Origin of the sequence: Clostridium polyendosporum, from assembly GCF_018332455.1 — a bacterium.
GTDB lineage: Bacteria > Bacillota > Clostridia > Clostridiales > Clostridiaceae > Clostridium_AY > Clostridium_AY polyendosporum.
In genome coordinates, this window is sequence record NZ_BOPZ01000006.1 from 115,344 (window position 1) to 156,049 (window position 40,706).

Consider the following 40,706-nt stretch of genomic DNA (forward strand, 5'->3'; position numbering starts at 1 on the left):
GTAGAGAATAAATGTATATGTAAAAATGATAATGTCAATAACATGAAAAATATGAAGAACTCAAATGAAACACATACATTTTCTGTTGAACTATTAAGCTATTTTGAAAATGCAACAGGTAAGACAGGTGAATTAAATTTAGGAGCTATAAAGATTGCAATACTTCAACATGGTAAGGAGAATGTTAGAAACGCCATTGATAAAGCCATTGAGTACAATAAACCTTATATGCAGTATATCAATACCATTTTAAAAAATTGGGCGAAAGAAGGTTATACATGGAATAATGATAACAAAACTAATAATGCATCTAATGTATCAAGGAAAGGAAAAAAATTAACTTTCACAGATTATCCACAAAGAGAGTATGATTATGACTCCTTAGAGAAAAAGCTTTTGGGGTGGGATTAATAACTATAGGGGAAGATGGGAAATGTCTATCTAACTTTAATTAATACTAAGGTGAATATTTAAAAATTAAGCTTATGAAAAAAGATGAGGAAATTAAAAAGTTAGTAAATGAGAATATTGGGTTAGTTATTGATAATATAAGACTTTACCATGAAGACCAGAGGTTAAATGAGAGGTTAGAAGTAACGGAACATTTAGAGAGAGGACTTTTAAATAGACGCATTATATTGGATGAAGATGGAGTGGTAGTTCTACGAATGAAACTTAATAAAGCTTTGCAGAAGCATTAGCGGATATGGCTTTTAATATAAGAAATTGTAATAGTGAAAGAGCTTCTTACACTATTAATTTATGAAATATAGAATAATTGGGGGTAAGTCATTTAAGGTTAAATTTATCTTCTGTTTATATAAATAGGCTTTTGGATTTGTTTTGTAAAGCTGGAAAATAATTTGATAAAATACTATAATTAATCTATAGGTGGAAAATAAGTTAGTTCATGCCATTCTTATATAACGTAACTAATATCTATTAGTGTAGTTGGTAATGTCTACCCTGAAAACCTTAGGGGACAGCAGTATGTAGGCAAAAAAACAAAAAAGTAACCCTATGCCCAATAGTTACTTTAATTGGACAAGCAAGATAATATTATTGGTAGGGTTATGCTCCAGGTAAAGTTTCTTCAACAGTAACTGAGTATCCTAAACTTTCGAGACGTTTAACAGATTTTTGAACAATTTCATTTTTTCGTTGCTGTTCAAAGAAATCTGACCCTAATTCATAGTAAGGTAAGTTGTTTTTTAAAATTTGATAAATTATAGTTAGCATAGTATGTGCAACTGCAGTTGTGGCACGATTTTTACCACGTCTAGTAGCAATCCTTTTATATTGAGCAGAAAAGTACGTTTTATTTTGATGGGATGCTGATTTGCTACATTCAATTAAAGTTGTTTTGAGCATATCATTACCTTTTCGTGTTCTTCCACTTCTGCGTTTGCCGGCACTTTCATTATTACCAGGACACAAACCTGCCCATGAGGCAAGATGCGCTGCAGTTGGAAACTGATCCATATTGATGCCTATTTGAGAAACAATGACTTGTGCACTGCGTTTTGCTATACCTGGAATGCCATCGATTAAGTCAACCTTATCTTGAATAGGTAAAACACGTTGCTCAATCTCTTTATCAAGAGTCGATATTTGTGAGTCAAGATAATCAATATGGCTGAGCATAGCTTTTAACATTAACTTTTGGTGATTATCTATGAATCCACGTAAGGCTTCTTCAAGTTGAGATGTTTTTTGTTTCAATCGCATTTGTGCCTTGGAAGCCATTACTTTTACATCGGTTTCTCCAGATGCAAGCATCTCAAGCATTTGACGTGATGATTTGCCGTCGATTTCACTAACGACAGAGGACAGTTTTATATTTGCGCCTTCTAATATCTTTTGAATTCTATTAAGTTCTCTAGCTCGTTCTTGAATAAGGCTTCTACGATATTTTACAAGTTCTTTTAACTCACGTTGATCACGGTTTGGAATGTAGCTCCCGTTTAGCAAACCATGTCTAAGTAAATCAGCAATCCATTCAGAATCTTTGACATCAGTTTTGCGACCTGGAACTGCTTTAATATGTTGGGCGTTCACAACTAATGTTGGCATCTCCTCCATTTCCAGAACATTATAAATTGGTTTCCAATAGGCTCCAGTAGCTTCCATAGCAACATATTGACATTCATTAATTTTAAGCCAATCAACTAACTGGAGAAGTGATGATGTGGTAGTAGAGAAAGTTTTGGTAGTTTTTTTGCGACCTGAAATAAAGCAGGCAACAATTGTGTCCTTATGGACATCCATTCCACAACAGCGCTCGTAAATTATTTCCATACTATGGGCCTCCAATGAATAAATTTACAGCGGACCTCCAGTAACTTATTAATCTACCCTGCGTGCTCAAGGCAACAATTTGTGGTACAAGTAGGAGGTCATAGTCAGTCTATAAATTCGGGCTCAAAGCACCAAGACATTCCGACCTTATGCCGTATAATATTAGTATATCCAAATATATAAATTAACCAAGCGTTTTCATGGCTTTGCTGGTGCGGGTGGTCGCATGAGCGTCTATAATGGGAAGTTAATGTTACTAGAGAAAAATACCTAAATGCTGAATAATTTTTAGGATAATGAATGGCGAAACGTACCATAAGTAACAGAGGTTTTGGTTGTAATGAAGACATGTCAATATATTTAACTATCATAAATATGAAAGTCGAAAGATAGAGAATCAGATAAAAGTAAAAATGGAAAAATTGTGATTTTTAAAATTGAGCAAAACATATAAAAGTCAGCGACAATTAAAAAGCACACTTTATAGGGCATTTTTTCAAAATGGATAGATTGAACTAAACTAGATATAAAAGTTAAAACGTGATAATCTAATACTATAAATAAACGAATATGAAACATTACTGTGTCAAGTTTTGGTATTGAACATTAAAATCTATAAAACCAATTAATTGAATTTGTGTAAATTTAGATGTTGCATTTGTTTTTTCACTTATATATATGCTGCAAAAAACAAATAAGATTAGTACAAATATGTTAAAATATAGGTCGTTATGTTCACTAGTAAACATTTTAATAAGATGGAGGAATTATAATGGAATTGTACTTAAAAATTTTAAATAATAATATTCTTGATGCTTATACTGAGAATTACAAAAATCAATGTATTCAATTTAAGATTAAAGATATGGACGATTTCTTTCAACAAACTAGTAAATACAATGAAGTAGACGAAGAAATTGAAGAAAAAGTAAGAGAGCTTATTGAAACATCGGATACGGAATCATTAGATGCTTTTAATATAAAGCATTGGGTTAGTAACCGATCATTTGGCGAATTAATTGACATGTATGAAAATGAGGAAATAATTAAACCTGATATGCAACGAGAGTTTGTTTGGGATGCACTTAAGTGTTCAAGACTTATTGAATCGATAGTTTTAGGTTTACCGATTCCTCCATTGTTCTTATTAGAAGTCGATAAGAATAGATATGAACTTATAGATGGTTATCAAAGATTAACAACTGTTGTGAATTATGTAAAAGGTAATCCTTGGCATGGAAAATCCACTTCAAAGCGGACTGTAAAATCAAAATTATCTAGTAAAGTATCTAAAGAACTTCAAGGCAAATCCTTTGAGCAATTGGAAGACGCCTATAAACGGATCATTAAGAGAAGTACAATTCCGTTAATTGAGTTTAAGCAATTGGAACCAAATAATTTAAGCTCGAAATATCTAATATTTGAAAGAATAAATACAGGATCTGAAAAACTAAATTCAATGCAGATTAGAAAGTCGTTAGCTCATGGAGATTTTATAAAAGAATTATATAGATATGCTAATTCTAATTCACTTTTTACTGAATTATTTTCAAGTAGCAGTATAAAGAAAGATCAACATGTTGAAGCTTTTTTAAGAATTATGGCAATGTCAGATATTTACTATAAAAGATATACTCCTGAGACATCAGGAATTAATAATATTTTGAATGAATATTGTGAAAGAAAAAGAAATGATATTATAAGTAAAGATTATATTGCTGAGTTTGAAAAAGCAATGAAATTTCTACATAAGGTTTTTAGTAGTAATGATATGTTTAAACGAGTTGAAGTAATTAATGATCAGTATGTTTTTTCAGGCAATTTGAATGTAAGTATTATGGAGTCTTTTATGGGTACTATACTGAACACGGCAAGTGAAAGTATTGTTGAAGTGGATAGCATTAGAGGAAGGTATTGTGAGATTATGTATAAAACTCTAGAAAAATCACAAAAGAAGGAAGAAGATAATCCGTTTACAACAAGCACTGGTTCTCTTGAATCAATAGAAAATCGTTTTAAAATATGCAAAAAAATATTGGTGAAATAGCATGAGAATTTTCGAATTTGATGCGAAAGAGAGACTATCTGACATTAAACAAAACTTTGAACGGGTATTAGAGATTAGAAATAGTTTGGCGGATAATAGAGAAAAGTATAGAAAACTATCGGATGACATGAATATTTCTCAGGATTCATTATTTCAATGTTGTGATACATTTGAAAGGTCATTACTAATCAACTGCTACACATTTTCTGAGCAGTTGATGAAAAATTTTGTTTATGAGTTGATTGAGAAGGACAGGCATAAAAATAATTTTTTGAATAAATTTATTGATAATAAGATACCAAAAAACCGGTTCTCACCAAACGTTATGTTAGAGAAGATGGAAGGTGACATAAAAAAAGAGCTATCTAAGGAGTTTAAATTTATATTACCTAGGACAGCAGATGAAGTTAAAATATATAATGAAATGGTCAATTCGAGACATACATATGCTCATAGAGGTATATATAATTTTGATTTCAATAATTTTGAGGCGGTAATACAAGTGTTAGAGTATATTTATTTTGAATTCTCAACAATAATAAAATATGGGGAAAGTTTCAGATTGCAGTTTCAAAAAGATTTAAAAGAGATCAAAGAACTTTCTGAAAAGATTAGTAAGATAACAGATATTAAGTATCAAAGAGATAAATTAAGAGAAATTAAGTTACTATGCAAAAAAAACTTAAGGAATTACTCTTATATAATAGATAATGTTAATCTGCTTAAGAATTTATACAATAAGATAAAAAACGTCAGTGAAATGGACTTAAGAAATCAAGAAAAATCACAAGATGAGGTTAAAGATCTATTTTTAATAATGTAGTAGTGAAATATTAAATATTACATCAATCAAATAGTGATCTTACTATCAGTATAAATTAATGACTACTTTATGATTAAATTACATTAAGCTTTTTAAGGAGTTTTTTCTAATAAGCAAATGGCGGATTTGTCTTTATTTTAACTGCACTTAGAAACTATATGGTAAATAATGCCATAAATTATAACCAATATTTTAGTTAGTGTGAAATCTTCTTAAATTGTGGCATTAGCTATGCATGGGAAATTGGATTAATCAATTCTGTTTATTAACTTCTATCCATATTATACGAAGTATATATTGATATAAAAATATGGCAAATATCTCTTATGTCACTCAAAAATAATGAAGAAGTAACTTAATTTATTAATATAATAATTAAAAATTTATATTAAATATTATATTGAATTATTATGTCATCTTCATAATAGACGACAAAGGTTAAATATCATTAATAACAAAAGAAGCTCTGGATCACTCCAGGGCTTTTTGAATAATTTAAATTAACAGTTAAAGGGATTTTATAATCAACAAAGAATAATTATATTAATATTAGTTTAAAAAGGAGCATTAAATGATTCCAGAAAATATTTCAAAAGAACATATTTTAAAAGCTATAGAAGAAATTGATGAAAATGGAGTTCCACAAGAGAGATTGTCAACTAAGTTTAGTGTACTCTATAGAGAAAAGCTATATCCTCCAAAATATTTAATTTCCATTGCAAATAAATATGTAAATGGTGAAGAATTAAGTCCATCATTGTTTAGCGGCGGAGATGAGACAAATAATTTTTTATTTAAAAGAGGTTTTAAAATTGTTGATTTACATAGTGAGAAAGATATATTTCCTATTAAGTTATTTTCATGGACAATTTTATCCCAAAATGTTTTTATTAAGGCAATGGATAGGTCAAGTTTTATTCATCATGGCACAGGTATCCCGAGAGAAATCCGACAATACTTTAATGTTTCTGACCTAAAACAAGGAGAAAATAAAAATATTGTTTTAATTCATAATAATGTGAAATATTATGCAAGAATTGAGATTGATAATATGGATTCACCAAGGTCTAGACTTTTTTGGAAAGTCGATTTTGCTAATCTTATAAATAGTAAACTGCCGGAGTGGTATGATCTTTATAAAAAGAATGATGAACCTCTTGAAGATTTACCCCAGCTAAGGTTTGAGAAATTAGGAGAAAAAGATGATCATTATTTTGTAGATTTTATTAATCCTATTGATATTGTTTTAGATATTGAGGCAGAGAAACAGGAAGAGCAGGGGCTTATTGCGGAAGGAGCAGTTAAGTATTATTATGGTAAAAAGTATGAAAGAAGACCTGAAAATAGAAGAAGGGCAATAGAAATTCATGGAGCAGTATGCTCTTTATGTGGTTTTGATTTCGAAAAGGTTTATGGCAAAAGAGGAAGTGGATTTATAGAGATTCACCATGCAAAGCAATTAAGTACATTAGAGGAAGAGCAATTCATTGATCCTGTTACTGATTTAATTCCTGTTTGTAGCAATTGTCATAGGATGATACATCGTAGAAATGATAATGTTTTGACTATTGAGGAAATGAAAAGTATTATAAATAAAAATAAAATAATTTAAGTGATGTAATACTTTTATGGATGTTATTGTCGTATATCTATGTTTGTTAATATTTGTAAATAATGAATAAAGTTCAATTATTAAACTTACCCATGGTAACAAGTAATAAATATATGATTAAAGTTTTTAAAGAAGAAACAAGCTACTTGTTTTCTAATTTTACCTTTTAGATATTATAGATAATGGTATAAAACAATACATTTAGATTTTAAATAGTAATGGGAAGCGAAAGGAAGTATTATGATTACTGATGCAATTAAGTATATAAATAATAGAGTCTTGCAAGCAGCCTTAGGATGTAAATTTCTATCTAAAGATTACAAAAATAAGATTGTTCATGTTAGATCTTTAATTGGAAAGTTTAAAAAGATTGGTAATTTATATAAATACTTAGGGAGATTTAATAATAGTTATGGAAACACCATTTGCTGCGACTAAATTTGATTAAACTTTTGAGTAATAATACACTCGCTAGCTAGCAGAGCTTATTACGGAAAGCTTACTAGTAGTATTAGGGTATCTTTCTTTTACCTGTAGTGCTGGCGAATGTCTAGAATTCTAAATAATATGATAGAGGTATTTATTAGTGATCAATTATGACTCCACTTAATTATGTATAAGTATATAGAGTAAAGTAATTATATTAATTAAATGTTAGTATACTGGACGAAGTATTAAGTAGTATTTTGGGCAAGAATAAAAAATTTAGAAAATACTATAAGTGTAATTGTATTGTAAATTTAGAGGTGAAAGTTATGGATAAAGAGCTTAAAATAATAGATTTAAAAGATAAGGTTCAGCAGTTTTGTGAGGATAGAGACTGGGATCAATTTCATAATCCTAAGGAACTTGCTATTGGGGCTGTCACTGAAGCTGCAGAATTGTTAGATATATTTAGATTCAAGTCAGAAGAAGATATGGAAGAGATAATGAATAATATAGAAAAAAGGAAAGATGTAGAGGATGAATTAGCAGATACCTTTTTCTTTTTACTTAGATTTTGTCAGCTCTATGATATAGATTTATCAACAGCTTTAATAAATAAAATTGAAAAGAATAGTGCTAAATATCCAATAGATAAGTTTAGAGGAAGTAATAAGAAGTCTAGTGAAGTTTAAAATTAGGATCAATCGGGAGAGGGTTTTATGATAGTTTATGAGGCTACTAAAAAACAATTCATGGATCATGTAACTAATGATGAGATAGCAATTAAGATTGAAGAAGCTTATTTAAGAAATGTTGGACGTATTAAAAAAAGTGAATTTAATGCTTGGGATAAATCTATGCAATATATGTATAAGGTGCTTAATACTTCAGCAATACCTGACGACTCAGGTGTTGCAATAGAGTACAAGGTTCCTGCTACATCTAGGAGAGTAGATTTTATTATTTCTGGCTTAGATAATAACGACAAGGAAAATGCTATTATTATTGAATTGAAGCAGTGGCAGGAAGTAGAGGTTATAGAGGATGAGGATGGGATTGTTAAAACAGCGATGAATAATTCACTAATAAGAACATCTCATCCTTCTTATCAAGCTTGGACTTACGCAACCTTAATAAAGGACTACAATGAGGCTGTTCAGAAAGATAACATATCTTTATTTCCATGTGCATATCTGCATAATTATTACCTAAGAGATGATGATCCATTAGTTAACAAAGTTTATGATAAATATTTAGAAAGGGCACCTGTGTATGTTAAAGGAGAGGTACTGAAATTAAGAGAATTTATTTGCAAATATATTAAAAAAGCTGATCATAAAAGAGTGCTCTATAAAATAGAGAATGGAAAGATAAAACCATCAAAATCTTTGCAAGATGCATTAGTATCTATGTTGGATGGTAATGATGAATTTTATATGATTGATGATCAGAAAGTTGTATTTGAAACTGCCCTTAAGATGTCAAGAATATCATTAAAGAAGAACAAAAAGCAAGTGTTAATTATTGAAGGGGGACCAGGTACAGGTAAATCAGTTTTAGCAATAAATTTAATGGTTAAACTTACAGCTCAAGATTATTTGTGTCAATATGTTACTAAAAATAGTGCTCCAAGAGAGGTATATTGTAAAAAACTTAAAGGAAGTCATACTAAGAAATACATAGATAATTTATTTAAAAACTCTGGGGCATATTACGATTCTCAGAAGGATGAATTCGATATTTTAATTGTAGATGAGGCTCATAGATTAAATGAAAAATCAGGATTATTTAAAAATCTAGGAGAAAATCAAATAAAAGAAATTATAAATGCTTCAAGATGTTCTATATTTTTTCTAGATGAAAATCAAAGAGTAACTTTAAGTGATATTGGCAATAAAAAGGCTATTATTGATTTTGCAAATAAGTTAGGTGCTGAAGTAAGAGAGCTGAAACTTGAGTCACAATTTAGATGTAATGGATCTGATGGTTATTTATCTTGGATTGATGATGTGCTTGAAATAAGACAAACAGCAAACTATGATGGGTTTGAATTTGATTACGATATTAAAATTGTTGATAATCCAAATGAATTAAAAAAGTTGATAATAGAAAAAAATCAGATTAATAATAAAGCACGTATTGTATCAGGTTACTGCTGGGAATGGATTTCAGAAGGAAAAACAAACAAAGATGTTTATGATATTGTAATGCCTGAATATAATTTTTCAATGAGTTGGAATTTAAGTAATTCAAAAACATGGGCTATAGATCCATTTTCTGTTGAACAAGCTGGTTGTATTCATACATGCCAAGGTCTAGAGTTTGATTATGTTGGAGTAATAATAGGTGAAGATTTACGATACGAAAATAGCATAGTTACTGATTTTACAAAGCGTGCAAAATCAGATAAGTCTTTAAGTGGAATTAAAAAACTATATAAACAGAATAAGATAAAAGCACTTGAAGCAGCTGATGAGATAATTAAAAATACTTATAGAACATTAATGACTAGAGGTATGAAAGGGTGCTATATCTATTGTGTAGATAAGAAGCTTTCTAATTACTTAAAAGATAGGCTTTCAAAATTCTATAAGAATATAACTTATAAAGAGATTGAAGAGAGAAATTCTAGGAAAATAGATGAGAATTCTTTTATAGAAAATTAATTTAGGTAGTTGGAAAGAGTAGTTAGGAGGAGGGGGATGATCACGTGGCTACGTATTTATTAACATATAACCCTAGTAAATGGCACTGGAGTGATTTTCATAGCGCTAAAGCAATATTAAAGGAAGAAGGAAGATATAGATAGCTGGAGTTGCTCCAATTCCAAAAAAATAAATAAAGGCGATAGAGTTTTTCTTATTAAATTAGGAGCAGAACCAAGAGGGATAACTGCATCAGGACTAGCTTATCAAGGATGGTATCAGGATAACCATTGGGATGAAGAGAAAAAGAGAGAGGGGAAACTTACTAATTATATAGATATTGATTTTGATGTTTTATTAGATCCTGACGAAGAAAAAATTTTATCTATGAATGAGTTAATTGCTATAGATTCTCATTATTAAATTATTTATCGTAACTTTTTCTCATAAAGCAGACAACCTTTTCATATTTTTTTATTATCTTGGTGTCTACTTTATTGTATCACTTTCAGTAACTTCCGATTATTGCTACAACCTCGGAGTTGTAACAAGAACTGGAAGTTTATTTTTATGGAAAGTTACTTAGAGATATAGATGATGTAAATAATAATCTGAATTTAAAGGAGGAGAATTAATATAACACATCTAATGTATCAAGGAAAGGAAAAAAATTAACTTTCACAGATTATGAGAATATTGAGTTAGTTATTGATAATATAAGATTTCAACATGAAAATCAGGTATTTTATACAATAACTACAAAATATTTGAAATTATTGTTATAATTAACCTGTAAGTAGAAAGTAAGTTACTTCATATTATGATTTAATGTGAAGTAAAGATTATTTATATCATAGTAAGTTTATGGAATATATTCAAGATATTTTGGTTATGAAAAATCATTGTCTATTATTGAAGAATGGATCGATAGTGAAAATGTTAATACGAGAAGAACTGTAATAGAAGGATTAAGAATATGGACAAGTAGACCGTATTTTAAAGATAATCCACAAAGGGATATATCTTTAATTTGGAGATTAAAAGCATAGGAGGAGGTGAGAATTCTCACATTAAGTCTCCATGTTATCGTAATGTAAGGAGTTATAAATGAAAGAAATATTATTGGTAGCACCCTATGAAAGACTTGCTAAGTTGGGAAAAAGTTTAAAGAAGACCATTGGAATTCCTTTTTCCATAGTTAAGGGAAATTTAGATGAAAGTTTAGATAAAGTAAACGAAGGAATTAAAAAAGGTGCGAAGATTATTTTAACAAGAGGCGGAACAGCTGGATATTTGAGAGAAAGGTTACAGGTTCCTATAGTTGAGATTCCTGTAACATCTTTTGATATATTAAAGGCAATAGATAGTGTAACCAGCAAAGGTTATAAGAAAATAGCAATTATAACAACTTCTAATATAATTTTTAAAACAGATTATCTTAATAAAATTATGGATATAATCCTATTATTTGAATCCTGTAAAAAGGTAAGTGAAATCCAAGGAAAAGTAAAATACCTTATAGAGCACCATGGAATTGAGGCGATAATTGGGGATGTTATAGCTACAAATGAAGCGATAAAAAATGGAATTTATGGAGAGTTATTAGAGTCGGGACAGGAATCTATAATTGCAGGTTTGAATGAAGCGAAAATGGTATTAGAAATTAGCACCAAGGAAAGAGCAAGGGTAAAAGAAATTGAAGCTATACTGAATATGATAAGCGAAGGGGTATTAACAATAGATAAAGAAAACAAAGTTACAGTTTACAATGCATCAGCAGAGAGAATTTTTGGAAGTGGTAAAGAGATGGTATTGGGAAACAATATAAATGAATGTTTACCTTCAAGTACTTTGGGTGAAATGCTAAAGAAAAATAAAGAAGAAAAGGATGTACTGCTTGAGATAAATGATAAGAAGATCGTTACAAATAGAATACCAATAATAATTGACGATAAGGTTCAGGGTGCAGTTGCAATATTTGAAGAAATAAGTAACATACAAAACATGGAATTAAGTATAAGAAAAAAGCTGAGTGAAAAGGGATTTGTGGCAAGGCATACTTTTTCCGATATAATTGGGAAAAGTAATGAAATGACTACTTTGAAGAATCAAGCTATCAAGTATGCAAAGTCAGAAGGTACTATATTAATCTATGGTGAAACTGGAACGGGAAAAGAGTTATTTGCACAAAGTATACACAATGAGAGCAGAAGAGGAAAATTGCCTTTTGTATCGGTAAACTGTGCTGCACTAAGTGAAAACTTACTTGAAAGCGAGCTTTTTGGATATGAGGAAGGGGCTTTCACAGGTGCTATAAAGGGCGGTAAAAAAGGACTATTTGAGTTAGCTCATGGGGGAACATTATTTCTTGATGAAGTTGGTGAAATATCGCTTAGGTTCCAATCAAAACTGCTTAGGGTACTTCAGGAAAAAGAAGTAAGAAGAATTGGTGGAGATAAGGTTATTCCTATTAATGTAAGAATACTATGTGCTACCAATAGAAATCTTCAAGTCGAAGTTGAAAAAGGAAATTTTAGAGAGGATTTGTATTATAGACTTAGCACATTAGAATTAAGCTTAACTCCTTTAAGATTTAGAAAAGAAGATATAATACCAATGGCAATTTCATTTCTGAAAGAAATTTGTGATAGTGAAGGCAAGTGCTTAAAGTGGGATAGTGCTGACATATTTAGTTCTTTATTAAATTATGATTGGAAAGGAAATGCTAGAGAACTCCGTAATTTTATTGAAAGATTAGTTGTAACTAGTGATAACTATAAATTAGATGAAAACTTTATTATTGAAACACTACATTGTAAACGAAAAGCACAGACTTTCAAAAATGAAATAAAGATAAACATGACTAATAACCTGAAAGAGATGGAAAGTGAAATTTTAAAAACTTTAATAAATCAGTATAACGGAAACAAGGATAGGCTATGTAAAGATTATAATATAAGTAAAACCACGTTATGGAGAAAATTGAATTTCAAAAATGAAAAATAATATTCCAAAAATGAAATAAAAAGAGAATGGTTCTAGATATCTAGAATCATTTTTTTTGAAATTGTTTTCAAAAACCTTTAAAATCAGGGGCTTGTATAAAAAAATAACAAAAAAATAGGTTTGGCACGACACTTGCTATGTATGAGAGTGAAGAAAAAATAAAATTTTAGGGGGTTAAGTTAATGTTTCAAGGGGTTATTACACCAGTTATAACTGCTTTTAATGAAGATGGGAAACTGGATTTTAAAGGAAATGAAGCAATAATCAATAGTCTAGTGATTAGCGGAGTGAATGGTCTTCTATTTTTAGGAAGCATAGGTGAGTTTTTTGCTTTGACAATGGAAGAAAAAAAGGAATTTATAAGATTTGTTATTAAAACAGTAAATAAAAAGGTTCCTGTGTTTATAGGAACTGGCGGCACTGTAGTTGATGAAGTTATAGAGCTAACAAATTTTGCAGCAAAAGAAGGTGCAGATGCTGCTGTTATTATTTCGCCATACTATTTTAAATTAAATAATAATAGCATGTACAACTATTTTGCTGAAGTAGCTAGAAATACAGAGTTACCAATTATACTATATAACTTCCCGGATAGAACAGCAGTAAATATTGATCCTCAACTTGTTTTAAAATTAGCAAAGGAATTTAAAAATATTATAGGTATCAAAGATACGGTAGATAATATCAGTCATACAAGACAGTTAATAGACATAGTAAAATCAGAACTAAAGGATTTTGCAATATTCTCAGGCTTTGATGAATATTTTGTTCCTAATTTATTAGCAGGTGGAAATGGGCTTATTGGTGGTCTTTCTAATATTGCTCCAGAACGTTTTGTAAAATTATTTAAAGCTTATAAAGATAGAGATTTTGAAAGTTTTGAAGCATTACAAAGAGATGTAAATACATTAATGAACATCTATACAGTATCAGACTTCTTTATTCCAGCTATTAAGACTGCAAAAATGCTAGTGGGCTGTAATATAAAACCAGTTTGTAAGAGTCCTGCTAATGGATTAAGTGATAACCAAGTAGAACAAATAAAAGAAATTCTTAAAAAAGTAGACTTAATTTAGTAAATTAGAAAGCTGCATAATTTAAAACTGTAGATTTAAATATAGAATATGCTAATGTATTTTATTCAAAGCTAACTATGCAATTTTCTTAGAATAAAATTAATTTAAGGAGGAAAACGCATAATGAAAATTATGAAAACGATTCAAAAAGTTCCTGGCGGAATGATGGTTGTTCCACTAATATTAGGAGCATTAATTAATACTTTTGCTCCAGGTGCCTTAAAGATAGGTTCTTTTACTACAGCTACTTTTTCAAATGCAGCAGCAGCAACTATAGTAGGAATGCAATTATTCTTTATAGGAACAGGTTTAAAGCTTAACGAAGCTCCTGAGGCTATTAAAAGAGGCACCGTTCTACTTATATCAAAATACGCTGCTGGTGCAGCCTTGGGGATTTTGGTAGGTAAGGTCTTTGGACCTGCTGGAATATTAGGTGTATCAGCATTAGCTATAGTCAGTTCTGTTACAGGGGCAAATGGAAGTCTTTATCTTGCTTTAATGGGCGAGTATGGAGATTCTAAAGATCTAGCAGCGCAAAGTATTATGAATATTCATGATGGCCCATTCTTAACGCTCTTAACCTTTGGTGTTTCAGGTATGGCAAATATACCATTCATGGCGTTGTTTGCGGCTATAGTACCATTAGTAATTGGATGTATACTAGGAAACTTAGATTCTGATATAAGAAAATTCTTTGCTCCAGGGGTAGGTCTAGTAATACCATTTATAGGTTTCGCACTAGGAGCGGGCATAAACTTCTTTACCATTGTTAAAGCTGGATTTAGCGGAGTTTTTTTAGCATTAATGGTATTTGTAATTGGCGGAGGCTGTGCTATTTTAGGTGATAAACTTATTAGTAGAAGACCTGGTTACGCAGGAGCTGCTATAGCAAGCGCAGCAGGAAACACAATTGCCACTCCAGCTGCAATTGCATTAGTTGATCCAAGCCTAAAACCATTTGTTGCATCAGCAACAGCACAAATAGCTGCAGCTGTTGTTATAACAGCTATTATAGTACCACCTTTTGTAGATTGGATAGCAAAGAAACATGGAGCACCTAAATTTGAAAAAAGTGTAGCTGAAACTGCATTATAAATAAAAACAACAAATAAGGAGAGGAAGATGAAGATGGAAAATAATATTAATTCATTAATGATAAGTGAAAAGGATAGTGTTGCAGTAGCACTAGAAGAATTAAATGAGGGAGATGCTGCTAAATACAAAGTTAGTGATGAAATAAGGGAAATTAAAATAGTTCAAAATGTTCCTATATACCACAAGTTTGTTATTGTTGACGTAAAAGAGGGTGACTTCGTTTATAAATATGGACAAGTTATAGGTAAGGCTACTCAAGATATAAAAATAGGACAACATCTACACACTCATAATATAACAGGTATTCGTGAAATGTTAGGAGATTAAGAAGGGGAGGAATTAATTATGAATTTTTTAGGATATAGAAGACCAGATGGAAAAGTAGGAATAAGAAACCATGTATTAGTATTAGCTACTTGCGCATGTTCAAGTGAAACTGCAAGAGTAATAGCCAATCAAGTACAAGGAGCAGTACACATTATAAACCAAAATGGATGTGCACAGGTTGAAGGTGACTTGAAAATTACAATGGATATACTAGCAGGACTCGCTACTAATCCAAATGTTTATGGAACTGTTTTAGTCGGACTCGGATGCGAAAACGCTCAACCGCAGGATATGTATGAATTAATAAAATCAAAGACTAATAAGCCACTTGTAAATATAGTTATTCAAGAAGAAGGTGGTACTACTGCTACTATAAAGAAGGGAGTAGAGTATGCTAGACAATTCGTTATGGAAGCGTCAATGTTACAAAGAGAAGAATTTCCGCTATCAGAGTTAATTGTTGCAACCAATTGTGGTGGTTCAGACCCAACATCGGGGCTAGCTGCTAATCCAGTACTTGGAAATGCAAGTGATAGACTAGTTGATTTAGGATCTACTTCAATTCTATGCGAAACTACAGAATTTATAGGTGCTGAGCACGTATTAGCTGAAAAAGCAGCTACTCCAGAGATAAAGGAGCAAATTTATCATATAATTAAAAGATATGAAGAACACTTAAAGAATGCTGGAGAAAACTTAAGAAATGGTAATCCATCTCCAGGAAATAAAGCCGGTGGGATAACAACGCTTGAAGAAAAATCTCTAGGCTGTATACACAAGGGTGGAGACAGACCAATAGTTGAAGTTACAGACTATGGTGTAGGTCCAAGCAAAAAAGGACTTGTTATAATGGATACTCCAGGGTATGATATTGCTTCAGTTACTGGACTAGTAGCTGGTGGTGCACAAATGGTAGTATTTACAACAGGTAGAGGAACACCTACTGGAAATGCATTAGCTCCAGTTCTAAAAATGACTGCAAATAAAGCAACCTTTGAAAAGATGAAAGAAAACATGGATTTCGATGTAAGTCCAGTAATAGCAGGGACTAAAAGTGTAGAGAAAATGGGGGAAGAACTTTTAAAGGAAATAGTAGAAGTTGCTAATGGTAAAGTTGTAAAGGCTGAAGCTCTTGGATTTAATGACATTGCTATAAGTAGAGTATGTAACTACGTATAGTTAGTTGTAATGATACTATAGGGAGAGATTTAAACTAATCTCTCTTTTCGTATTAAAATTAATTAATTTATAGGTGTATACCTAAACAATAATTAGGCAATCTAATTTAAAAGACCAATGGGTAATTGTTTAAGATGTGAAATTCAGAAGGGTATCTCATATGAAAAAGAGATGCCCTTTACTTATCACTATAGTTAAGTATTAAATCTAAATTTTTGTACGGTTTACAAGACTTTGTATCCAAATTGCTAATATACATTATACATTTAACTGTAGTTATTTATCTTAAATAAGTTGCTCGTAAATGAGTAATTTTATTTAAAATATATAGTTATGTAGTTGTTTGTATATAATTGAAAATATTACATTATAGGACATTTGAACCTTGAGTCCACCTACTTTATCAGGTGTTTAATTGAAAACTCTGTACCCTCAAATAAGGTAAAATCTTCTTTTAAGCCTTCCGTTACATAGATTTCTTTATCTTTTGTAATAAATATAGCTTCCATATCTTTAATGCTATTAATTAGTTTTATGCCTTTCTTAAGACCTAGAATAAAAATAGCTGTAGATAACGCATCTGCTCCAATAGATTTTTCCGATACAATTGTAGTACTTATTAATCCTGAATTTGCAGGATAGCCTGTCCTAGGATCTAAAATATGATGATATTTTACATTTTCCTTCTCAAAATATCTTACATAGTCGCCAGAGGTTACAATTGTTTTATCTACGGCTTTGACAGCACCCAAACATTGTCCTCTTTGAAGCAGAGGATTTTGTATGCCAATGTTCCAGGGTGAGCCATCAGGCTTATTATCTAGAACCAATACATTACCACCAAGGTTAATAAAAGCAGACTTAATACCATGCTGTCTATATATTTCTATAGCCCTATCTGCTGCATAACCTTTTGCTATAGCACCAAGGTCTACACTTTGTCCATCCTTTTCTAGCTTTGCTGTACCCAATCCATTATTAATGGTGATATCTTTGTAACCAGTAAAGCTTAACGCCTTATTAATATCTTTCTTTGAAGGTACTTTGGCATGATCTGTAAATATACCCCAAAGCTTAGCTACTGGTCCTATAGTGATATCAAAGGTTCCACCGCATATTTTAGAATAGTACTTAGCTCTATTTAGAACATAGAGGGCTTCACAACCAAGCTCTACCTCATGCTTTCCCGCCGCCTTATTTAACTTACTTATTTCACTGGATTCAAGAAAGAAACTCATAAGGGATTCTAATCTCTTCATTTCTTCTTCTACTTTCACTGCAGCTATTTCTGCCTTTTCTCCATAAACTCTTTGGCTTATAACTGTTCCCATGCAAAAGCTTTCCATATCATAAAATTTACTCATAAAATTCTCCCTTTAATTTAAATATCTATATGATAATTTTTCATTCTTTGAGTGTTGATTAACACTTTCATTTGAAATCAATACTCAATTAGACTTTTTGTCATTATACATTATCCCAGCAATCTATTCAACACTATAGTGCCTTTTCCCTAATAAACTAGACACATTAAACTCAGTATTTCTATTTTTTTCGTAGGTTATCTTAATATATAATATCTCATTATTTGCTGACATTTCATAAAGTGAAATTGTCTCAAATTTAGTAGGCTCGATGCCTATTAAATTTTATTATCGTGTGTTACGTTTTATCAATGTATCTGTAGAAGGAAGAAATGTGAACTACCATCACTTTAGAAGTAGATGGCTTCCTGTTTCCTAGAGTTCGTAACCTACTGTCTCCACAGGCTTGAAATCGGGTAGTCCCTACCCTATTGTACGCAATGTTCCGTACTTTAGCCTTGAATATTTTACGTAGGGAAGGCATAGCTTGGTTTTCGCATTTTCGTATTCTCCCTACAACCTCATATATTCAGTTTAAAAAGAACATTTAACACTTATATTTTAACTAAAGAATTTAATATTATACAATTCAATAATTATTTTCCAAGATATATCGAATATTTTAGAAAATGTGCTATCCATCTCCACCTTAAGAAGATGGAGTGTTCCGAACAAAAAAAGATAAATATTTTATTATCGTATGTTACGTTTTATCAATGTATCTGCAGAAGGAAGAAATAACAAGATTAAGGCATTATAACGAAGACATTATTTCAATAGAAATCTTGTCAGCTATAAAAGTAACATCCTCATGGAATGCAATATAGAATATTTGCAAGTATAAATTTAGTGACCTAAAGACTTTGATGTTGAGCCTATAACTTATAGCAAAAACTGTATCATAAAGCAAATTTTTTAACAAATACATTGACATATTAACAAATTTGAAATATTATTTATAATAATTAGCAATGATATTCATTATCATTTTCGGAGGTAGGGGATAATATTTAATATTAAAAGAAATAGGTTTAATTTTTATCAAAAATCAAAATAATTTTATATTAAATTTATAAATACATTATAGAAGGAGGTTTATATTTTGAATAAAAAACTAGCCACTTTAAAGAAAAAGTTATCTCTACTAAAAATATCTAGATTTATAGTTCAGCTTATATCCTTATACTTTTTTTCAGGGCTATTTACTTTAGCTTTTACTGGCTTTAGGAGTATATATTTAGGACTAGCTAGAGAGAATTTTAGTATTGCCAATTCCTTTACTTTCTTAATAGCTTTTGCAGCTGTAGTAATTTTATCTCTTTTAATAGGCAGGTTCTTCTGCGGTTGGTTATGTGCTTTTGGGACTTTTAATGATCTTGTATATTTAGTTTCCAGAAAAGTATTTAAGAAAAAGATAAGAATATCACCAGCAGTAGATGAAAAATTAAAGTACATAAAATATATAGTTTTATTTGGCATTATAATTTTTATGTGGTCAATGAACTTATCGCCAGAGAGAAGTATAGATCCATGGGATGCTTTTGCTCAATTACCTCAGTTTAAAACCATGGTTCCTGAAATACCTATAGCTTTTATAGTTTTAGCCTTAATAACTATAGGGGCAATATTTATAGAAAGATTCTTCTGCAGATATTTGTGTCCACTGGGAGCTATACAGGCTATACTTTCAAAATTCAAGATTATCAGTATATATAAACCGAGTGAGCATTGTGGAAAGTGCCAAATGTGTACGAGAAATTGCCCTATGGGAATAAATTTATCAAAGGTTGAGGTTGTAGAGAGTGGAGAATGTATAGCATGTTTTAAATGCGTAGACACATGCCATAGAAGCAACCCTAGTGTGGTAGTGTTTAAAAAACTAAATCTAAAATGGTATTATTCTTCAGCAATAGCGATTATAATATTCAGCTTTGTGCTTTGGGGAAGTAAATTTGTAAAACCGGAATCAAAAATAGGCTCTAAGATTAGTTCAGCTCAGATATCAAAGGTTGATGAAACTATTTTCAATGATGGTGTATACACTGGGGTAGGTACTGGCTTTAGACCTAATCTAAAGGTTGAGATTAAAATATCTAAAGGAAGAATTTCAGATATACAAATAGTTTCTCATGAAGAAACTAAGGGATATTATGAACAAGCTTTTGATGTAGTACCAAAGGAAATAATAGCAGCACAATCTACTGATGTAGATACAGTATCAGGGGCAACCAAGTCCAGTAATGGAATAAAAGCAGCGGTTCAAGATGCCCTTAATAAGGCAAGAAAAGATAAGAGTAAAAATCAGGTTGTAGATAATAATCAAAGTCAAGAAAATAGTGGTGCAGCTCAAGCAGAAAGTACAAGCGTTGATGTTTCAATGGATAAGAATGCAAAGTTCAAAGACGGTACATATACTGGAGTTGGAACTGGATATCAGCCTGGACTTAAAGTATCTGTAACTATAAAAGATGGTAAGATTGCAGATATACAAATATTATCAAATAATGAAACACCAGGTTTCCGTGAAAAAGCATTTTCTATAGTACCAAAGGAAATAATAGCAGCACAATCTACTAGTGTAGATGCAGTATCAGGAGCAACCTTCTCAAGTAGAGGTATAATGGCAGCAGTTAAAAATGCACTTCAAAAAGCATTAATTAGTGGTGAGTTGCCAGTAGACCAAACGACTCCAGCAGCAAGTACAGCTGCTAATAATAGTTCAGTTGATGTTTCAAATGTAGTAGCTAATTTACCTGTATACAATGGTAAAGGATTATACAAAGACGGAGTATACACAGGAACTGGTAGAGGATTCCAACCAAATCTTAAGGTTTCTGTTACAGTAAAAGATGGAAAAATAACAGAAATAAAAATATTATCACATAATGAAACTCCAGGTTTCTATGAAAAAGCATTTTCTATAGTACCAAAGGAGATAGTAAGTAAACAAGCTACTGATGTAGATACAGTATCAGGAGCAACTAGATCAAGTAATGGAATAATAGCTGCTGTTAGTGATGCATTAAAGAATGCAAGAGTAGATGGTACAACAATTGTTAATAATAATGCAAATAATAACGCAAATAATGGTACAAGTAATAATTCAAGCAATAACTCTAATAATGGAACAAATAGTAATGGGGTAAGCAGTACAACACCTGCTGATACTAATAAGAGATTATATAAAAATGGAGTTTACACAGGAATGGGAACAGGATTCCAGCCTGGTCTTGCAGTATCTGTAACAGTTACAGATAACAAAATTTCTGACATAAAAATATTATCTCATAATGAAACATCAGGTTTCTATGAAGAGCCATTTGATAAAGTACCAAAGGAAATAATAGCAGCTCAATCTACAAGTGTGGATACAGTGTCAGGTGCTACGAGATCCAGCAATGGAATAATAGCAGCAGTTAATGATGCATTAAAGAATGCAAAAATTGATGATGTTTCAGGTGGGAATACTACTCCAACTAATACATCAAATAATAATAATCCTACGGAATCTGGGGATAACAAACCAGTTGCTACAGCAGCTCGTCTATACAAAGATGGAAGATATACAGGAATAGGAACAGGACTTAAAAATAATCTTACTGTAGATGTAACATTAAAGGACAACAAGATTACTAATATAAATCTTATAACCTATAAAGAAGGTGTAGAGTATATGAAAAAAGCCATGACTCCAATGAGCGACAAAATAATAGCTGCTCAATCTACTGAAGTGGACGTGGTGTCTGGTGCAACAGAAACAAGTAACGGAATTAAAGATGCCGTGAATAAGGCACTTGAAAAAGCAATTTATAAGGATGGTACTTATTCTGGATTTGGACGTGGGTATAACAGAAATCAGCTTATAAATGTGAATGTAACAGTAAAAGATGGAAAAATAAGTAGCGTAGATTTAACATCACAAAGCGAAACAGCATCCTACTTTGAAAAGGCATGGCCAATAGTACCAGATGCTATAGTAAAAGCACAATCTACTTCAGTTGACACAGTATCAGGAGCAACAAAATCAAGTAAGGGTATAATATCAGCAGTGAAAGCAGCTCTTTCAGCAGGTACATCTGTGGGAGAAACAAGTACTTATCCAAGTCAAGAAGATGTAGTGGCACCATTTAGAGATGGAGTATACACTGGTAAAGGAAAAGGATATAAACCAGATCTTACAGTTATGGTAACTATAAAGGATAACAAAATAATAAAGATCGATTTAGGACCTAACGATGAAACACCAGGATACTTTAAGAATGTATGGCCGCTTTTACCAAATCAGATGATTGCGAAACAATCCGCAGATGTGGATGCAGTATCAGGAGCAACAAGGTCAACTAATGGTGTAATCAATGCAGTTAAGGATGCGCTAAGACAATCGAAATTAGCACTTACAGCAGAACCAGTAGCACCATATAAGGACGGAACATATTCAGGTGCTGCAAAGGGATATAAGGATGGACTTAATGTAAATGTTACAGTAAAGGATAATAAAATAGAAAAGATTGACTTAGGTGATAATAATGAAACACCATCCTATTTTAAAAAGGCGTGGCCAATAGTTCCAGAAGCAATAATCAAAGATCAAAAATTAAATGTAGACACAGTATCAGGAGCAACAAGATCCAGCAATGGAATAATGGCAGCAGTTAAGGATGCTCTTAGAAAATCACATGATGCAACTTTAAACCTAGGTGATACCAATCTGTAGCAGCAGATGCAGTTTCAGGAGAAGAGTATAATGACATGGGTTAAGAATGCAAAGGGCTAGTAATTAGAAGTGATTATTTAGTAGAGTGATGTCGTTAACTACGTCAAAGATAGTGATTTATAGCAAATAGCTATCAGGTAAACAGGGGCTTAAAATCATAATGAGTTTTACTATCGCTGTACATAGTAAATAATACTAAAATTAGCACTATCAAATTTATTGGATTTCAATAAGTTTTGATAGTGCTTTTTTTGTTTTACACACCTTATTTTCATACAATCGTACCTATATATTACATAATATATATTATTATAACCAATACAAATGAGGTGAGCTTTTATGAGAAAATTAGCATTGTTAGCTTGTTTTAGCTTTATAGCAATTGGTTTTAAAAAAGAAAAAACCTCATAAAAAGCACGACTCCATCGGTTTATACTGATAAACTAGAGCCGGAGGTTATTGCATATCCTAGTTTTAGATTAAATCTGGAGGTATAAAACTTCTATATTGAACTTTCTGCTTAATTGTAATTTTTATCTTAAATAAGTTACTTGTAAATGAGTATTGCTTTTAAAGTTTATAATTACTACTTAGTCTAGGAACACATAATCATTCTCATCTTTTATTTTCATGTCAGTAATAATCAATATATATAATCCTTTTAAAGTCTATGTGTAATGGTATTTATGCTTTTGTATTCTTTGAAAATTATATATTCAATAAATGTAAGAAACAATAATTATAATATTATAGGCTTGAAGGGATGTGTTTTAAGGTAGGTGAAGGGTATGCTTATTCGCCGTAAGATAAGTAAAGATGAAATAATAAATTTAACTAAAAAAGATGCATGGAATTTTGGGAATCAAGTATTATATGATATGTGTTCAAACAATCCTGAACATAAAGATAAAAAAATAATCATAGGCAAAGTATGGCTTATAGGTAGGGCCTATGCTGCAGCAATAGAAAGAAGAAAGAATGTTAGTGAAACTGGCGACGGAGATGATTTTTATTTTAAGGTAGTAGCACCAAAGATAAAAGAAATCGGTGGTGAGCTTGATAGACGTATTAAGGCATTAAACAAGTGTGGTGAAATTACTGAGGATAATTTAATACAAATATTAGATACACATAAATTTTTAACGGATATCTATTATGAGATTACAAAATTAAATAAACGTTCACTAGCGTCTAAGTATTTACATTTCCATGCACCAAATAAGTTTTATATATATGATTCCAGGGCCGATGAATCAATTAGAAAATATATATCTTTGGATCGGTCAATGAAAGAAAAACTAAAACACATAGAAGCTGATGAGAACTATCTAGAGTTTGTAATTAGGATGTTTACATTTCAAAACTATATTAAAGAAAAGTATGATATATATCTTACGCCAAGACAGATTGATGTATTTCTTTTGAAGTATTAATTTAAGTTATATGACCTTTTCTAGCAATAGGAAAGGCTTTATTTATTATCCAGTCGCATAAGGCTACATAACCTTCGGCTATATTATTATATAGTTCGGTAAAGATTATATGTAAATCGAGTTCACCCTTAAAAGCCCTTGTACAGAAACCCAAAATAATAATTTGATTTATGGAGAAAATAAGCATATATTTCTGTATTTGAGAGGAGAAGAAAATATGTCATCTGTGAAAGAAATATCAGCTCCAAGTATCTTTGGACCTGTTTACAGCGGAGGAGGAATCATAGGGTATGAAAGGTGTGCAGCCGGAAATAAAGTATCTGTGTTTGCCAATGGAAATGAGCTTATAGGTGAAGGTATAGTTTGGCCGCTGGGATGGGGGCCGGTCAAACTGATTCGTCCACTTAAAGAAGGTGATGTTGTTACGGCTATTCAATCCAAAGGGGATGAATCCAGTTACCCGACGTGGCCTGAACACGCAAAAACTGCGGTAAAAATACCTAAAGAAAAGCTTATAAACAATGAGACCCTCTTTCCTCCAAAAGTTGATCCCCCTTTATACCATTGTCAAAAAGCAATTAAGGTAGTGGATACAATGGAAGGGGCTAAGATAAACTACGAAATTTCTGCAGGCATTCATGGCTCTGGAGAGGTTTGGACTCCTTATGGTAGTGGTTATATAGTCCGTGATGATGAACTTGTTGAAAACCAGGTAGTACATGCAAAGCAGCATATGGAATGGAAACGGGACAGTGAGTACTCAGCTGATGAGAAGGTCCAGTCTAAACCATCCACACTTCCCGTACCTGAAATAATAGGTAATCCCTGTATAGGAGCATCATTAGTTGCGGTTGGTAATCTAGTAAGAGGAGCATCGGTCACAATATCCTACATAGATTCGGATACAGGGGAGCAGACCGATATCGGAGGAGGGATTGCGATTGAAAATAAACAAGCTTTTAGCATTAGACCTATAGAAAGAAAAGGTAAACTTATTGCAAGCCAGGCTCTTTGCGAAATAAAAACCGTTTCCTCACCGACTGATACCAAGGATTTTATCGCCAAACCTGAGATTGAGCAGCCTATATGTCCCGATGCTGTAGAAATAACTGTTCATAATACTGAGTTAGGTGCCATAGTCCAATTAAAGGTAAATAATGAGGTACGCGGATATGCTACTGCTCCAGGTGAAACAACCACTATAAATCTTGGTGGTAACGAATCCTTGAAAGAAGGCGAAGAAGTATCTGTTTTACAATATATACTTGATGTAAGTAGTGGATGGACAGATGCTATTAAAGTTTCGGGGCCATCCAGTGATCCTATCGTTACTATAGAGAACGGAAACCCGTTTTTTAATCCCGCTGGTGATGAAAAACTCATTCCAGGGCCTGTTTTTCTGAGGGGTTCACATACTGCCGGGTCATTTGGTCCTGTATTCAAGACAACAATGTGCGGTACGAAAAAGGCCATAGTACATATTATCGATCCTAACGGCGAAAAAATAGAAACCATAGAGTTATCAAAAGTGAAGGCTGGCCATTTTATAGGGGGATGGGATTGGACCCATGCTTCCTGGAAGATCCCTTCGGATATTCCGGTTGGTGAATACAAGGCTCAATTTGAAGTTTACGATGCAAATCAGGTATATAAAAAGCAGCTTATTTTTTATGTCATATTCAACCCTTCTGAAGTAAACGCACATGAAGCCTTTTCAATAAGTGATAAAGGAAGAAAGGGCATTTACTTTGGTTCGGGTTTTGGTTGGGACAGAGCCAATGTTTTTGAGCTTCATCTATCCGACAAGAGAGTATTTTTACTTGCCTTGAAAGGGAAAAATTTTGATGGAATCCCGGATAATATAAAAAACAAGGTTGTTGATCCGGGCATTAACGGTGAGACGGATCCATATACTGCAGCCATCAAGCTTCTAAAAATGGAATCGGATTTATTCGATTATTCTGTGTCCGATACTTATCCTAAAAACGACGATGTAACTTATTTAATGGAAAATGCAGGTAAGGTTCAATGCTACCATGATTCAAATGTTTTGGTTGCTTTACTGCGTTCGGTAGGGATACCTGCACGTCCAGTAACCGGGGATGCTGCATCAGAATATCAACACACCTGGGTATTTGATACCTGGGTAGAAGCAAGACTTAGGAGTATCAGTGGAGAAGATTGGTTTGTTTTATACCCTCATTTGCGCTCAGGCTACATAGGCCCCTTAACACGTACTGAAGCCGCTGAGAAGATAGGCGTAGTGAGCAGGAATGATAATGACATTATCATATCTGCAAATGGAAACTGGATCCCGGAAGAAGTCTCTGACTGGGGCTATGATGTGGAATTTAGTTATAAAAAGTGTGGAGAGAATGTTCCTGCACAACCGAATAAAGAGATGAATAAGCAGGCAAGCTGGATTGACCACTTATGTGAGGAATACTGGAAACCCGACACACATTGGGATTGTCTATCAAGGCTTAGTTTTAGAGGTCATGGAGTATACCAAGAACCATTACCTGAACGTTCATCAATAGAATTATCCTTTTCGAATAAAAAATACGTTGTAGGAGAGGATATTTCTATTACTGCAGCGATAAATAATTTAACAGATGACAGGCTTACAGATGATATAAACTTAGAATTGGTTGTGCGACATCTGTGGAATATGGCCGGTGAAGATATACTTTACAGATTTAATGAACGGCTTTCTATAGAACCTAATAAATCAGAAATAATTAAAACATCATTTCCACTGAAGCTTAATTTAAATGACACGGATATCTATTTTATACGTGCTTCCTACAGCAAAAATCAAGCCTTAAAGAAGTTATCTATTACTCCCAGATTTGACGCAAGAGCAGTATTTCCGAGTGGAGTAAAGGAAGGTGATGAATTTAAGATAGAATTAATCCTTACAAATACTACAAATTCAGTTTTAAATGATATTTATGTTAAGATTAACGCTCCTTTTGAAATAAAAGTTGGTGATCCTTTGGATTTGTATGTCAAAGAAATCAAACCAGATGAAACCAAGAAGTTTGTATGGAATTGTAAGGCTCTTTCATATACTGTTGTAGGTATTTTCAAGATTAATGTTTCAACCACCGATGGTGGCGAAACGATTATTACCAAAGGAATGTCCATTGAGCGACTTACTGCTTATGAAAATAAATTACCTGTTGTATATATTCCTATAGGATCCAGGATCTGATGAACTGGGTGGTTATGGGGGTGAATAGAATATGACGAGTTTACGATTACTCCTTATATAGCAAGCAATAACTTCCAGTTATTGTTATAACCTTAGAGGTGATAACAGAAATTGGAAGTTTGTGTTTTCTAAATTTAGTAACTGAATTGAGGGAAGGAACCTTTAAGGGTTTCTTTTAGTTTTGGAAAGTTTTACTTTATAGGAGAACTTGATAGTAATACAGTTATAATAAAAAAGTTAAAGAATTAGATGGAGAAAGCTTTAGAGAAAATTTTAATGTCAAGTACAAAAATAAGTTGGTTGATGAAACTAAAAGAAGAATAACATATTATAAATGTGATAATTAGAAAAATAATTATGAATAATGAATCTTTGGTAAAAGCTACAAAAGATAGATGTTATGAATTAGTTAATAATTATATGAAGTAAATTTTCCTCATGCTCTTAAAAACATTTAGAAGGTAATTTTCATAAATTTAACAAATTAATTAAAAAATATTTACGGGGTAGAAAAATGAAGCGAATTCTATTAATCCCCGTTAGGGCGTGTGGTGATAGTCACGCTTTTTTGTTTTATAAACTTTATTTTCATATAATCGTGACACTTAGAAGTATTTATTACATAATATATATTATTATAAGCAATACAAATGAGGTGAGTTTTAGTGAGGAAATTAGCACTGTTTTCATATAATTATGGTGATGAAAAGATGAAACAACTTGAGGAATTAAGTTATGAGATAATAATTAAAAAAGAGAGAGGGTTACGTTATACAGAAGAATTTGAGAATGTAGAAGTTCTGGTAACATATGACCCCTTTAATACATTAGATATTTCAAAAATGAAAAACTTAAAATGGATTCAGTTATTAAGTATTGGGTTTGATCAAGTGCCTAAAGACATAGTAAAAAATAATAATATCAAGGTCACTAACAATAAAAATGGTTATATATTACTTTGTTCATAATATTTCTGTAAAAGAAGTTATAGAAATATTAAAACAAAAAGGGGAAGAAGCCTTTAATAATGCTATAAATTATTTAAATAGTGAATATGAAAAGTATTGTTATAAAGTGAAAAAATACTTTACAAAACTTCCATGGAAGTCTAAAGTAATAACTTTTGATCAGCTTTATAATGAAGTGAAGATAAAGCTTGGAGATAAATTAGATGAAGAAATAAATACTATAACTAAAGAGCTTAAAACAAAAGGAAGCGATGCTAGAGAAATATGCTTAAAAATTGTTGAAAGAGTAAAGGAGCTTAGTGAGGATAAAGATCCTGTTATTATACTTTTCTTTTCTCCTCCATACTGCCCACACAACACTTTAAAGTCTAGCGATAGCGAGGAAGATATGCTATTCAAGTCCCTTGAAGTTGTTTTGAAGGATTTTGCAGCATTAGAAAATATGAAAGACTTTAAGATACTAAGATTTTTCCAAAGTTTATCTGACAGCAGTTATCTGAAGGTAGATGACGACTATGAATCCATAGATATGCTAATTAACAACTTTCCTAACTGGGAAAAGATATATAACATCCCTATAAAAGAAATTAAGAATCTAAATATACCCGCTGTGAATTTCGGAACCTATGGGAAAGATGCTCACAAATGGACAGAACGTGTATACAAGCCATATACCTTTGAAACACTACCAAGACTTATTGTATATGCTATAAAGAGATTTCTAGGCAATTCCTTAGAGGAGTGAAGGTTATCGGTAATCTGCATGAAAGATGAAGTGAGGTTATGCCACCTGCTGCAAATAAAGTGACATAACTAAAATTGCAGATTATAAAAGCAAAAGAATCGCAATAATTATTCTTTTGCTTTTATATAGATTTCAGATGCATTGTCAAGCGCTTGAACTGCCTGTTTTGTAGGCATATTTTTTAATATAGGTGCACACTTATTACAAAGCACACTTCCTTTACCGTGAAAAACATCACTGCTTCTTATATCACTACGTGGGTTGCCGAATATTGGCACATTGCATAACTCACATCTTTGATGTTTCTCAGATTTGCCGTGGGTTGATGTACTACTTTGATCATTCATAATATTACCTCCATCACACGCAAGTTTATTATATTTTATGCAAATTCAGATTTAATAATCTGGAAAAATACAATAAATTAGGTAGAAAAATAAAAAAGATTAAGACGCAATCCAAGTATAGGTCGAAACAAAAGAACGCCTTTTAAAGTGTTCTTATTTTTTGCAATTATTTATCTTAAATAAGTTATTCGTAAATGAGTAAAAGCTTTAAAATTTATAGACAAAAATATAGAAGGCACGGAGAAGATAGGAGAGCAGAATGCAGAATAGACTAAGAAAACAAAGGCAAACATCAATTGCTTTAGCTACTTTTGTAATTCATATAATTCGACTTTAATACTAAAATATTTGTATTTACAAATAAAGTATAGACTTAACAAAATCATTCATTAAAATTTACGAGGCTTTAAAAAAGTACATTTGGAGGAATATAATTGATTTTGTTGAAGCACAATATCGATAAGGATGATGTAGTAAGTACGCTGGTTACTAAGTTAAGGGGAGGTGTTTCTACAGGGCATATTGGAGATAGTAAAATATTTATCTACAATGTGGAAGATGCTTTAAGGATCAGAACTGGTGAAACAGGAGAAGCAGCTATATAGAATAGAGATTGAGCAAAATTTGCACAATTAAGTGAAGATTAATCAAAAGCAATATTAAAATTTATTGTAGATCAGTAGATCAATGGAGGGAAAAAATGCAGGAATTAAGTATAGGAGATTCAAGTTATCTTTTTACATGTACAGTTTTAGTTATGCTTATGACGCCAGGATTGGCATTGTTTTATAGTGGAATGGTAAGGAGCAAGAATGTATTAAGCACAACCATGCACAGCTACGTTACTATGGGTATAGTATCAATTCAGTGGATTTTAATAGGTTATACCTTAGCTTTTGGTGGAGATTATGCAGGAATTATAGGTGGATTAAACTTCCTTGGTTTAAAGGGTGTAGGAATTGCTCCAAATGCAGATTATGCTGCAACAATACCTCATTCATTATTCATGATGTTCCAGCTTATGTTTGCAATCATAGCGCCAGCTCTTATATCAGGAGCTTATGCAGAAAGATTTAAATTTTCAGCGTTCTTATTGTTTACTTTACTATGGACAACTCTTGTATATGACCCAGTAGCTCACTGGGTTTGGGGTGTTGGAGGTTGGTTGAGAAATTTAGGTGCTTTGGACTTTGCTGGTGGAAATGTTGTACACATAAGTTCAGGTGTATCTGGTCTTGTAGTAGCTCTTGTAGTAGGAAAGAGAAAATCCTTAAGATCTATCAGACCACATAATTTGCCATTAACTATGCTTGGTGTTGGACTATTATGGTTTGGATGGTTTGGATTTAACGCAGGTAGTGCTTTAGCTTTAAACGATGTTGCAATGAATGCATTTATAACAACAAATACAGCAGCAGCAGCAGCAGGATTATCTTGGATGTTTGCAGAATGGATAGTAAGCAAAAAGCCAACAGCTCTTGGCTTTGGTAGCGGTGTTGTAGCAGGATTAGTTGCTATTACTCCTGCAGCAGGTTTTGTAACTCCAGTGTCAGCAATATGGATAGGTTTGGGTGGTGGAGTAATCTGTTACTTCTCAGTTAACTTCATGAAGAAGAAATTTGGATATGATGATGCATTAGATGCTTTTGGATGTCACGGTATAGGCGGAACCTGGGGGGCGATAGCTACAGGATTATTTGCTACTAAGGCAGTAAACTCTGCTGGAGCAGATGGATTATTCTATGGCAACCCTCATCAGTTATTAGTGCAGATAATCAGTATTGGAGCTACTTATATCTATGCTATAGTTGCTACATTTGTAATTCTAATGGCTATTAAACTTGTTATGAAGTTAAGAGCAACTAATGAAGAAGAAGCATTAGGCTTAGATGTATCACAGCATGGTGAAACTGGTTATGGACAGCTTACTTTAGAAGGATCAGAAGGTGGAATGGGCGTATAAATAGTAGCTATAATTATATGAGAATAATATAGATTTTTTTGTAACTTGAATAAAATATAATTTGGATCTAATTAAAAAATGACAAAGGGTAATAATCCTTTGTCATTTTTTAATTAAGGTATCTATACATTATTAATTAGCTGTTCTAGCTAAAGCAACGTCAAAGTCTATAACATATGTATCCACGTACTCGCCTAATATATCTATCAAGTGTCTTGGAGATACTCCATTATCATATATCATTTTTAATAAATTGTGTACTCTATGTCTTTGTGGACTTATTGAAGCTATGGCTTCTATTTCAGTATTTATTAAATTACCATTGCTGATATCATGTCTCTCAACTTCTATTCCGTAAGTTTGGACTTTCATTTTGTCCTCACCTATTGGAAATCTCTGTTCGTTCCTTACTAATTTATAAAAATACTTATAATTAACTTCATTTTGAATTTCGTTTCTAGTTAATAAGAGTTCTACAATTTTCATTTAAATATCCCCCTATAAAATATCATTTGGAACTAAGTGGTCCTAAATTAATTTATTTCAAATAACACATTTAATTCACTGTCTTTAACCTATAAAAATAATATCACTTTATTAAAAAGAAATATGTCACTTTTTATAACTTAATAAAAATAAATTATCCCTTTGAAATGACACAATTACTCATACTGAGCTGATTTCATAAATCAGCAATTGTAAGGGTTGGTAGTCATTTACATATATTATGAAATATATTACATTTATTACGAATTATTTGTCGAATAACAAAGGTTATTGACTGTGTTTTTTTAAATTTTATTATTTGTAGAATTTTTTTATTAGGTCCTGTTAGACTAAATTGTTGATATATACAAACTAACACAGGTAGTCCAATTGCAAATTGAATTTGAAATTGGACTACCTGATAATACATAAGTTAGGAATACTATGTACCTAATATTGAAATAAATCACTATATTTTCGCAAAGGGGCATACTTTTCTACAAATATTACATGAATATACAATTCCTCCACCATCAGTTACTGGGGCACATATTTCTCTACATTTTTTTTGATTTACTGTAATTCCATCTAACGCAGATTGAGGACATGATTTTAAACAAATATTACGGCTTTTTGGACACAAATTTTTTACTAAATCATCTTCAGTTAACTCTGCATTAGTTAATATTGCTCCAAGGTAGAGCCTATTACCATATCTTTGATTTATTAATAAAGTATTTTTACCAATCCATCCAATACCAGATGCTTGGGCCAAGTGTTTTAGTGATAATATTCCTCTACCATGCCTATTTTGTGAATCCCAATATTCATAAGGTTCATCTGATGGAATAGGAATTGCCTTATAACCTTCTGATTCAATATTTAAAGTAAGTTGAATAGAAATATTATCTAACAATTCAACAAACTTATTTTTAACAAATGTATAAGGAACAATCGAATATTTTGGAAAACGTGCTATCCATCTCCACCTTAAGAAGATGGAGTGTTTCGCATGAGAAAAAGATAAAAGAATTTTATTATACTAGCTACGAACCAGTTGTTCGGAGATTTGAATCCTCTCCGCCGCACCATAAAAAACTCGGTAATTTCTATAGTTACCGGGTTTAATTTTTTATAATTTATTACTATGATTGTTTAGATAGAGTTATGTATAAAAAGTTTATATAGACCTAAAAGAAAAATAAACATGATTCTTTAGGTATAACAATTTACAAGACCCATTCGTGAGTCTTGTATTTTTGCACATATCCTTAGCCATTTTACTGTCACAGATTGATATCTGGAACCATCCCAAGTTGTTGTGCAATTTTGTTAGTGTAACATAAACCTATAATTATATTTAATTGATAGTTAAAGTTTTCAATAAAGAAATATAGTATTGTTTGTCTAAAAGATGAATATTGTATATTGTTGCTAGTATTCATATAAGGAGCTGAAAACATGAAAGTAGAGTTTGTAGTAAATGCAGGGGGTGCACCGTCTATTCAAGAAGGGCCTATTACAAGCAGACCTTTAGCGGGTATGAAAGGTAGGCTTTTTTTAGATACTAACCAACGCATTCTTTATCGAGATAACGGAAGTCAGTGGCTACAGTTACAATTAGGGCCACAAGGACCAGTAGGACCAAAGGGAGATACTGGCGAAGTAGGATCAATGGGACCAGTAGGACCACAAGGGTTAACAGGACCACAAGGATTAACAGGACCACAAGGACCAGTAGGACCAAAGGGAGATACTGGCGAAGTAGGACCAATGGGACCAGTAGGACCACAAGGGTTAACAGGACCACAAGGACCACAAGGATTAACAGGACCACAAGGACCAGCAGGACCACAAGGACCAGTAGGTCCAAAGGGAGATACTGGCGAAGTAGGACCAATGGGACCAGTAGGACCACAAGGGCCAAAGGGAGATGCTGGCGAAGTAGGACCAGTGGGACCAGTAGGACCACAAGGACCACAAGGATTAACAGGACCACAAGGACCAGTAGGACCAAAGGGAGATACTGGTGAAGTAGGACCAATGGGACCAGTAGGACCACAAGGGTTAACAGGACCACAAGGACCACAAGGATTAACAGGGCCACAAGGACCAGTAGGACCAAAGGGAGATACTGGCGAAGTAGGACCAATGGGACCACAAGGACCACAAGGGCCAAAAGGAGATACAGGTGAAATAGGGCCACAAGGACCAGTAGGACCAAAAGGAGATACTGGCGAAGTAGGACCACAAGGGTTAACAGGACCACAAGGACCAGCAGGACCAAAGGGAGATACTGGCGAAGTAGGACCACAAGGGTTAACAGGACCACAAGGACCAGCAGGACCAAAAGGAGATACTGGCGAAGTAGGACCACAAGGGTTAACAGGACCACAAGGACCAGCAGGACCAAAGGGAGATACTGGCGAAGTAGGACCACAAGGGTTAACAGGACCACAAGGGTCAAAGGGAGATACAGGTGAAGTAGGGCCACAAGGACCAGTAGGACCAATGGGACCACCTTTTATCCCAGGTTGTAATACGAATTCTATAGGCTCATGTTCTTTGGCAGAAGGCAATTCTACAACAGCAAGTGGATACTCATCTCATGCAGAAGGTGATTCTACAACAGCAAGTGGAACGGCTTCTCACACAGAAGGTTATTTTACAACAGCAGGTGGATTGGCTTCTCATGCAGAAGGCAATTCTACAACAGCAAGTGGAGATGTTTCTCATGCAGAAGGCAATTCTACAATAGCAAGTGGATACTCTTCTCATGCAGAAGGTGATATTACAACAGCAAGTGGAGATATTTCTCATGCAGAAGGTAGGTATACAACAGCAAGTGGACGGTATTCTCATGCAGAAGGCAATTCTACAACAGCAAGTGGATACTCTTCTCATGCAGAAGGTGATTTTACAACAGCAAGTGGAGATATTTCTCATGCAGAAGGTAGGTATGCAACAGCAAGTGGAAATATTTCTCATGCAGAAGGTCAATCCACCCTAGCAGCGAATGGTACTTTATATAAAATAAATGGATTTGACAATACTGCAAAAACTATAACATTAGATAATATTACGGGATTAGTTGTTGGAGATAGTTTAATTATTAAAATAACAGATAGCTTAGCACAAACCGTAGTTATAGCTGCAATTAATGGTACTGTTGTTACTTTAGATACAACAGCTACTATATATAGTAGTTGGGTTTATGCAATAAAAAGATCTAATTCGCAATATGCGTGTCATGCAGAGGGAGTTAATACAATAGCAAGTGGACCTCACTCTCATGCTGAAGGCGATTCTACAGTAGCAAGTGGAAGTTCTTCCCATGCTGAAGCTTCTTACACAGTAGCAAATGGAGATAACTCACATGCAGAAGGCATGAGCACAATAGCAAGTGGATTTTGTTCACATGCCGAAGGTAGGTATACAACAGCAAGTGCAGACTCTTCTCATGCAGAAGGTGCTAACACAGTAGCAAGTGGAGTTGTTTCTCATGCCGAAGGTGTATATACAAGCACTAATAATTTTTCGGGTTCTCATATTATGGGTGCGTTTGGAGATGCCGATAATAATTATTCATGGTTCTTGGCAAATGGTAATTTTAGTGCAAAAGGATTAGCTGCTAAAATTTTATACGATGGAAGGGGTTTTGCAGACGTTGGTTGGTTTGGCGGTGGTGCTGATTATGCGGAAATGTTCGAAACAATTGATGAACAACCTATTGAAGTTGGACATTTTGTTACTTTAGAAGGTGATAAAATAAGAAAAGCTAATAGTAATGATGATTATATATTAGGTATCACAAGTGCTGCATCTTCTTTCGTTGGAGATAGTGGTGAATTACGGTGGAAAAATAAATTTATAATAGATGAATGGGGTAGGGTACAATACCATGAGGTTATAATTCCAGAAGTAAAAGATAAAGATGGTAATGTAGTTATTTCAGAACATACGGAAACACAACCAATTTTGAATCCTGAGTGGGACAATAAGAGGGAATATATCCCACGATTAAAACGTCCCGAATGGGTTACAGTTGGTTTGATGGGAAAACTTCTTCTTCGGGATGATGGAACTTGTTTGGAAGGTAGATATTGTAAGCCTAATGACGAAGGTATTGCAACTGCTTCGAATAAGGGTTATAGAGTTATGAAACGTACTAGAGCAAATCAAATATTAGTCTTCTTTAATGGAAATAGATTATAGGAAAATATCGCGGGGTCATCTTAATTGTGATGGCTCTGTTTGTTTTTATGTTTAAAGATTATTGGAGTTAAAACCAAAATAAATGCTGTAAAATTATAAAAGCTAACGGCACATCTAAATACCGTGATTAGCAATGTAAAATATATTATTGTACTAGAAGATGTTTGTTATTAATATAATTCTTTTTTAAAATACATTTCTTAAACAAAGGCTTAATTTAAAGTTAATCGCACTACATCTTTTTTTATTTGTCTATAATCAGCAATCAGCACATGTGGAGACAGTGGTGAAGATAGTAAAGATAGTAAAGAAATAGGCTGAGATCAAAGGATTTTAAGTAAATATTTCTAACTGTTAGAAGCTAATGATATTACGTAGTCTCTAAATTTCTTTGCTACAGGGGATATATAAGAATCCTTTAGCCAGCCCATATAAATAGTTCTATATCCAATGTTTTCTTTTATTTTTATAATAGAAACCGTACTTGTGTTAATAAGAGGAGCATTAGGAACTATAGTAATACCAGCACCAGCAGCGACTAATCCTCCAAGCATACTAACTTCATTAGGTTGTATGGAAATCTTGGGAGTATAACCCATAAGTTCAGAATAAGAAAGCATCATATCTTTATATCCTTCAGAAAATACAATAAAGGATTCATCTTTTAAGTCTTTTAAAGAAACTTCTGTTTGATTTGAAAGAGGATGACTTTTTGGAACAATCAAAACGTATTCTTCTTTTTTTACTGGTATTGATTTAATTTCAGTATGTTTATGAATATCATCAATGTTGTCATAAAACCCCAAGTCTATTTTACCATCTTTTAAATCATTTAATATTTCAGGTGTAGATTCATGATTAAATTGAAATTTAGTACAGGGGCAGCTGTTTAAAAAACCACTAATTATAAAAGGCATAAAGTATGTTCCAATGCAGTAGGTAGATGCAATAGAAATAATCCCTTTATCAGGGTTTGCCATGGCTTGTAATTCCCGAATTCCTTTTTCCACCTCTAACAGAGCTATATTAGCATGCTTTAAAAAAGCTTCGCCAAAAGAGGTAAGTTTAACATTACGGCCATTTCTTTCAAATAAAGATACATTTAATTCTGCTTCTAATTTAGAAATTGCTTTGCTTAAAGCAGGTTGAGTTACCGATACTAAAGCTGCAGCAGCGGTAAAGTTTTCGGTTTCAGCTACTTTTCTAAAATATTCTAATTGCTGTAAATTCATGTTCATACTCCTTGTAATATAAAAATAGTGCTTATCTATAACTTTTGGTTATAGAAGTGTGAATATTAGTAATTAGACATAATTAATAAGATAATGATATAATCCTAGTGTATCAGCGAATATATAAATAATTGCATAAGTTTATTATAAAAACTATTATAAATTTTATTTATATATAAGTCAAAAGTATATTAAATAAAAGCCTTTTAAGGAGTTGATTATATTATGATGAATGTAAATACTGAAAAGTGTATTGGTTGTGGACTATGTGTTAAGGATTGCTTTCTAAGAGATATTGAAATAATTGGTGGTAAAGCTAAGATTAATAATAAAAGCTGTATTAAATGCGGACATTGTATTGCTGTATGTCCTAAAGATGCAGTATCAACAGATGAGTACAACATGGAAGATGTGAAAAATTATAATAAAGAAGAGTTTTTAGTTGATGCTGATAATCTTCTAAATTTTATTAAATTCAGAAGAACTGTAAGACAATTTAAAGATAAAGAAGTAGAAGAAGAGAAGATTTCTAAAATTATAGAAGCTGGTAGATACACTCAAACTGGTAGCAACCTGCAAGATGTGTCTTATATAGTAGTAAGGGAAGGACTACAAGAATTAAAAGCTTTAACATTAGAAAGTTTAAAGAAATTAGGAGAAGATTTACTAGCCAATCTAACTCCACAGACTATGATGTTTAAAAGATACGCAGAGATGTGGATGAGAATGTATGAAGACTTTAATTTAAATCCTAATGAAAATGATAGGCTATTCTTTAATGCACCAGCAGTAATAATAGTTACGGCTAATTCAGATGTAAATGGTGCATTAGCTTCTTCAAATATGGAACTTATGACAAATGCTTTAGGGCTTGGCACACTCTTTAGCGGATTTTTGGTAAGAGCCGCACAAGACAACAAAAAAATTATGGATTTTCTAGGAGTAAAGGAAGGTAAAAAAATTGTAACATGCATGGTAATTGGATATCCTGATGTGAAATATTTTAGAACTGTACCAAGAAAAAAAGCAGATATAAGTTGGAAATAAAGTCATCGAGGAAAAGGCAGAGCATTCATTGATTTTTGAAAGTAAAGTAGGTAAGATTAACATTGAATATTCTAATTAAAAAATGACAAAGGGTAATACTCCTTTGTCATTTTTTAATTAGGGTATCTATATATTATTAATTAACTGTTCTAGCTAAAGCAACGTCAAAGTCTATAACATATGTATCCACATACTCGCCTAATATATCTATCAAGTGTCTTGGAGATACTCCATTATCATATATCATTTTTAATAAATTGTGTACTTTATGTCTTTGTGGACTTATTGAAGCTATGGCTTCTTATAGAAGGCTGTTTTTATAGACTTTTCTTTGAAAATCCAGGTTATATTTACTACTACCCATTTTAACAAGTCCTTGATCTTCTTCAATACGTGTGAATTGATCAATGTTGGGATGAATCTCTAAACCTGCGTCTTCTGGGCTTAATATCTAGCTTTTTTCTATAAAATATTAGATGTTATTTCTAAACTGCTGTCCATCCTCCATCTACATTTAGAATTTGTCCTGTTGTATAGCTTGAAGCATCAGAAGCTAAATAAACAATTGCACCGTCTAATTCACCTTCACGCCCAAATCTCCCCATAGGGCAGAAAGTTTTAACTACTGGAGAAAATTCTGCATCATCCACAAGCTCAGCAGTCATTTCGCTTTCAAAATAACCAGGGCCGATAGCATTTACAGTAATATTATATTTTGCCCACTCAGTTGCTAAAGCTTTTGTAAACATAAGCACACCACCCTTTACAGAACAATAAGCTGTAAGTGGCATATAAGTAGATGCAACACTACTGTTTATTGAGCCTATATTTATAATTTTTCCATAATTATTCTCAATCATAATCTTTCCAACTTCGCGTGAAAAATAAAATACACTGTTTAAATCTACATTAACCATTGTTTCCCAAAGTTCATCTGATTGCTTTTCAGCAGGAGCATCTAAAGCGATAGCTGCATTATTTACTAAAATATCAATTTTACCGAAATGTTCTTTTATCTTAGCAACGGTTTCTTTAATTTCATCTACTTTTGCTACATCACATTTTAGAGATACGCATTTAACTCCAAGTGCTTCTATTTCTGCTTTAACTTGATTTAATTTTTCAAGTCTTCTTGCAACAATTGCTATATCAGCACCTTGTCTAGCAAGAGCCTTTGCGAATTGAACTCCGAGTCCTGAAGAAGCTCCTGTAACTAGAGCAACTTTACCACTTAAATCAAACATATTAATCATAATTATATCCTTCCTCTATAAATAAATTTTTTTTAAAATTATTTTTTAAGTTTGTGATTATTGTAATTATATACCCAAATTCATAATAATTTCATATTATACCATTTTAGGGTAGAATAGCATACCTGACCTTTTAAAAAAACAAAAACTTAGTGCAAAAAACTAATATTTTTTAAAAAAAGTTATATCTGTAAATCGTGCCGAAAGACTTTTACTGACTTTATACGCTTACCACATCATAATAGTAAGAAGGATATTAAAAAGTGGATACTCTATGTTAGATGTATGATAAATGGCTATTCAATAAGGAAATGTGCAAAGATAGTTGATATTAGCATACCTACATCATTTAACAATGATTCACTCCATTCCTATCTGGCTTGCAGCAATAAGTGTATTTCTAATATAGGGAGTTAAGATACCTAAATGCTCCATAGGTAAGACAAACATACTATAACCTTTTTGAGTATGCACGTGTCATAAATAGTGGAGAGGATACAGCCCCTGTGATTAGAAAGATGTTTAGATATGTAGACTTTGTATATGAATATTTGAAACTAAATTAACTATATAGTATCAGTAAAAGTGGAGAGTTATAATTTTTAAAAAGTTATCTTTACAGTAGAGAAGGGAATAATATTAGATATTATCATAATTATATTAGTATTTTTTGTTCTTCTATTTTGAAATTATAGTTATTTTAATATGTTAATAGATGCATTAATTCGCGCTAAGTCTAGTTGTAATAATCAGGTTTCTCGTATAAATCTACCTAGCGTATCACTAATAGGATAGCTGACAATAAACGAGGAAAAAAGATAAATATCGAGATATTTTGATAATACGATATAAAAGCACTTTTTTGTTATTAGTTTATGTGATAAGATAGTTGATGTCGCTGCGGTGAGCAAGCGATAAAGAAGTCAACAACAAAGTGTTGACAACAGCTTTAGATGTGATAAGATATCACTTGTCGGTTCAACTCGGCAAACTAAAAGTAGTTTCTCTATAGATGTCAATTGAACTTTAAAAATTATAAAAAAGGTTGTTGACAGAGAAACGAAAAGCTGATAAGATAGTCAAGCAGTCAGTTGATGACATGCAAAAATAACTTGGTCTTTGAAAATTAAACAGAGGAAATTAAGTACAGCAATTCTTTTGAGAGCATAGAGATTAAACTTTTAAATT

31 protein-coding genes and 2 pseudogenes (1 of these 33 only partly in view) are annotated in these 40,706 nt (G+C 32.3%); 24 read left to right on the top strand and 9 right to left on the bottom strand.

Features of this window, described 5'->3' with window-relative positions; genetic code table 11:
* Window positions 1-411, top strand: the 3' end of a protein-coding gene (locus CPJCM30710_RS05440; RefSeq protein WP_212903159.1) for a phage replisome organizer N-terminal domain-containing protein. It extends 501 nt beyond the left edge of the window; 411 of the gene's 912 nt are visible here — the last part of the coding sequence; the start codon falls outside the window, past its left edge; it ends in the stop codon at window positions 409-411.
* A 74-nt stretch (window positions 412-485) separates the two neighbouring features.
* Complete coding sequence (locus tag CPJCM30710_RS05445) at window positions 486-701, top strand: hypothetical protein (protein WP_212903160.1); 216 nt, start codon at window positions 486-488, stop codon at window positions 699-701.
* 370 nt (window positions 702-1,071) lie between these two features.
* Here CPJCM30710_RS05445 and CPJCM30710_RS05450 read toward each other — a convergent pair whose 3' ends face one another.
* Window positions 1,072-2,298, bottom strand: a complete 1,227-nt coding sequence (locus CPJCM30710_RS05450; protein WP_212903161.1) for an IS110 family RNA-guided transposase — start codon at window positions 2,296-2,298, stop codon at window positions 1,072-1,074.
* Window positions 2,299-3,070: 772 nt separating this feature from the next.
* Between CPJCM30710_RS05450 and CPJCM30710_RS05455 the strand changes: the two genes are divergently transcribed.
* The 12 genes from CPJCM30710_RS05455 (at window position 3,071) to CPJCM30710_RS05510 (ending at window position 16,534) form a co-directional block, all read left to right on the top strand.
* Complete coding sequence (locus CPJCM30710_RS05455) at window positions 3,071-4,345, top strand: DUF262 domain-containing protein (RefSeq protein WP_212903162.1); 1,275 nt, start codon at window positions 3,071-3,073, stop codon at window positions 4,343-4,345.
* Window position 4,346: 1 nt separating this feature from the next.
* A complete protein-coding gene (locus CPJCM30710_RS05460) occupies window positions 4,347-5,168 on the top strand; it encodes a hypothetical protein (RefSeq protein ID WP_212903163.1) in 822 nt (273 codons plus the stop codon).
* A 571-nt stretch (window positions 5,169-5,739) separates the two neighbouring features.
* Window positions 5,740-6,780 carry an HNH endonuclease gene (locus CPJCM30710_RS05465; protein WP_212903164.1) on the top strand — a complete coding sequence of 347 codons (1,041 nt, stop codon included), beginning with the start codon at window positions 5,740-5,742 and terminating at the stop codon, window positions 6,778-6,780.
* 240 nt (window positions 6,781-7,020) lie between these two features.
* Window positions 7,021-7,218 carry a hypothetical protein gene (locus CPJCM30710_RS05470; protein WP_212903165.1) on the top strand — a complete coding sequence of 66 codons (198 nt, stop codon included), beginning with the start codon at window positions 7,021-7,023 and terminating at the stop codon, window positions 7,216-7,218.
* Between the two features lie 317 nt (window positions 7,219-7,535).
* Window positions 7,536-7,898: a nucleotide pyrophosphohydrolase gene (locus CPJCM30710_RS05475; protein WP_212903166.1), complete on the top strand. Its 363-nt coding sequence runs from the start codon at window positions 7,536-7,538 to the stop codon at window positions 7,896-7,898.
* Between the two features lie 27 nt (window positions 7,899-7,925).
* Complete coding sequence (locus CPJCM30710_RS05480) at window positions 7,926-9,872, top strand: DUF2075 domain-containing protein (protein WP_212903167.1); 1,947 nt, start codon at window positions 7,926-7,928, stop codon at window positions 9,870-9,872.
* A gap of 881 nt (window positions 9,873-10,753) precedes the next feature.
* On the top strand, window positions 10,754-10,900 hold the full coding sequence (locus CPJCM30710_RS05485; protein WP_246503467.1) for a hypothetical protein: 147 nt from the start codon (window positions 10,754-10,756) through the stop codon (window positions 10,898-10,900).
* A gap of 58 nt (window positions 10,901-10,958) precedes the next feature.
* On the top strand, window positions 10,959-12,857 hold the full coding sequence (locus CPJCM30710_RS05490) for a sigma 54-interacting transcriptional regulator (protein ID WP_212903168.1): 1,899 nt from the start codon (window positions 10,959-10,961) through the stop codon (window positions 12,855-12,857).
* A 182-nt stretch (window positions 12,858-13,039) separates the two neighbouring features.
* The gene (gene dapA / locus CPJCM30710_RS05495; protein WP_212903169.1) at window positions 13,040-13,933 is read left to right on the top strand and encodes a 4-hydroxy-tetrahydrodipicolinate synthase; all 894 of its coding nucleotides are present in this window, start codon (window positions 13,040-13,042) and stop codon (window positions 13,931-13,933) included.
* 123 nt (window positions 13,934-14,056) lie between these two features.
* Entirely contained in the window at window positions 14,057-15,028 is a 972-nt protein-coding gene (locus tag CPJCM30710_RS05500) for a 2-keto-3-deoxygluconate permease (RefSeq protein WP_212903170.1), read from the top strand.
* A 27-nt stretch (window positions 15,029-15,055) separates the two neighbouring features.
* Window positions 15,056-15,355: a UxaA family hydrolase gene (locus CPJCM30710_RS05505; RefSeq protein ID WP_246503468.1), complete on the top strand. Its 300-nt coding sequence runs from the start codon at window positions 15,056-15,058 to the stop codon at window positions 15,353-15,355.
* A gap of 18 nt (window positions 15,356-15,373) precedes the next feature.
* Complete coding sequence (locus CPJCM30710_RS05510) at window positions 15,374-16,534, top strand: UxaA family hydrolase (protein ID WP_212903171.1); 1,161 nt, start codon at window positions 15,374-15,376, stop codon at window positions 16,532-16,534.
* A 395-nt stretch (window positions 16,535-16,929) separates the two neighbouring features.
* Here the strand turns inward: CPJCM30710_RS05510 and CPJCM30710_RS05515 are convergent, their stop codons facing one another.
* Complete coding sequence (locus CPJCM30710_RS05515) at window positions 16,930-17,898, bottom strand: FAD:protein FMN transferase (RefSeq protein ID WP_212903172.1); 969 nt, start codon at window positions 17,896-17,898, stop codon at window positions 16,930-16,932.
* A gap of 1,102 nt (window positions 17,899-19,000) precedes the next feature.
* On the opposite strand from CPJCM30710_RS05515, the gene CPJCM30710_RS05520 reads away from it, so the two are divergent.
* The 5 genes from CPJCM30710_RS05520 (at window position 19,001) to CPJCM30710_RS05540 (ending at window position 28,975) form a co-directional block, all read left to right on the top strand.
* Window positions 19,001-22,612: an FMN-binding protein gene (locus CPJCM30710_RS05520; RefSeq protein ID WP_212903173.1), complete on the top strand. Its 3,612-nt coding sequence runs from the start codon at window positions 19,001-19,003 to the stop codon at window positions 22,610-22,612.
* Between the two features lie 788 nt (window positions 22,613-23,400).
* The gene (locus CPJCM30710_RS05525; RefSeq protein WP_212903174.1) at window positions 23,401-24,045 is read left to right on the top strand and encodes a hypothetical protein; all 645 of its coding nucleotides are present in this window, start codon (window positions 23,401-23,403) and stop codon (window positions 24,043-24,045) included.
* Between the two features lie 217 nt (window positions 24,046-24,262).
* The gene (locus tag CPJCM30710_RS05530) at window positions 24,263-27,262 is read left to right on the top strand and encodes a transglutaminase-like domain-containing protein (RefSeq protein ID WP_212903175.1); all 3,000 of its coding nucleotides are present in this window, start codon (window positions 24,263-24,265) and stop codon (window positions 27,260-27,262) included.
* 665 nt (window positions 27,263-27,927) lie between these two features.
* A complete protein-coding gene (locus tag CPJCM30710_RS05535) occupies window positions 27,928-28,230 on the top strand; it encodes a Rossmann-fold NAD(P)-binding domain-containing protein (RefSeq protein ID WP_246503469.1) in 303 nt (100 codons plus the stop codon).
* On the top strand, window positions 28,205-28,975 hold the full coding sequence (locus CPJCM30710_RS05540; protein WP_212903176.1) for a zinc-binding metallopeptidase family protein: 771 nt from the start codon (window positions 28,205-28,207) through the stop codon (window positions 28,973-28,975). Before CPJCM30710_RS05535 ends, CPJCM30710_RS05540 begins: the two co-directional genes overlap by 26 nt.
* A 107-nt stretch (window positions 28,976-29,082) precedes the next feature.
* Here the strand turns inward: CPJCM30710_RS05540 and CPJCM30710_RS05545 are convergent, their stop codons facing one another.
* Entirely contained in the window at window positions 29,083-29,322 is a 240-nt protein-coding gene (locus CPJCM30710_RS05545; RefSeq protein WP_212903177.1) for a hypothetical protein, read from the bottom strand.
* A 434-nt stretch (window positions 29,323-29,756) separates the two neighbouring features.
* Between CPJCM30710_RS05545 and CPJCM30710_RS18025 the strand changes: the two genes are divergently transcribed.
* On the top strand, window positions 29,757-29,927 hold the full coding sequence (locus CPJCM30710_RS18025) for a P-II family nitrogen regulator (protein WP_281413955.1): 171 nt from the start codon (window positions 29,757-29,759) through the stop codon (window positions 29,925-29,927).
* Window positions 29,928-30,022: 95 nt separating this feature from the next.
* Window positions 30,023-31,285 carry an ammonium transporter gene (locus CPJCM30710_RS05555; RefSeq protein WP_212903178.1) on the top strand — a complete coding sequence of 421 codons (1,263 nt, stop codon included), beginning with the start codon at window positions 30,023-30,025 and terminating at the stop codon, window positions 31,283-31,285.
* 132 nt (window positions 31,286-31,417) lie between these two features.
* Here CPJCM30710_RS05555 and CPJCM30710_RS05560 read toward each other — a convergent pair whose 3' ends face one another.
* Both CPJCM30710_RS05560 and CPJCM30710_RS05565 read right to left on the bottom strand, forming a co-directional pair.
* Window positions 31,418-31,771: a DUF6514 family protein gene (locus tag CPJCM30710_RS05560; RefSeq protein WP_212903179.1), complete on the bottom strand. Its 354-nt coding sequence runs from the start codon at window positions 31,769-31,771 to the stop codon at window positions 31,418-31,420.
* A 469-nt stretch (window positions 31,772-32,240) separates the two neighbouring features.
* The gene (locus tag CPJCM30710_RS05565) at window positions 32,241-32,687 is read right to left on the bottom strand and encodes a hypothetical protein (RefSeq protein WP_246503470.1); all 447 of its coding nucleotides are present in this window, start codon (window positions 32,685-32,687) and stop codon (window positions 32,241-32,243) included.
* A gap of 545 nt (window positions 32,688-33,232) precedes the next feature.
* Between CPJCM30710_RS05565 and CPJCM30710_RS18030 the strand changes: the two genes are divergently transcribed.
* The gene (locus tag CPJCM30710_RS18030; protein ID WP_212903180.1) at window positions 33,233-35,986 is read left to right on the top strand and encodes a peptidase G2 autoproteolytic cleavage domain-containing protein; all 2,754 of its coding nucleotides are present in this window, start codon (window positions 33,233-33,235) and stop codon (window positions 35,984-35,986) included.
* A 347-nt stretch (window positions 35,987-36,333) separates the two neighbouring features.
* Here CPJCM30710_RS18030 and CPJCM30710_RS05575 read toward each other — a convergent pair whose 3' ends face one another.
* Entirely contained in the window at window positions 36,334-37,218 is an 885-nt protein-coding gene (locus CPJCM30710_RS05575) for a LysR family transcriptional regulator (protein ID WP_212903181.1), read from the bottom strand.
* Window positions 37,219-37,443: 225 nt separating this feature from the next.
* On the opposite strand from CPJCM30710_RS05575, the gene CPJCM30710_RS05580 reads away from it, so the two are divergent.
* Window positions 37,444-38,265 (top strand): nitroreductase family protein, encoded by an 822-nt coding sequence (locus CPJCM30710_RS05580; RefSeq protein WP_212903182.1) that lies wholly within the window; start codon window positions 37,444-37,446, stop codon window positions 38,263-38,265.
* 136 nt (window positions 38,266-38,401) lie between these two features.
* Here CPJCM30710_RS05580 and CPJCM30710_RS17800 read toward each other — a convergent pair whose 3' ends face one another.
* From CPJCM30710_RS17800 to CPJCM30710_RS05585, 3 genes and pseudogenes are all read right to left on the bottom strand, one after another.
* The gene (locus CPJCM30710_RS17800) at window positions 38,402-38,560 is read right to left on the bottom strand and encodes a DUF6514 family protein (RefSeq protein WP_407644975.1); all 159 of its coding nucleotides are present in this window, start codon (window positions 38,558-38,560) and stop codon (window positions 38,402-38,404) included.
* Window positions 38,561-38,584: 24 nt separating this feature from the next.
* Window positions 38,585-38,716, bottom strand: a pseudogene (locus CPJCM30710_RS17805) (cupin domain-containing protein); the annotation flags it as partial.
* A gap of 34 nt (window positions 38,717-38,750) precedes the next feature.
* Complete coding sequence (locus tag CPJCM30710_RS05585; protein WP_212903183.1) at window positions 38,751-39,518, bottom strand: SDR family oxidoreductase; 768 nt, start codon at window positions 39,516-39,518, stop codon at window positions 38,751-38,753.
* 174 nt (window positions 39,519-39,692) lie between these two features.
* Between CPJCM30710_RS05585 and CPJCM30710_RS17810 the strand changes: the two are divergent.
* A pseudogene (locus CPJCM30710_RS17810) lies at window positions 39,693-39,869 on the top strand (transposase); the annotation flags it as partial.
* Window positions 39,870-40,706: the final 837 nt, after the last annotated feature.

Bases quoted from the DNA above. Each gene is read 5' to 3' on its own strand.
- CPJCM30710_RS05525 (WP_212903174.1), top strand. From the start codon at position 23,401: ATGCTTATTCGCCGTAAGATAAGTAAAGATGAAATAATAAATTTAACT.
- CPJCM30710_RS05470 (WP_212903165.1), top strand. From the start codon at position 7,021: ATGATTACTGATGCAATTAAGTATATAAATAATAGAGTCTTGCAAGCA.
- CPJCM30710_RS05500 (WP_212903170.1), top strand. From the start codon at position 14,057: ATGAAAATTATGAAAACGATTCAAAAAGTTCCTGGCGGAATGATGGTT.
- CPJCM30710_RS05490 (WP_212903168.1), top strand. From the start codon at position 10,959: ATGAAAGAAATATTATTGGTAGCACCCTATGAAAGACTTGCTAAGTTG.
- CPJCM30710_RS05545 (WP_212903177.1), bottom strand. From the start codon at position 29,322: ATGAATGATCAAAGTAGTACATCAACCCACGGCAAATCTGAGAAACAT.
- CPJCM30710_RS05515 (WP_212903172.1), bottom strand. From the start codon at position 17,898: ATGAGTAAATTTTATGATATGGAAAGCTTTTGCATGGGAACAGTTATA.
- CPJCM30710_RS05575 (WP_212903181.1), bottom strand. From the start codon at position 37,218: ATGAATTTACAGCAATTAGAATATTTTAGAAAAGTAGCTGAAACCGAA.
- CPJCM30710_RS05585 (WP_212903183.1), bottom strand. From the start codon at position 39,518: ATGATTAATATGTTTGATTTAAGTGGTAAAGTTGCTCTAGTTACAGGA.
- CPJCM30710_RS05560 (WP_212903179.1), bottom strand. From the start codon at position 31,771: ATGAAAATTGTAGAACTCTTATTAACTAGAAACGAAATTCAAAATGAA.
- CPJCM30710_RS05510 (WP_212903171.1), top strand. From the start codon at position 15,374: ATGAATTTTTTAGGATATAGAAGACCAGATGGAAAAGTAGGAATAAGA.
- CPJCM30710_RS05580 (WP_212903182.1), top strand. From the start codon at position 37,444: ATGATGAATGTAAATACTGAAAAGTGTATTGGTTGTGGACTATGTGTT.
- CPJCM30710_RS05530 (WP_212903175.1), top strand. From the start codon at position 24,263: ATGTCATCTGTGAAAGAAATATCAGCTCCAAGTATCTTTGGACCTGTT.
- CPJCM30710_RS05480 (WP_212903167.1), top strand. From the start codon at position 7,926: ATGATAGTTTATGAGGCTACTAAAAAACAATTCATGGATCATGTAACT.
- dapA (WP_212903169.1), top strand. From the start codon at position 13,040: ATGTTTCAAGGGGTTATTACACCAGTTATAACTGCTTTTAATGAAGAT.
- CPJCM30710_RS05460 (WP_212903163.1), top strand. From the start codon at position 4,347: ATGAGAATTTTCGAATTTGATGCGAAAGAGAGACTATCTGACATTAAA.
- CPJCM30710_RS05455 (WP_212903162.1), top strand. From the start codon at position 3,071: ATGGAATTGTACTTAAAAATTTTAAATAATAATATTCTTGATGCTTAT.
- CPJCM30710_RS05505 (WP_246503468.1), top strand. From the start codon at position 15,056: ATGAAGATGGAAAATAATATTAATTCATTAATGATAAGTGAAAAGGAT.
- CPJCM30710_RS05445 (WP_212903160.1), top strand. From the start codon at position 486: ATGAAAAAAGATGAGGAAATTAAAAAGTTAGTAAATGAGAATATTGGG.
- CPJCM30710_RS05540 (WP_212903176.1), top strand. From the start codon at position 28,205: ATGGTTATATATTACTTTGTTCATAATATTTCTGTAAAAGAAGTTATA.
- CPJCM30710_RS18030 (WP_212903180.1), top strand. From the start codon at position 33,233: ATGAAAGTAGAGTTTGTAGTAAATGCAGGGGGTGCACCGTCTATTCAA.
- CPJCM30710_RS05450 (WP_212903161.1), bottom strand. From the start codon at position 2,298: ATGGAAATAATTTACGAGCGCTGTTGTGGAATGGATGTCCATAAGGAC.
- CPJCM30710_RS05465 (WP_212903164.1), top strand. From the start codon at position 5,740: ATGATTCCAGAAAATATTTCAAAAGAACATATTTTAAAAGCTATAGAA.
- CPJCM30710_RS05555 (WP_212903178.1), top strand. From the start codon at position 30,023: ATGCAGGAATTAAGTATAGGAGATTCAAGTTATCTTTTTACATGTACA.
- CPJCM30710_RS05475 (WP_212903166.1), top strand. From the start codon at position 7,536: ATGGATAAAGAGCTTAAAATAATAGATTTAAAAGATAAGGTTCAGCAG.